Here is a 53,203-nt window from a genome sequence, read left to right as displayed (position 1 = left end):
TTGAACGGCGGGAAGGTGCCCTCGAGACCGACGCGCAGCGTGCCGCGCTGCTTGACCTGGTCGAGCAGGTCTTCCGCGTGCGCGGCGACCGCGGTCAACGACGCGCCGATCAGCGCGGTGGCGAGGAGTTTCTTCAGCAGGCCAAATTTCATCGTGTTCCTTTGTACGTCTGACGTTTTGACGGTCGGGAGCATAGCAAACGAGACTATCGCAATCTAAATACCGTTTGTTTATGTCTATATGCACCGGCGGTGCGGATGCTTAGCGCAGCGCCTGCGCGCATTCGGCGACGAGCGCCGGACCGCGGTAGATGAACCCAGTATAAAGCTGCACCAGTGACGCGCCGGCCGCGAGCTTCGCTCGTGCGTCTTCCCCCGAGAAGATCCCGCCGACGCCGATGATCGGTACCGCCTCGCCGACTTCGGCGCGCAGCTTGCGGATCACTTCGTTCGACGCGTCGAACACCGGCTTGCCCGACAGGCCGCCGGCTTCGTCCGCATGCGGCATGCCGGTGACGGCAGCGCGCGACAGCGTCGTGTTGGTCGCGATTACGCCTTCGAATTGGTGGCGCAGCAAGGTGTCGGCGATCGACTTGATCTGCTCGTCGTCGAGGTCCGGAGCGATCTTCAGGGCGAGCGGCACGAGCTTGCCGTGCATGTCGGCGAGCCGTTGCTGCTTGTCCTTCAGCGCGGCGAGCAGCGCGTCGAGTTCGTCGGCGCCTTGCAGCTGGCGCAGGTTCTTCGTATTCGGCGACGAGATGTTGACCGTCACGTAGCTCGCGAACGGGTACACGCGCTCGAGGCAGTACAGGTAGTCTTCAGCGGCGCGCTCGATCGGCGTGTCGGCGTTCTTGCCGATGTTCAGACCGAGGATGCCGCGATAGTGCGCGGCCTGGACGTTCTTCACGAACTGGTCGACGCCGGCATTGTTGAAGCCCATCCGGTTGATCACCGCGTTCGCTTGCGGCAGCCGGAACATGCGCGGGCGCGGATTGCCCGGCTGCGGGCGGGGCGTCACGGTGCCCACCTCGATGAAGCCGAAGCCGAGCGCCGCCAGACCGTCGATGCACGCGCCGTCCTTGTCGAGGCCGGCCGCGAGTCCGACCGGGTTGCGGAACGTGAGGCCCATCACGGTGCGCGGCGAATCCGGCACGCGCGCGGCGAGCGCGCCGGCGATGCCGGTGCGGCCGGCGGCGCCGAGCATGCGCAAAGTCAGATGGTGAGCGTCTTCCGCGTCCATGCGAAAGAGTTGGGCGCGAACGAGCGGATAAAGGGAACTGAACACGGGATGAAGCCGGACGGCCGGAAAATGGGAACCCGCTATTTTACCGGCTTTGGGCTTTGATGAGACTGGTAGGGCGTTGCTGGCGGCGAGCAGGCCCGGCGACGACTCGGCGGACGGCGCTTCGGCTACGGCCTGAGCGGCCCGCGTCGTCCATGCATCGGCAGATCGACCGGCGGAAAGTCGATGCTGGCGGGATCGAGCACGCGCCACTCGCCGTCGATCAAGCCTTCGAGCGGCCGGAAATTCGCCTTGTACGCCATTTTCGGGCTTTCGCGAATCCAGTAGCCGAGATACACGTAAGGCAGGTTCAGGCTGCGCGCCTGCTCGATCTGCCAGAAGATGTTGTACGTGCCGAAGCTCGCATGGGGCAGGCTCGGCTCGAAGAACGTGTAGACCGACGACAACCCGTCGCCAAGGATATCGATCATGCTGATCATGCGCAGCGCGCCCTGTGCATCGGGGCGCGGATCGGGCCGTCCATCGGGACGCAGCGGCGCCGGCTCGCGAAACTCGACGAGCCGCGAGTTGATCCGGCTTTGCAGCAGGAACTGCTCGTACTGGTCGCGGCTGTCGCGATCCATGCCGCCGCCTGCGTGGCGCGCCGACTGATAGCGCATATACAGCGCGTAATGCTCCTCATCGTAATGCAGCGGCGCGACGGTCGCGATCAGCTCGCCGTGCTTTCTCCACACACGCCGCTGAGTGCGGTTCGGCTGAAAATGCTCGACCGGCACGCGCACCGGCACGCATGCGCGGCAGCCGTCGCAATACGGACGGTAGGTGAACACGCCCGAACGCCGGAAGCCGGCCTTGACGAGATCCGTGTAGACGTCCGAATTGATCAGGTGACTGGGTGTGGCGACCTGCGAGCGCGCGATGCGGCCGTCCAGGTAACTGCAGGGATAGGGCGCCGTTGCATAAAATTGCAGCGCGGAAAGCGGCGAAAGAGGCAGCTCCTTGGGATGAGTCACGTTGGCAGCTCTCGAAGCGTCTCTGGTAATGCAAACCCGGCGCGCATGGCGGTTGATGCCGCGATTCGATGGGCGGCGGACCCGGATTCGGCCTGATTTTTCCTACGCCGCGCGCACGAGGATTTCGAGCAGGGCGGTCTTGTCGAAGCGCCAAGGAATGGCCGGTGCGCCGACAGACGCGCGAACATGCGCGACGAACGCCTTGCGCGCTATCTCGCGGCCGCCGAGCGACGCCAGATGCGACGTGTTCTGCTGGCAGTCTATCATTTCTATTTCGTGACGTCGCAAGTGGCCGACCAGCGCGGCCAGCGCCATTTTCGAGCCGTCGGTGACGTCGGTATACATCGATTCGCCGAAGAACATGCGGCCGAGCGACACGCCATACAAGCCCCCTACACGCTTGCCCTCGAACCAGGTTTCGATGCTGTGCGCGTCGCCGAGGCGATGCAGCGACGAATAGGCTTCGACGACGTCGGCGGTGATCCACGTGCCGCGCTGGCCGCGGCGCGGCGCCTGCGCGCAGGCGCGCATCACGGCGGCGAAATCCTGATCGACGCGGATTTCCCACGCGTCGTCGCGCAACATCCGCTTGAGCGTCTTGCGCAGCGACGGCGACAGCTTGAATTCGGCGGGGCGCAGGATCATGCGCGGATCGGGGCTCCACCACAACACCGGCTGGCCGTCCGAATACCACGGGAAAATGCCGCGCCGATACGCATCGATCAGGCGCGACGGCAGCAGATCGCCGCTTGCCGCGAGCAGACCGGGCGCGCCGCTCGCGGCGCCGAGCGCGCGCTCGACGGGCGGAAACGGATCGTCAGCTCCGAGCCAGGGAACCATGCGCGCCGCTCAACCTTCGCGCAGGGAGCGGAAGATGTCGCCGGTATGCAGGCCGAAACTGCCGGCCGCGCGGTCGGCGAAAAAAAAGCGCAGCGTCTGGCCGACGGTTGGAAACGCGATCTCGCCCCACGGAATCTCGTGCTCCTCGAACAGCTTCACTTCGAGGCTTTCTTCGCCGGCGGCAATGTCGAGATCGAGCAGCCGCGCCATGTAGAACAGATGCACCTGATGAACATGCGGCACGTTCAGCAGCGAAAACAGGTTCTGCACCTCGACGCGCGCGCCGGCTTCCTCGAGCGTTTCGCGCGAGGCCGCTTCGGCAGTCGTTTCTCCCATTTCCATGAAGCCGGCGGGCAGCGTCCAGTAACCGTAGCGCGGCTCGATCGCGCGGCGGCACAGCAGCACTTTGTCGTCCCACACGGGAACGGTGCCGACCACGTTACGCGGATTCTGATAATGCACGGTGCCGCAACTGCTGCATACGAAGCGCTCGCGATTGTCGCCCGGCGGAATGCTCAGACTGACGCCGTGGCCGCAGACAGAACAGAATTTCATTGGAAAGGGGACGAGAAAGGGTGATAGGAGTTTATCACCCGGGCGGGCGATTACTGAGGCGCCGGCGGGGACTGCGCGATGGGAGGTTCGATGCGGCGAGCGCCGCCGCGTCTGACACGCTTGACAGTCGATCTTCGGATGCGCTCGTCAGCTCGTGGCCACGAAAACAAAAAAGGGTTACACGCCAATGCGTTGTAACCCTTCAATGATTTCGTTGTGGTTGCGGGGGTAGGATTTGAACCTACGACCTTCGGGTTATGAGCCCGACGAGCTGCCAGACTGCTCCACCCCGCGTCCGTCGAAGAAAAGATTATAGACCAGCCAGACAGACAGCGCAATAGCCATGTAAGGATTGGCTTCATTGCGCTTTGCGCCGCGACCGCTACGTCACCTATTGGAAAGACTCCGGAAAGCCGCGCGCGGACGCTGCGCTAGAATTCAGATTCTCCACGCGGCTCGCCGGATCTTCACGACGGCGACCTCTTCGACTCTGATCCTCCGACCCTCCGACCCGTTCTAAACCCCATGGATATCGCTCACGACCTTCAGGTCATTGCTCTTCAGGAAAAGACCCTCGTGTTTCCCCGTTTCGATGCCGACCGCGCGTGGCAAGTCGGCGCGTATCTGCACGAGGTCGCGAAAGCGCGCGGCATTGCCGCCGCGATCGACGTGCGCACGTTCGGCCAGCCGCTGTTCTTCAGCCTGCTCGACGGTGCGACGCCCGACAACGTCGATTGGGTGCGCCGCAAGGGCAACACCGTCGCGCAATTTCGCCGTAGCTCGTACGCGATCGGTCTGAAAATGCAGCTCGCGGGTGCGACGCTCGCCGACAAGCACGGTCTGCCGGCCACCGAGTTCGCATCGCACGGCGGCGCGTTTCCGCTGACGGTGGAAGGCGCGGGCGTGATCGGTTCGATCACGGTGTCCGGTCTGCCGCAGCGCGCCGATCATGAGCTCGTGGTCGAAGCGCTGTGCGCGCATCTGGGTCACGATTACGGCAAGCTCGCGCTCGCGAAAAGCTGACGCGATGCGCGTACCCCCGTATGCGCTGCTCGCGATCGCGATCGTCGCCGAAGTCATTGCGACTTCCGCGATGCGGGCCTCGGACGGTTTCTCGCGGCTGCTGCCGTCGATGGTCGTCGTGCTCGGCTACGGCATCGCGTTCTATTGCCTGTCGCTGACGCTCAGGAGCATTCCGGTCGGCATCGTCTATGCGATCTGGTCCGGTGCCGGGATCGTGCTGATCACGCTTGTGGCGCTGGTGCTGTACCGGCAGGTACCCGACGTGCCGGCGATCATCGGGCTGGGATTGATCGTCGCTGGCGTCGCGGTGTTGAATCTCTTCTCGAAGATGCAGCCGCATTGAGCGCCCGCGTAAGCCGCCTCGGTTGCCGCACGGACCGTAAGTCGGCTTATTTGCAGCGCACGATCATCGAGCGGCCTTTCACATTCGCCGACGCCACGTTGGTGACGCTGCCGCCAGCGGTGCCACCCTCGTCGTTATCTTTCGACACGATGTCGTAGCCGGTCGCGCCGCAGGCCTTACCCGCTTGCACGTAGCACGAGGCCCAGCTCGAGCCGGCGTTGGCGCCGCTGCAGTTGACCGCGAAGCCGGTCTGGCCGTTCGGCAGATTGATCAGCGTGGTCGTGTTCGACGACGCGCAGCCGCCCAGCCCCGCGGCGAGCAGCAGCGCGGCGGGCCATGCGGCCGTCAGCGACGCGCGACGCACGAAGGCAAGCGCGGCGCTGGATCGGAGGCGGTGGAATCGGCCGGCGCGCCGCGGTTGCGTCGTGAAATGCATCGTGTTGTGTCCTTTCATTCAGATAGAGGTTGCTGCCGGGCCGGAGCCGGTCGGTGCGGAACGCGCGGGCGCGCGCCAAGGCTCAGGTGGCTTCGACGGTGATGCCCGCCGCGCTGACGAGCCGCCGGGCTTCCGCGCCTTCTTCAGTGGCCGCGTCTTCCCAGATGCTGATCGCTTTTGGGATGTCGATCCCATGACTTTCGGCGTACTCGAACCAGCGGTTCGCCGCATCCGGCTCGGGCAGTTCGTGATTCTGCAGAAAATATTTTCCCATATTGCGCTCGCTGGCCTCGAAATGGTGTCGTCATAGTACCTTTTCACAGCATGGAGTATGCCGATCTGGACCGTTCGACCAGCGCGCGTGGCTGACGTGCGGCGCGGCCGTGGGGTCGGGCGAAACTGCGGCTCGCGAGCGTGCAGAACTTATCGCGCTGTAACGCGCCTTATCGTAATGGGGCGGGGGCGCCCGCACACCTCCGGTGCAGCGGCGCGCCGCATGCTGAAGCATCAAGGCGGCGCCGTCGCGACTGGCGCCAGCTCCGCAACCGCAACAGGAGGACGAAGATGGCTGAACGGGTCAGTGGCCCTTATCGCGGCTATTACATCAGCGCCACCGCGCGCCTCGTGCCGGGGGGCAGCACGTCGGGCGCGTCGGGCGAAGCGCACGCCAAAGCGGATGGTACTTACGTCGGCTCGGTTAGCCTCGCCGAAGCCGGCCCGGACGATCCGCATCGGATGGAAACGTTGCTCGAACTCGGCGACCGGCAACGCTTCAGTAGCGAAGAAGAGGCGCTCGCGTTCGTCGAACGGGCGGCGCGCGAATATGTCGACCGATTGCTGGATGGGCAGTGAGCGTGTCGGCGATTCCCGCGCGATGCCCTGAGTCAGGCGCCCGCGCACGCTGGACCGTGATCCGGCGGCGCGGGTACCATAGCGGGACCCGCGCGGATCGGCGGCGCATAGCGGCTTTCCACGCGTGTTACGTTCCCGCCGCCACCTTTTGATGAGGCGACCATGGAAATCCGTTTTCCCGAAGACGCGCCTGCTTACCGTGACTCCAATCTGACCGTCGTGTTTTCAGCGCTGGTGGACGGTGAGCCGGTGCCGTGCGCGATCTCGGTAGAAGCGCTCGAGGATCATTTCGGCGCTTACAGCGAGGACCTCGACGGCTGGCTGCGTGCGTTCGATGCGGGCCGGCCGCGCATCGAGGCCGTTGCGCGCGAGCATTTGCAGATCAGCAACGGCACACCCGTGCTACTCAAGAGTGGTCACTTTCCGCCAGGGCAGATGGCAGACTGAGCGGAACTTTCCTTCCACCAACGCATCGCCAACGCGTTGCCGCTAATTCACGCCATGCGCCGGCACTGCCTCGCGCGCCGCTTCGAAGCACCGCCTGATCCCTTCCTGATACGAAGTCTTGCTGAACGGCCCGATCAACGTTGCCAGCGCGGAATCGTCGAGCACGACCGGCTCGGTCAACAGATAGTTCATCTCGACCAGTTCGCGCATCAGCGGATTGAACAGCCCGAGCACGCGCAGCATGCCCTTGCCGGCCACCATCAGCTTCGGCTCGCGGCCCGCGAGCGCGTAGGCCTCGTGCGCCACTTCACGCTGCGTGATCGTGCCGGCGCCGCCGAGATGCCACCAGCGGCCGTAAGCCTCGGGTGTGCGCGTGAGTCGTTCGACCACGGGGCCGACATCCGGCAGAAAGATGAATTCGTGCGGCACGTCGACGGGACCGAGCACCTGCGCGCGCTTACCGGTAGCGGCGCCAACGAAGACACCATGCAACAGGCTGCGCTCAACCCCCGGTCCGTAGAAATCGGGCAGCCGCAATACCAGCGTTTCGAGACCTTTCCGGCCATGCGCGGCCAGCACGAGCTTTTCCTGTTCGAGCCGCATGCGGCCCTTGAACGTGTGCGGCTCGCGCGGATGATCTTCGCGAATCGGATTGCCATGCGCGCGGCCATACGGATACACGGTGCCGATCAGAATGAAGCGCTCGACGCCGGCGGCCGTCACGCCAGCCAGCGTTTTCTCCATCAACGGCGGGTGCTGCGCGAACTGGTCGTAGGGCACGCCGACGAGATAGATCACGGTTTGCAGACCGGCGGCCGCGGCGCGAATCGTGGCGGGGTCGTCGGGGTTCCAGGTGACGATCTCAGCGTGCGGGTCGTCACCGAAGCTGCGTTGCAATGCCTCGCGCGAGCGGCCGACCACCCGATAATCGCGGCCCGCCGCACCGAGCGCCGCGGCAATGCTTTGACCCGCTGCGCCCGCAGCACCGAATAAACCGACCTTTCCCGTGGCTTGCATGACGACTCCTTCAGATTGCGGCGCGACCTCGTCGCGTATGCACGTGGCGACTCAGTTCGACCGATGAAAATGTACTGAACACTGTTCAGTAAACAGCGTTCAGTTTAATTTGACTTTTCAGTTTGTCAACCTGAAAATTGCGAGTCATGGGAATCGCTGAACGAAAACACCGCCAGAAACAGGCGCTGCGCGAACGCATCCTCGATGCCGCGCGGCGCATCGTCGTGCGCGAGGGCTTTGCCGCGCTATCGATGCGCAAGATCGCCGACGCGATCGAATATTCGCCCGCCACGTTGTATCTGCATTTCGCGAGTCGCGACGACATCGCGCGGGCCTTGTGCGAGGAGGGTTACGCGCAGTTGCTCGCGACCTTCGTGCCGCTCGTGCAGATCGCAGATCCCGCCGAACGGCTGAAGGCGCTCGGGCGCGCGTACGTCGCGTTTGGCGTCCAGCATCCGGAAACGTACCGGCTGATTTTCATGGAAGATCCGAGCTATACGGGAGCGGCGCTCGGTGGCGCGGCGGCGGGCGCAGGCAAAGACGGCGGCAACGGGGACGATGCAAGCGCGAACGCCGGGACCGGTGGTTCAACCGCGTCCCGAAGCAACGCCGACGACGACCCCGGCGACGCCGCGCTGCACATCATGATCGACGCGCTCGACGAGTTGCGAGCAGCGGGGCGTCTGTCGGCGTCGGTCGCATCGATGGAGTCGGCCGTGTGGGCCGAGGCGTTGTGGGCGAGTCTGCATGGCATCGTCGCGCTGAATCTCACGTGTCCGGTGTTTCCGAGTGCGCCGCTCGAGACGCTCGTCGGCGTAACGCTCGACGCTTGGCTCGGCGCGCCGCAGCCCGCGGCAGCGGGCGCATCGAAGAGCGCCGCGGTGCGCGGCAAGAAAACCGTCGCGCGGCGCCACTCCGAGCCTGCCGAATCCACGGACCCGGCTCCCGAGCCCGCCACCAAACGCAAAGCGGCAGGCCCGTGATAACGTTCAGTTCCACGTCAACCCGCGCCGCCGCGCCCAGCTTTCCATGCCCACGTCCGCCTCGCCCGCCACTAGCGACGAAATCGCGACCCACGTAACCAACCGCATCGGTTTCATCGAACTGGAGCGGCCGAAAGCGCTGAATGCGCTGTCGACGAGCATGATTCGCGCGATCCACACGGCGCTCGACCAGTGGCGCGACGACCCCGAGGTGCTGGCCGTCGTCGTGCGCAGCCGGCATGAGCGCGCGTTCTGCGCGGGCGGCGACATCCGCTTCATGTATGAGGCGGCGCAACGCGGCGACCAGCAGGCCCGCGATACATTCTTCAGCGAGGAATACCGGCTCAATCACGCGATCTTCGTGTATCCGAAACCGTATATCGCGTTGATGAACGGCATCGTGATGGGCGGCGGCATGGGCATTTCGCAGGGCGCGCATCGCACCGGCGGCCTGCGCGTCGTCACGCAATCGACGAAGATGGCGATGCCCGAAACGCGTATCGGCCTCTTTCCGGACGTCGGTGCGAGCTGGTTTCTCGCGCGCACGCCCGGCGCGCTCGGCCGCTATCTGGCGGTGACGGGCGAGACGATCGGCGCGGCCGACGCGTTGTACGCGGGCCTCGCCGATGTCTACATCGACGACGCGGCGTTGCCCGCGCTCGTCGCTACGTTGAGCCGCGAACCGTTCGAGCGCGGCGCGGATGTGGTTGCGTGCGTCGAGCGCGAAACGCTCGCCTATCAGGTCGCGCCGCGGCCCGAGGAGAGCGCGCTCGCGAAGGCGCGCACGTTGATCGACCGGCATTTCGCGCAGCCCGACGTCGCGCGGATACTCGCGTCGCTCGAACAGGAGCGCGAGCGCGGCGGCGACGCGGCGGAGTGGGCCGAGCGGACGATCGCGGTGCTGCGCGAGCGCTCGCCGCTGTCGATGGCGGTCTCGCTCGAAGTGGTCACGCGCGCGGAGGGGTCGATGGCCGACGTGCTGCGTGTCGATCTCGATCTGACACGTTCGAGCTTCCTGCTCGGAGACACGGTGGAAGGCATTCGCGCGCGCATCATTGACAAGGACAACGCGCCGCGCTGGCGTTTCGCGCGCATCGAGGACGTCAACCAGGCCGATGTGGAGAAGATGTTCGACAGTCCGTGGCCGGCGGACGAGCATCCGCTAGTCTCTCTGCGCGGGTGAACGTGCACTGAGCGTGCACTGAGCGCGCACTGAACGCGCCGCCTCGCGAACCCGCCCGCGAAAATCTACGCGTTGCGCGGATTCACGCGCGACGCGCTCATTCCTCGGCCTCGCTCGCCATGAACGCGCGCATGAACACGAGCGCGCCCCAGCCCCACATCGCATTCGCCGCGAAGCCCACTGCGAGCCGCGGCAGCATGTTGCCGCTCGGCCAGATGCCGCGCAGCGGATCGACGACGAACACGCTCGCCGCGGTCAGCACGATGCCGCCGAACACGAATGCCGGTACCCAAGGCGCGTGCCGATGCGGCGCGACGCGCAGCAGCCAAGCCATCAGCACGGCCCAGCACGCGCTCCAGATTGCGTTCGCGATGAATTCAGGCAGGCCGAGCGGCAAAAACGGCGCGGTCGAAAAACCGGTCGGGTCGATCATGCCGGCGGCGTGCATCAGCGCCAGCGTCGATTCGCGGAAGAACAAAGAAGCCAGAAAACCGGCGACGAACGGCAGAATTATTTTGTGCATGCATTGCACCGGCAACGTACTGGCGACGCGAATCGCAACGCCTGTACCGGGTGATTGGAAACGAGCGCCATTATATCGATCGGGGTGCGGGGGCCGCGGCCGCGTGTGTAAAGCGCAACAACCGTATGCCGTAGCGCCGGGCTAATCACGAAAGCGGAATTCCTAAGCTAAAAAAAATCGTTCAAAAGCCGCGGACCGCTCCATAGACTGTTTCCTGATGCAGACGGCGCGGGTGTCGCCGTCATCCGTTAAATCGAGCGCACCACGCGCACGTTGGTCGAGGAAAACCGTCGCAATGTCGAGCCTCATGCCGAATCTCCGTTGCCGCAGGGCCCGCGCGCGGTCGTGTTCGCGGTGTCGTCCGCCCGGCGCATAGGCTTTCAGCGCTTTTGCCGGTGGCCAGAGTCCACCGTCCGTTTCGCAATCCTTCAACACGTCGCAGCGCCTTGCCGGTTGCCGGCTCGATGCGCGCGGCCGGCGCTCGCGCCCACCGTTTTCTTTCAAGAGCAGGCAGGAGCAACAACATGAATGTGTTCTGGTTCATTCCGACTCACGGCGACAGCCGCTATCTCGGTACGTCCCAAGGCGCACGCGCAGCCGATTACGACTACTTCCGGCAGATCGCCGTCGCCGCCGATACGCTCGGCTACGAGGGCGTGCTGCTGCCGACCGGCCGCTCGTGCGAGGACGCCTGGGTCGTCGCGTCGAGCCTGATTCCCGCGACCCAGCGGCTCAAGTTCCTCGTCGCGATTCGCCCGGGACTGTCGTCGCCGGGGCTGGCCGCACGCATGGCGGCGACGTTCGACCGGCTGTCGAACGGGCGGCTGCTGATCAACGTGGTGACGGGCGGCGACGCGGCCGAACTGGCCGGCGACGGCGTATTCGTCGATCACGACACGCGCTACGAAATCACCGACGAATTCCTGCATATCTGGCGCAAGCTGCTTACGGCTTCGCATAGCAACGAAGCGATCGATTTCGACGGCGAGCATCTGCAATCGAAAGGCGGCAAGGCGCTGTATCCGCCGGTGCAGAACCCGCATCCGCCGCTGTGGTTCGGTGGCTCGTCGGCGGCCGCGCACGATATCGCGGCCGAGCACATCGACACCTATCTGACGTGGGGCGAGCCGCCCGAAGCGGTCGCAAAGAAGATCGCCGACATTCGCGCACGCGCCGCGGCACGCGGCCGGCAGATCCGCTTCGGCATCCGTCTGCACGTGATCGTGCGCGAGACCGAGGAAGAAGCGTGGGCCGCCGCTGACAAGCTGATCAGCAAGCTCGACGACGACACGGTCGCGCGTGCGCAGGCGTCGTTCGCGAAGATGGATTCGGAAGGCCAGCGCCGCATGGCCGCGCTGCACGGTGGCAAACGCGGCGGGCGTGAACAGCTCGAGGTCTATCCGAATCTGTGGGCGGGCGTCGGGCTCGTGCGCGGCGGCGCGGGCACTGCGCTGGTCGGTAGTCCGGAGCAGGTGGCCGCGCGTATGAAGGAGTATGCGGCACTCGGCATCGAGACGTTCATCCTGTCCGGCTATCCGCATCTCGAGGAATCCTACCGCTTCGCCGAACTCGTGTTTCCGCTGCTGCCGCAACGCTTCAGCAAGGTCGCCAACGGGCCGCTGTCGGGGCCGTTCGGCGAAATCGTCGGCACCAGCGATCTGCCGAAGGCGGCGAGCGCGAGCTGATCGACCGGCAAGGAGAAAAGCCAACATGAGTGACACTGCTTTTAGCGCGGCCACGGGGGCAACCCCGCAGCCCGCGTCCGCCACACGCGCTGACGCGTTGCGCCGTTTCGGCGCGCACCTGGTGCCGTGGCTCGCGCCCATCGCGATCCTGCTCGCGTGGGAAATCGCCGCGCGCAGCGGCGCGCTGTCGACACGCGTGCTGCCCGAGCCGCTCGCAGTCGTGAAGGCGGCCTGGTCGCTGATCCAGTCCGGCGAAATGTGGGCGGACGTGAAGGTCAGCACGTGGCGCGCGGTGTCGGGCTTCGCGATCGGCGGCGGCATCGGCCTCGTGCTCGGACTGGCGACGGGTTTGTTCAAGCCCGCGGAAATCGTGCTCGATTCGACGGTGCAGATGATCCGCAACATCCCCGCGCTCGCGATGATTCCGCTCGTGATCCTGTGGTTCGGCATCGAGGAACAAGCGAAGGTGTTCCTCGTGGCGCTCGGCGTGTTCTTTCCGGTCTATGTGAACACGTTCCACGGCATCCGTTCGGTCGATGCGAACCTGATCGAGATGGCGCGCAGTTATGGCGTCGAAGGTTTCGCGCTGTACCGCCACGTAATCCTGCCGGGCGCGCTGCCGTCGATTCTGGTCGGCGTGCGCTTCGCGCTCGGCCTGATGTGGGTCACGCTGATCGTCGCCGAGACGATTTCCGCGCAATCGGGCATCGGCTACATGACGATGAATGCGCGCGAATTCCTGCAAACCGATGTGGTGGTGGTCGGCATTCTGCTGTACGCGGCGCTCGGCAAGCTCGCGGACATGCTCGCGAAGAGCCTCGAGCGCGTGTCGCTGCGCTGGCATCCGGCCTATCAGCGAGGAGCAAAAGCATGAGCGCAACGACACTAGCGACGACCTTCGGCGGCATCGCGGGCAGCGACCTCGAGACCGAGCTCGCGCAGCCGCGGCTCGCGGATCACGACGCGAACGAGGCCGCGGACATCGAGCGGGACGGGGCGGCCGGCTTGCAACCCGCCATTGCACTGGCCCGTAGCGACGCGCGCCCCGCAAGCGACTACGCGGTGCAATTGCGCGGCGTCGGCAAACGCTATGGCGAGCGCGAGGTGCTGTCGGGCTTCGATCTGTCGATCGAGCGCGGCAGCTTCGTCGCGATCGTCGGCCGCAGCGGCTGCGGCAAGTCGACGTTGCTGCGACTCGTCGCCGGTCTCGAAGAAGCCAGCTCGGGCGTGCTCGAAAAACGCGCCGGCAATGGCGGTCCGCTCGACACCCGCATCATGTTTCAGGATGCGCGTCTTCTGCCGTGGAAAAGCGTGCTGCAGAACGTGATGCTCGGCCTCGGCCGCGGCGGGGGCGCGCGCGACGATGCGCGCGCGGTGCTCGCCGAAGTCGGCCTGCTCGAACGCGCGAACGACTGGCCCGCGCAACTCTCGGGCGGTCAGCGGCAGCGCGTCGCGCTAGCGCGCGCGCTCGTGCATCGTCCGCAATTGCTGCTGCTCGACGAGCCGCTCGGCGCGCTCGATGCGTTGACGCGCCTCGAAATGCACACGCTGATAGAACGGCTGTGGCGCGAGCATCGCTTCACCGCGCTGCTCGTCACGCACGACGTGCACGAAGCCGTCGCGCTCGGCGACCGGATTTTGCTGATCGAGGAGGGCCGCATCGCGCTCGATCAGCCGGTCGCGCTTGCGCGGCCGCGGGCGCGGGCGTCGGCGGGCTTCGCCGCGCTCGAAGATCACGTGTTGCAACGCGTACTCAAAAACGCGCCGAACGACGACACGCTCGCGCATCGCGCGTACGAGCCCTATGACCCGTACGGCTTGCCGGAACCGGGCCGTCTGACGCGGCCGACCGAGGTGCGCTGGGCCGTCTGAGCTTTCCAGCAAATCGATCCCATCTGATCCATTCCGTTATCAACCGCTTCTGTGGAGTTATCTGAAATGAGCATTTCCGCCATCAACGTGCGCAATCAATTCAAAGGCAAGGTCAAGGAAATCATTCGCGGCTCGGTGGTGTCCGAAGTCGACGTGGAGACGCCGTTCGGCATCGTCACGTCGGTGATCACGACGCGCTCCGTCGACGAACTCGAACTGAAAGTCGGCTCGGAGGTGGTCGCGCTCGTGAAGTCGACCGAGGTGTCGATTGCGCGGCTTTGACGACGTTGCGCTAGCGCGAGCGGCGTGCGCAGCGGCTACTTCGCGTTTGCGCCGCTTGCTGGCGGCTCGTGCGACATGTGGTCGTTGGTTGGCTTCGTCGGTCGTTTGATCGGCATGTTGTCCGGGTTGCTCGAACCTCCGGCGCCCGATGCCGCCTCGGGCGGTTTGGCCATCGGCGCATGGCTGTCCGGCGGTGCGCTGGACGCTGTCTGCGTGACGGCGTTCGCGCCGCTCGCGAGCAGCGCCGCCAGCGCTGCAGCAGTGGCCGTAAGGGTGGCCCAATTGCCTCGCTTCATGTCGTTCTCCTTCGATGTCGCGCGTCGTCTGTAGACACGCGGCTGTGTGCACGATTCACTAGTAGCAGACTGTGTTCCGGGGCCGCTGCGGGCGCGCACGCCTGCATCCGCCGATGAAACTTGCTACGATGAATTGACCATTCCGACGGAGACGGCCATGTCGAAGTCCTTGAGTCCCGAAGCGGTCGAAGCGTTGCGGCGTCTGAACGACGTGGGCGTCGGACAGACGGCGCCCGAAGTCGCGCAGTCCGTCGCGGCGGAGTTGCTGGCATGCGACCTCGTCGCCGAAGCGGGCAGCGGTGGGGTCGAAATCAACTGCAACGGCCGGCAGTATCTTTCCGGCGACTGCAATTGATCCGCTGATCGGCGGCCGGCCGCGCGGCCGGGGTGAAGAGCGAGGCGGCGCGTCGCGGGTGAGTCGCGCGCGTTCGTTTGCCCGCGATCAGCGAAACCACGGAGACGAACATGGAGCCGAAGGGCGTCGACATGGGCGACTATCAGGCGCGTTATGGCGACTATGACATCGAGGTGGCGGTCGAACAGGTGCTGACCGGCGTCAAGGCGCATTTCCGGGTGCTGCGCGACGATTCGACGGTGGTCGACTGGCAGCTCGTGCATATCGATAGCTTGTGGTCCACCGAGCATGCGGCCGCCCAGGCGGCTTTCAGTGCGGCGCGCGAGTTGATCGATGCGGGGCTGGCAAGCTAATGGCGGATAGTCGCGTCGCGACGGAATGGTGCCGGGCGCACTACAGCCGGCGTAAACGCAACTGGGCGCCGGCATCGATACTGCATGCGCGGCGCCCAGTTTGATCGCTGCCTGCAGAGGCAGCGGATCCGACGGTACTGCTACTGCTGGCGGCTTAGTGGCCGAAGTACACCGATTGCGGGCCCGACTTGGACTCGCTGCGCGAGCCCGATTGGGTCGACACGCTATTCACGCCACCGTACGCATTCGATTGCGCGTTGGCGCGTTCAGCAGCGACGGTCTCGGCGTTCTGGCCTTGTTGTGAAGCCGGCGCGCCAACCGACGGACGATAGTACGGCGCCGGACCATAGCCGCTTGCGAAAGCGGGAGCGGCGATCGAGGCGGAAGCGGCAACCAGCAGGGCGGCGATAAACTTGGTCTTCATGGGAGGACTCCGATAACGTTTCGACTGCATTTCAGGAAGATGTTGCAGGAGCCAGTGAACCAGGTGTCTGCAACGTCGATGGAAGGCAGTGTATACCCCTACTATCGATAATTTGTGCCGATAATCTGAAATTACTATTCCCGACGAAGAAACAATCGTTCAGACGTAAGCGCGGCAAGGCAGAGCGGTGATCCGGCCCTGCTGGCCAAGCGGTTTTTGAGAATAGGAAGGAGGCGGGAAGGGGTGATGCGGGCCGGAAGACCGCAGGTTCATCATGGAAAACGCAGAAGGCTGCCAGCAAAACGAAAACGGCGTTGTGATTGCTCACAACGCCGTTTGCTTGAAATCTTTGGGGTGGCTGATGGGACTCGAACCCACGACGACAGGAATCACAATCCTGGACTCTACCAACTGAGCTACAGCCACCACTAACATCCGCTTGACTTGCTTTAAAACCTGTCTCGCCGACGAAGAAACGAGATTATAGGGACTAGATTTGGCTTTGCCTAGTCCTTTATTCAAAAATTTCGAGGGGCTCGCGCAGATGCTGTCTCGCTTCGTCGAAGATGGTCAGATCGCGGGCCGCAAGCCGCTTGCTGTCGGACAGAACTCGACGCCAACCGCGCGCGCCAGCTTCGCCGCGATACAGCCCGAGCGCATGGCGTGTGATCGCGCCGAGATAGGTGCCGCGCGCCATTTCGGTCGCGCAATACTCGATCAGTTTCGCTTCGACCTGATCGCGCGTCAGCGGCGCCTGCGTCGCCCCATAGAAGCGCGCGTCGACATCGGCGAGCACGTACGGGTTGTGATACGCCTCGCGCCCGAGCATCACGCCGTCGACGTGCTGAAGATGCGTGTCGACTTCGTCGAGCGTCTTGATGCCGCCATTGATGATGATCTCCAACTGCGGAAAATCGCGCTTCAGCTGATACGCGTAGTCGTACTTGAGCGGCGGAATCTCGCGGTTTTCCTTCGGGCTCAAGCCCTTCAGGATCGCGTTGCGCGCATGAACGATGAACACGTCGCAGCCGGCTTGCGCGATCGTGCCGACGAAATCGCGGACGAAGCCGTATTCCTCGACCGTATCGACGCCGATGCGGTGCTTGACCGTGACCGGCACCGATACGACGTCGCGCATCGCCTTCACGCAATCGGCGACGAGTTGCGGCTCGTTCATCAGGCATGCGCCGAACGCGCCGCGTTGCACGCGCTCGGACGGGCAGCCGCAATTCAGGTTGATTTCGTCATAGCCCCATTGCTCGCCGAGCTTTGCCGAACGCGCGAGATCGTCGGGCTCGCTGCCGCCGAGTTGCAGCGCGACCGGCGCTTCGTCGGGCGTGAACGCGAGATGACGCGGCACGTCGCCGTGCAGCAGCGCACCGGTCGTCACCATTTCCGTGTAAAGCCACGTATGGCGCGAAATCATTCGATGCAGCGAGCGGCAATGACGATCCGTCCAGTCCATCATCGGGGCGACGGACACGCGGCGGGGGCTGGGAGTGCGGGGTAAAGACATGGAACGGCCGAGCGGGCTTGAATCAAAACGATAATTTTACCGCAAGGCCAGAAAGCGCCGGGCGCGCTGAGGCCGTGTCACTGTCGCGACGGAGGCGGGCACCGGTTCGTCGATGCATCAAGGCCTCAATGCCTGAATGCCTCAGTGTCCATGTCCCCCCATCCCGCCATCGCCGGTCCACGCGCTGCCGCCGCCGTGCATGCCGCCGAATCCGCCGCCGTGCCATCCGCCGGCCCCCCCATGCCATCCGCCGTGCCCGCCGTGCCAACCACCGCCATGCCATCCGCCGCGACCGTGCCAATAGCCATGGCCGTAATAGCAGCACGGGCCGCCAAAACCGCCGTAGAAACCAATCGAGCCGTACACCGGCCCGTAGTAAGGCGGTCCGTACGCGTACGGATAATAGGGTTGCGCATAGCCGTAGTCCGCTGGCGGCGCGACGGCGCATCCAGTGATGCTCGCTGCCACGGCCGCTAGCAGTGGCAGCGTCATCGATGCAATGAGCCTGGTCACGATTTTCTCCTTCACGTAAACCTCAGAAAAACCGCGTGCAACGGAGTTCGGCCGCGTTTGTGTCCGAGCGTTACCGGCGTCGGCGCGGCGCTGTGCGCTCGAGGCTTCGACTGTGCGAGCCGTTGCCGCGACGCTCGACCTTTCCGCCACTCTTCTCGCGTCTTACCGAGCGGCGCTGCGGTAACACTTCGTTAACCATTCGAAACGTTACTCACGGCCATCGCTGCAAATTTCCGTCGAACGATTCGTCTTTTGAGTCGCAAGCGATGCGACGCAGACGATCCGCTGCGGATCGACGTCGAGACGTTGAACAAAGCGGGCGCGGCGCAGTGGAGTGCTCTCGGCGCGGACTATCTGTCACCGCGCCTACGTTCTTCCCCGGGACGTGAGGCTCGAGATCGAATACGAGGAACTGGTCGACGATTTCGAACCGAACGTGCGTCGCATGCTCGCGCATCGCGGACTCGAGTGGGACGAACGTTGCCTCCTCCCATTTCACGAGACGACGCGGCCTGTGAGTGCCGCGAGTTCTGCGCAGGTGCGCCGGCCGTTGTATCGCACGTCGATGCGGCGTTGGCAGCCGCGACGCGAATGGCTCGAACCGCTATGGGAAGGCTTCGGTCCCGAGCTGGCGGCGGCCGACGCTCAATGCGCGATCACCGACACATGATGCAGCCACGGGTACACGCCGGCAATGAACGCCGCGTAGATCGCCGCCATCGTCACGCCGGCGGCCGTGCCCCACACGTCGCGCGAGGCCGCGCCCTGGCGGAAATGCACGGGTAGTCCGACCACGACGTAGCCGATCACGAAGAACAGGATGACCGCATGCACCGGCGACAGATCGTGACCGATGAAGTCGAGCAACGCGGACAGGTTGAATTGCGACATGGACATACAGGCAGTCACGAAGGCGGGGGGATCGCACGGCGCCGGAACACAAGGAAACAGTGGAGTGAACGATGACTGAACCACTTCACTATCGACGTTCCACAGCGCGACGACCTAAGCCGATTAAAGGCCATGCAATCGCGATCTGCAAGGAAAAAACCTGTATGAATTCGGACTGCCCGACATTGCTTGCAGCGTGCCTGCGCCGCGACTTTCGGCGGGTTTGGCAACGCTTTCACGGAGACGGTCTCAACGCTCGTCGGGCTTCGGTTTGCGCAAGGGATCGAGCAGCGGCTTCAAACCGTTGTGATCGATCTCGTGCATCAACGCGAGCAGCCGGCCGATCTCGCCGGGCGGAAAGCCCTGGCTCGCGAACCAGTTCAAATAGTGGCCGGGCAGGTCGGCGATCACGCGGCCTTTATATTTCCCGTAGGGCATCACGCGCGTGACCAGTAATTCGAGGTGTTCGTGATTCATGGCAACGAAGTCATGATGAAGCGCGCCTCATGAGCGCAAAGCGTGTACTACGCAAATCGCCAGGCGGCGCGCAGCAACGCATGGCCCCGCATTCTAGCCTTGCTGCAGGTAATGCGCCGGCGTGGTAACGTCTGCGCTTTCCGTTCATCTCTTCAACAGGACAAGTTAGATGGAATACCGCAGACTCGGCGACTCCGACGTGCAGGTCAGCCTGATTGGTCTCGGCACGATGACGTGGGGCGAGCAGAACACCGAGCAGGAAGCACACGCGCAGATCGACTACGCGCTCGATCACGGCGTGAACCTGATCGACACCGCCGAAATGTATCCGGTTCCGCCGCGCGCCGAAACGCAAGGTTCGACGGAGCGCTACATCGGCACGTGGCTCGCGCAGCACAAGAGCGCGCGCGAGAAGATCGTGCTCGCCACCAAGATCGCGGGTCCCGCGCGTCAGCCGCACAATCCGCGTCATATTCGCGGCGAAGGCAACCAGTTCGACCGCAAGAACCTGACCGAGGCGCTCAACGACAGCCTCAAACGTCTGCAAACGGACTACGTCGATCTGTATCAGCTGCATTGGCCCGATCGCAGCACGATGACCTTCGGCCGTCCGTCATATCCGTGGGTCGACGACGCGTACACGGTGCCGATCGAGGAAACGCTGACGGTGCTCGCCGAATTCGTGAAGGCTGGCAAGGTGCGCCATGTCGGCGTGTCGAACGAAACGCCGTGGGGTGTCGCGCAGTTTCTGCGCGCGGCCGAAAAGCTCGGCTTGCCACGCATCGTCAGCATCCAGAATCCGTACAGCCTGTTGAACCGCACGTACGAAGCGGGTCTGTCCGAGTACGCGCATCGCGACAACATCGGTCTGCTCGCGTACTCGCCGCTCGCGTTCGGCTGGCTGTCGGGCAAGTACGAAGGTGGCGCGCGTCCGGCCGGCGCACGCATCACGCTGTTCGAGCGCTTCGCGCGCTACAGCAAGCCGCAAGCCGTGCAGGCGACTACCCGTTATGTCGAGCTCGCGAAGCGCCACGGCATGTCGCCCGCGCAATTCGCGCTCGCGTTCGTCAATAGCCGGCCGTTCGTGACCAGCAATCTGATCGGCGCGACGTCGCTCGAGCAGTTGAAGGAAAACATCGCGAGCGCGGACGTCAAGCTGTCGCCGGAAGTGCTTGCGGAAATCGACAAGCTGCACGAGCTGCAGCCGAATCCGGCGCCTTGATGTCGGTGCCGAGGTAAGCGCGACGCGCTTGCCGCGGTCGCCCCGGTGGAATGCCGGGGCGGCCGCGGCAGGCACCGCGAATCAATCGGCGCGAGCCGAACTCAAGTCGCGGCCTTTGCCGCATCCACTTCCTCGCGCTTCGCCGCAAGCGGCGAATTCTCGCCGAGATCCCAGAACAGTCCCGCCATCATCTGCAGGCCCTCACGCACCACCGGGCCTAGAAGGTGCTCGTTCGGCGCATGCTGCGAGCAGGCCGGATAAGAATGCGGCACCCAGATCGTCGGCAGACCGAGCGTGTCGGCGAATACCTCGTTCGGCAGCGTGCCGCCGAGATTCGGCAGCAGCGCGGTCTTCTTGCCGGTGGTCGCTTCGAGCGACGCTAGCGCCCATGTGACCCACGGATCGTCGGGATCGAGCCGTGTGGCCGGTGCGCCCCGTTCGACGTCGATTTCGACCAGCTGAAAGCCGTGCCCATCGAGATGCGCGCGCAGGTGCTTGCCGAGATTTTCCCAATCCGTGCCGACCACGAAACGCAACTGGCAGACCGCGAACGCAGACGGCGGAATCGCGTTGACGGGGTTCTCCGGATTGCCCGCCTTGAAGGCCAGCACTTCGAAGCTGTTCCAGCCGAACACGCGCTCGGGCGCGGAAAGACCCGGCTCGCCCCAGTTGTCATCGACGGTGGGGTCGCCGGGACCGTCGCCCACCGTGATGTCGGCCAGCGCGCGGCGCACGGCCTCGGGGATCGGCGGCGGACGCAGGCCGTCGACTGCGATCACGCCGCGCGCATCGACGAGACTCGCGAGCGCATTGGCGAGCACCGTCGCCGGATTGCGCAACAGGCCGCCCCAGTTGCCCGAGTGATGCGCGCCGTCGCGCAGGTTCAGCGACAGCTTGAAATTGACCGCGCCGCGCGAGCCGAGAAACACGGTCGGACGACGCGCGGCGAGACGCGGGCCGTCGGAGGCGATCAGCACGTCGGCGGCGAGTTCGTCGCGGTGCGCGCGGCAGATCGCATCGAGCCCCGGCGAGCCGGTTTCTTCGCCCATTTCGATCAGCAGCTTCGTGTTGAAGCCGAGTTTGCCGTCGCGCGCGGCGAGCGTGCACGCGAGCGCGGCGAGGTTGATCGAGTGCTGGCCTTTGTTGTCGGCGGTGCCGCGACCGAACCAGCGCTCGCCAACGACCGTCACCGCCCACGGCGTCAGCGGCGCGCGCCACTGGCTGTCGTAGCCGCGCACGACGTCGCCGTGGCCGTAGATCAGCACGGTCGGCAGATGATCGCCTTCGTGACGGTTCGCGATCAGGAACGGACCGAAGCCGTCGACCGGGTTATCGACGATGCGCGTGCTGAAGCCGAGGCGCTCCGCTTGCGGCTGGATTTCGTTGGTCAGATAAGACCGCAGCAGCGCGCCGCGATCGCTTTCCTGGCTTTCGGTGCGAATACCGACGCGGCGGTTCAGGTCGGCGAGAAAAGCGCCGGATTCGAAGTGCCGGGTGGCAAGCTCGATGGCCTGGTGGCGGCTCATGTCGGTGTCTCCAATGCGGGGGATGGGCGAGGCGGGCAGAGGGCCGCGGACCGATGGCAGGGTCTTCGGGCGATTTGTCCGCGATCTCATTGCGATCGATTCTAGAAGCGCGTCATTTTTGTCACAATGATCATGTTTCGAAGCTTGCATTGCCGGAAAAGCAAAGCGTCATCGCACCGTTGCAACTGATTCGATCGAGGCGTCCCGAATGGCACGTTCACTGCATGGCATCGCGTTGCGTTATTTCGTCGAAGTCGCGCGCAGCGGCTCGCTGAGCGACGCGTCCGAACGGCTGCATGTCGCGGTATCGGCGCTCAGCCGGCAGATCGCGCGGCTCGAGAGCGAACTCGGCGTCACGCTATTCGAGCGGCGTCCGCGCGGCATGGCGCTGTCCGAGGCGGGCGAGCGGCTGCTCGCGTACGCACAACGCAGCCTGCTGGAAGCCGAGCACGTGATGAAGGAACTCAGCGGTCTCGCTAGCCTGCACGGCAGCCGGATCAAGATCGCGACCGCCGAGGGCTTCGCGGTCGACTTCCTGCCCGCCGCGATCGCGGAGTTCCGCGCCGAGCATCCCGGCATCGATTTCACGTTGACTGTGATGTCGCCGGCCGACGCGACCCGGCATGTGCGCGACGGTGACGTCGACATCGCGTTGTCGTTCAGCCTCGCGCCGGAGAAGGGCGTCAAGGTCGAGCACACCGAGCGCGCGCCGGTGTTCGTGCTGGTGCGTGTCGATCATCCGCTCGCGGCGCGCGCGAAGCTGTCGCTCGCCGAGGTGAGCCGTTATCCGCTGGTGTTGTCGGAGACCGGCACCACGCTTCGCCAGTTGATCGACATCACCTGCGCGCTCGAAGGCATCCTGCTCGAGCCGGACCTGATCTGCAACAACAGCGGCGCGAGTTATCGCTATGCGCAGAAGTCCGGCGCGATCATGTTCACGGGGCTGCTGTCGGTGCGCGACCGCTATGCGGCCGACGGCTTCGTCGTGATTCCGCTGACCGACCCGCAGATGCGCCAGCGCAGTATCCAGGTGCAGACGATGGCGGGGCGCGAGTTGCCGCCGTCGGTGCGGGCGTTTCGCGACCATCTGATCGCACGGATCGCGGATCCGAAGCCAGCCGGGGCTCAGGCCTCGAAGGCGGACCGAGGGCGCGGCAAGCGCACGCCGCGTCGCCCGCGAGCCGATGCATGAAATGCGACACATGCCACGCACTAAGCGGCAATTGTTCTCCCGAGATCCGAATCACGACCTAAACTGTGGTGGACGGCAAGGACGGCCCTGAGAAAACGACCCTGATTGTGCGCGCCACGATCAGGGGAAACGGCAGAACTATGGCAGTCGAAGCGCGGACCGGCCGCGCCACCCGCGATGCTGCGATGCACACAAGCGGCAATAGATGCACCCAAAAAGAAACGCGGCGCGTCGTCCCGATGGCGCGTTGCCCACAACAGAGCGATAGGACCAACACATCCATGGCGCAACAGAAAACCAATCCGAAACTCGAGCAGGCGCTCACGCGCGGTGATCTCGCGATCCGCCAGGCAAACTCGGCGAGAGCGACCGCGCTGTTGCGTGCGCTCGCCAAGATGATCGTCGATGCGTCGGCGACCATCGGTGTGGAAGCCTTCACATTGATTCACGACGGCGACAAGATTTACGATCCCGCCGATGGTCTGTGGCCGCAGGCGCTGCTGATCTCGCTCGACGGTCCGGTCGAGGATGCCGATCCCGACGAATTGCGCACGGTGCGGCTGATCGCGGACGATCCGGCCACCGTGTTCCGGGTCGAATGGCAGCGCGCCGATGGCAAGATCGGGCGTCACGAGGGCGGCCCGTTCGCGACGGTCGCGTTCATCTCCGACGTCGACATTCCGTGGACCGATGACGAGGACTGAGCGCGCGACGATAGCAAACGCGCATAGCGACGACCGGCGCGTTCGGCTTACTTCATCATGCGGCGCCGAAACAGGATCGCCGACACGATAAAGCCGCCGACTGCATAAGCGGCCAGTACGCTCACATGCAGCGCCGCGTGCTCCATCGGCCGGCCGAGCATCGCCGGGCGCATCAGATCGACCGCCTTGGCGAGCGGCAGCGCGGCGGTCACCGCTTGAGCGGGGCCGGGCAGTTGCGAGATCGGAAAGAACACGCCGGAGAGCAGCAGCATCGGCGTGAGCACGAGCGTCTGATAGAACATGAAAAAGTCGTACGACGGCGCGAGCGCCGTCACGATCATCGCGAGGCTCGCGAACGCGAGACCGGCCAGCACGATGACCGGCAGCGCGAGCAGCATCGACGGAAAACTCGCATAGCCGAGCGCGCCCGCCACCAGCATGATCGCCACACCCGACAACACCGATTTGCTGGCGGCCCACACTACCTCGCCGAGCACGATATCGCCGAGCGTGAGCGGCGTATGCATGATCGCCTCCCACGTTCGCTGCACGTGCATGCGCGAAAAGCCCGAATACATCGACTCGAAGCTCGCCGACATCATCACGCTCGACGCCACCGTGCCCGCCGCGAGGAAGGAGATATACGACACGCCGTCGACGTGCCCGACCATCAGCCCGAGCCCCAAGCCGAGACCGAACAGATAGATCATCGGATCGGCGAGGTTGCCGAACATCGACGCAATCGCGAGCTTCTTCCACACCAGATAGTTGCGGCGCCACACCGCGATCCAGTTCGTGCCATTGGCTGGGAAGGCGCCGAACGGCTCTTGTGCCGATGGCGTGCCGTCGTGGGTTTCGTAGGTGCGTGCGTCCATCAAGTGTCTCGCTGCGGGTTCAGTCCTGCATTTCGCGGCCGGTGAGCCGCAGAAACACATCTTCGAGATTCGCCGGCCGATGCAGATAGCGCAAATCCGCGCGCTGCTTCAGGCGCATATGCACGGGCTGCGCGTCGTTCACGTAACAGAACAGGGTCTCGCCGCTGATCTCGGTGCGCTCGGCGAGCGGTGCGAGTTCGTCTCGCAATGCAAACGGATCGGGACCATAGATCTCGATCACGTCGCAGCCGATCTCGGACTCGATTAGCTCGCGCGGCGCGCCTTCTGCGATCTTGCGTCCTTCCTCGATCACGCACAGTCGATGACAGAGCCGTTCGGCTTCTTCCATGAAGTGTGTGGTCAGCAGGATGGTCTTGCCGCGCGCGAGCAGCGATCTCAGTCGCTCCCAGATCAGATGGCGCGCTTGCGGGTCGAGACCGGTGGTCGGTTCGTCCATGATCAGCACGTCGGGATCGTTGATCAGCGCGCGCGCCAGCGTGAGGCGCCGCTTCATGCCGCCCGACAGTTCGCTCACGCGTGCGTCCGCCTTGTTCTCGAGGCGGGCGAATTCGAGCAGACCCGGCACCGCCGCGCGACACTGCGCGGCGCTCAGGCCGAAGTAGCGGCCGAACACGAGCAGATTTTCACGCACGGTGAAATCGGGATCGAGGTTGTCGAACTGCGGCACCACGCCCACGCGCGAGCGCGCGAGGCGCGCGCGGCCAGGGATCGGTTCGCCGCACAGGCGAATCGCGCCGGCGTCGGGCGCCGCGATGCCGAGCAGCATGCGCAGCGTCGTGGTCTTGCCGGCGCCGTTGGGGCCAAGCAGCCCGAAGCATTCGCCGGTGTTCACATGAAACGACAATCCGTCGACGACCGTTTTTTCGCCATAGTTTTTCCTGACCTGATGGAATTCGATGGGGGCTGCGGGCATGACTCGAGCGAGGCTCCAGAAGAAGACATAACGTACGCGCAAGACACACAACATACCTGCGACGCACGCATTGCGCACAGGCCGCTTATTCTAGGGTATCGGCCACTGACGCGAGAGGGTGTCCGGGAACGCGTAATGCATGTGATGCGATGCGTTCGCATAGGAAGTTTTGCGGTGCCGCAAACGTGTGCGAACACTGCTCCAGGTGGCCCAACGCTTGTGCAGACGGCTTGAGCACGCACCGACTATGCACTTAGCGTTTTCCATCCCTTGCAAGCCGAATTGCGGCGCACCATGATTGATTCAGACCGCGCTTTCCGCGCGAATGGGAGAAGACAGATGGCGAGCTACCAGAAAATCCTGTTGTGCTACGACGGCTCGCGCGAAGGCCGCAAAGCCCTGCGTTGCGGCGCCGATCTGGCGTTGGACCTGAAGGCGGAAACGCATCTGCTGTCGGTAGTAGACATGCGTTCCAGCATCGCGCAAAGCGCGGGCTTATTGACCGATGTGGCCTGCGGAAGCTTCGAAAAAACGGCCCGCGAGATTCTGCAGGAGGGCGTGAACTGGCTGACCGAGCGAGGCGTGAACGCGCAGGGGCATTTCGCATTCGGTCATCCGATCGACGAGATCGCCAATCTTGCCAACGAGTTGCACGTCGACCTCGTGGTGGTGGGACATCGCTGCCGGACCGGTTTGTCGAGGTGGTGGATGGGGGCGGGCAACACGCCGCTGCTCGACCGCGTGTCGTGCAGCATTCTGGTGGCGTGCTCGTCCGCGCAGGAGCAGCAGCAGGCGGCCGCGGCGTAATACGAACAAACCTGACACGCGGCTGGCTCCAATGGCCAGCCCGCGCATCTCCGCAGTTCACGGCTTGAACCTCACTCGTTCAGATTGATCGCCGCGAGCTTCCACGTGACCAGACCTTCGCGACGGAAGATAGCCGAATAGTTCGCGTTGCCTTCGCCGCGGCGGTACGTGACCACAAACTCGTTGAGACTCCGATAGCCGGCCGTGCTTTGACGCCCGGGCGGTGGCGCGCTTGCGTGCGTGGTGGTGTCGCCCGCGGCCGATGCGGCCGGCGCTTCTCCGCCCGCGGCTGGCGGTGCTGACGGTTGCTCTCCCGGTGTGCCGTGCGGCGGCATGCCGTTCAGTAGTGCCGCGACGCCGTCGGGTGTCGCATAGGCATCGACGAGCGGGCCGATCAGTGTCACGCCGATCACCGCGCCGATCGTGGCCATCTTGTTGCCGGCATCCGCTTCGAGCCGGCGCGTCAGCATGGCGCCCACCTGCTGCTTCAGGCTATCGCGCAGCGCAGGGAAGTCGACGTACTGATTGACGGTTTGCACGTCACGCGCGTCTGCCGCGCGTTTGAGATTGTTCACCGCGAGATATGGTGACGCGTAAATAAACCCCAGCGCGGCAATTACGATCACCACGATCAGCGTGATCAGCAGCGGCCGGGTGGCGCTGCCCTGTGTGCGTTTCGGAATGGTCATCGAATGGGACTCCACGTCAGTGATGATCTAACGTCGACCACGGCCAGGTCGAAACGATCCCATCCCACGCGTATCTCTGAACATCCGAAGTGCTTATTGCATGCGTGCTCAGAATTCGCTCAGGCTTCGAACACCGCGCCGTGCACGTTGGCTTCGTCGGCTATGCAACGATCGATCATACGGCATACGGCGTCGACCGTGCCGACCATGATCAGTCGCGACGGTCCATGATAGACCCGCACCGGAGCGCGGCGCGCGGGCTCCGCGATATTCAGCGCCGAATTCAGCGATACGCGCGCAAACGCCGGCAACGACGACGGCAGACCGCAAGCTTCGGCAGGCACGTCGAACAGCGACGGCGTGCGCGCCGCGGGCGCCTCGATCGGTGCGCAAGGCGTGAGCTTGCGCAGATGGCGCAGACGGCCGAACTGGCGAAAAGGCAGCAGGCGGGCAAGGCGTTCCATGAGTCTCTCCAGACGATGCGGCTTGAATGCGCGGCGTAATGCGGGCGTTAATGCGGGCGTTAATGCGGCTTGGTTCGGACAAACCGGCGCGAGCGTTCCGGCCACAAAGATCAGAACTCGCTGGGGCGAATCAGCCCGACCGCGATCCCTTCGAGCGCGAAATCCGCGCTGCCGGTTTCCACGAAGATGTTGTCGTAGTCGGGGTTTTCGGCGATCAGTTCGATGCCGTTCGGCCGGCGCTTCAGACGCTTGACCGTCACGTCGTCGCCAAGCCGCGCAATGATGATCTGGCCGTCTTTCGCTTCGCTGCGCTTTTGCACCGCGAGCAGGTCGCCGTCGAGAATGCCCGCGTCGCGCATCGACAGGCCGCGCACCTTCAGCAGGTAGTCGGGCTTGCTCGAGAACAGCGCCGGGTCGCACGCGTAGTGCTGCGAGATATGTTCCTGCGCGAGGATCGGGCTACCCGCCGCGACCCGGCCGATCAGCGGCAATGACAACTGCATCAGGCCCGCATGCGGCAGCGTGAACTGGTGCGGCGCATCCTCCTGCCCGGACAGCAGGCGGATGCCGCGCGACGCGCCTGCCGCGAGTTCGATCACGCCCTTGCGCGCCAGCGCGCGCAGATGCTCTTCCGCGGAATTGGCCGAGCTGAAACCGAGTTCGGCGGCAATTTCCGCGCGAGTGGGCGGAAAACCGGTGCGTTCGATCGCGCGGCGGATCAGATCGAAAACCTGCTGCTGTCGTGCGGTGAGTTTGGTCATGGCCACTGTATGTATGAACAGGTGACTGTATTTTTATACAGTATTCGGCGCATTTCAAGCTTTACTTTAAGTTCGACGCAAGGGCGCGCTGGGGCGTCGTTTATCGGCGACATGGCGACGATTTCGACGTCTGAACAGCCGGCGCGTCTGCCGTTACCACTTTTGAGCATTAAAAAATGAAGAAACATTATTTTTAATGATGAAAGCCCTTCGATAGACTGGCTTCCGGTTAGCGCTCATGTGCACGTGACCGCGACGCAAAACAACACCAGACGCTCAACAGCGGACATCACGCGGAGAAAGATTGAGATGAACCATCGGCATACGGGGCTTGCGGCTCGAACCAGAAAACTGATCACGGCGCTTGCCGTCGGCGCGGCGGGTACGCTCGGCATGTTGGGCGCAAGCGGCGTCGCGCACGCCGACACCACGCTGCTGAACGTGTCCTACGATCCGACGCGCGAGCTGTATCAGGACATCAATCAGGCATTCGGCAAAGAATGGAAGGCCAAGACCGGCGAAGCCGTCACCTTCAAGCAGTCGCACGGCGGCTCGGGCGCGCAGGCTCGCTCGGTGCTCGACGGTCTGCAGGCCGACGTCGTGACGCTCGCGCTCGCTTACGACATCGACGCCATCGCGAACAAGGGGCTCGTGGACAAGAACTGGCAGAAGCGTCTGCCGGACAACGCATCGCCGTACACGTCGACGATCGTGTTTCTGGTGCGCAAGGGCAACCCGAAGCACATCAAGGATTGGGACGATCTGGTGAAGCCGGGCGTGTCGATCGTGACGCCGAATCCGAAGACCTCGGGCGGCGCGCGCTGGAACTACCTGGCCGCGTGGGCGTACGCCGAGCATCAGCCGGGCGGCAACGACCAGAAGGCCAAGGAGTTCGTCGGCAAGCTGTACAAGAACGCCGGCGTGCTCGATTCGGGCGCGCGCGGCGCGACCACCAGCTTCGTGCAGCGCGGTATCGGCGATGTGCTGATCGCGTGGGAAAACGAGGCGTTCCTGTCGGTGAAGGAGTTCGGTCCGGACAAGTTCGAGATCGTGGTGCCGACGGTGAGCATCCTGGCCGAGCCGCCGGTCGCGGTGGTCGACAAGGTCGTCGACAAACACGGCACGCGCAAGCTAGCCGACGCGTATCTGAACTTTCTGTATAGCGAGGAAGGGCAGGAGATCGCCGCGCGCAATTTCTATCGTCCGCGTTCGAACAAGGTGCCGGCCGATCTGACCGCGAAGTTTCCGAAGCTGAAGCTGTACACGATCGACGATTCGTTCGGCGGCTGGACCAACGCGCAGAAGACCCATTTCGCGGACGGCGGCGTATTCGATTCGATTTATCAGCCGCAGTAACAACCATCGCCTGAAGCACGGGCACAGGCAACAAGGGCGCGCCCAATGGGCGCGCTTTCGGCTAACCGGGACCCGGTGGCCAGCAGGGCGGTAGTACCGCAACACCGCAACACCGCAACACGAACAACCGCGCGAGCATCAACCATGAACGAGTATCCAGCATGACCACGTTGACCTTCCGCAAGCCGAGCGCATTGCCCGGCTTTGGCCTGACACTCGGCATCACGGTGGCTTATTTGAGCCTCGTGGTGCTGATTCCATTGGCGGCGACCTTTCTGAAAACCGCGACGCTCGACTGGGACCAGTTCGTGCGCGCGGTGGCGTCGCCGCGCGTGCTCGCGTCGTATCGGCTGACGTTCTTCTCGGCGCTCGGCGGCGCGCTGATCAACGCGGTGTTCGGCTTTCTCGTCGCGTGGGTGCTGGTGCGCTACACGTTTCCGTTCAAGCGCATCGTCGATGCGGTCGTCGATCTGCCGTTCGCGCTGCCCACCTCGGTCGCGGGCATTTCGCTCGCGGCCGTGTATGCGGGAAACGGCTGGATCGGCCAGTTCCTCGCGCCGCTCGGCGTCAAGATCGCGTTCACGCCGGTCGGTGTGCTGGTCGCGCTGACGTTCATCGGCCTGCCGTTCGTCGTGCGCACGGTGCAGCCGGTGCTCGAGGAGTTCGAGCGCGAGCAGGAAGAGGCGGCCGCGTGCCTCGGCGCGTCGCGCTGGCTCACGTTTCGCCGCGTCGTGCTGCCGGCCGTGTTCCCGGCGCTCTTGACCGGCTTCGCGCTCGCCTTCGCGCGCGCGCTCGGCGAATACGGCTCGGTGATCTTCATCGCCGGCAATGTGCCGATGAAGTCGGAGATCACGTCGCTGCTGATCATCACGAAGCTCGAGCAATACGACTATGCGGGCGCGACGGCGCTTGCGGTCGTGATGCTGGTCGTGTCGTTCCTGATGCTGCTGCTGATCAATACGCTGCAGTGGTGGCTGCAGCGGCGCACGAGCCGCGGCAATGCGGGGCCGGCGCCAGTGGCCACGAGCGTCGCGGCAATCGGTGGAGGTGTGCAATGAGCCGTCTTCCGACCAACCCGGCGAGCGGTGCGCGTCGCCCCGATCCGGTCAGCGAACCGCCCGTCGTGCGCTGGCTGCTGATCGGCGTCGCGCTGCTGTTTCTCGCGCTGTTTCTGGTCGTGCCGCTCGCCGCGGTGTTCTACCAGGCGCTGAACAAGGGGCTGCGTTTTTACTTCGAAGCGCTCGCCGATCCAGATGCGCTGTCGGCGATCAAGCTCACGTTGCTCACCGCGTCGATCGCTGTGCCGCTGAACCTCGTGTTCGGCCTCGCGGCGTCGTGGTGTATCGCGAAGTTCGACTTCCGCGGCAAGGCACTGCTGACCACGCTGATCGATCTGCCGTTTTCGGTGTCGCCGGTGATCTCCGGTCTGATCTACGTGCTGATGTTCGGCGCGCAGGGCTGGTTCGGCCCGTGGCTCGAAGATCACAACGTGCAGATCATCTTCGCGGTGCCGGGCATCGTGCTCGCGACGATCTTCGTCACGTTCCCGTTCGTCGCGCGCGAACTGATTCCGCTGATGCAGGCGCAGGGCAACGACGAGGAAGAAGCCGCGCACGTGCTCGGCGCATCGGGCTGGCAGACGTTCCGTCGTGTGACGCTGCCGAACGTCAAGTGGGGCCTGCTGTACGGCGTGATTCTGTGCAATGCGCGCGCGATGGGCGAGTTCGGTGCGGTGTCGGTGGTGTCCGGCCATATTCGCGGGCAGACCGACACGATGCCGCTGCACGTCGAAATCCTCTACAACGAGTACAACTTCTCGGCCGCGTTCGCCGTGGCCTCGCTGCTCGCGCTGCTGGCACTGGTCACGTTGGGGCTCAAGCTGCTGGCCGAGCGTCATATGTCGGCGGAACTGTCGGCGGCGCGTGAGGTGCCCGCGCATGCGGGACCGGCGCCGGCCGGTGCGTCACAGGCCAATAGCGCGCAGTCCGCTTCTCGTTCGTTTTTCGTCAACGCCACGCCTGCGTCGCAGCGACATCCGCTCAAGCAAGGAGAGCTGTAAATGGGTATCACCGTTCGTAACCTGCAAAAGCGCTTCGGCGATTTCGTCGCGCTCGACAACGTGTCGCTCGACTTTCCGCCGGGCGAACTCGTCGCGCTGCTCGGGCCGTCGGGTTGCGGCAAGACGACCCTGCTGCGCGTGATCGCCGGCCTCGAATACGCGGACGGCGGCCAGGTCGAGCTGCAAGGTCAGGACGTCGCGGCGGTCGGCGCGCGCGAGCGCGAGGTGGGCTTCGTGTTCCAGCATTACGCGCTGTTCCGTCATATGACGGTGTTCGAGAACGTCGCGTTCGGCCTGCGTGTGAAGCCGCGCAAGGAACGTCCGTCGGAGAAGGTGATTCGCGAGAAGGTGCATGAACTGCTGAAGCTCGTGCAACTCGATTGGCTCGCGCAACGCTATCCGTCGGAGCTGTCCGGTGGTCAGCGGCAACGCATCGCGCTTGCGCGCGCGTTGGCCGTCGAGCCGAAGGTGCTGCTGCTCGACGAGCCGTTCGGCGCGCTCGACGCGAAGGTGCGCAAGGAACTGCGCAGCTGGCTGCGTCGCCTGCACGACGATCTGCATATCTCGACGATCTTCGTCACGCACGATCAGGAAGAGGCGCTCGAAGTGGCCGATCGCATCGTCGTGCTCAATCGCGGCCATGTCGAGCAGGTGGGCAGCCCGCAGGACGTGTATGACCATCCGCAGACGCCGTTCGTCTACGAGTTTCTCGGCGCGGCGAACCGTCTGCACGGCAACGTCGATGGGCAAGGCTTCGTCGTCGATGGCGCCGCGCTGCCGGTCGCGATCACGGCGGGTTTCAGCGGTCCGGCGTTCGCCTATGTGCGGCCGCATGACCTGCAACTGTATCCGCAGGCGGCCGGGCATCGCGACGGCATCGTCGTCGACGTGCGGCGCGTGGTGACGCTCGGCGGCTCGGTGCGCGTCGAGCTCGCCGGTCGCGCGGGCAATCTGCTCGAAGCCGAACTCGATCGCGAAACGTGGCGTGATCTGCAACTCGCGGTCGGCGACGGCGTGACCGCGGTGCCGCGCGCGCTGCGGGTGTTTCCGGCGCAGTGAGATGGCAGCGCCGCCGTGCGGCGCTCGAAGCAGGAGAGAAACGTATCGGCCGTACCGAGTGGTTCCATTTGGCATTTGGCGGCTCTAATAACTCAACTCTGGCAGAACCGGAGACATATCGATGAATTTCCAGCAATTGCGCTTCGTGCGCGAGGCCGTGCGGCAGAACATGAATCTGACCGAAGTGGCGAACGTGCTGTACACGTCGCAGTCGGGCGTGTCCAAGCAGATCAAGGATCTCGAGGACGAACTCGGCGTCGACATTTTCATTCGCCGCGGCAAGCGGCTGACGGGCCTCACCGAACCGGGCAAGGCCGTGCATCAGCTGATCGAACGGATGCTGCTCGATGCGGAGAATCTGCGCCGCGTCGCGCGTCAGTACGCGGATCAGGACAGCGGCCACCTCGTCGTCGCGACCACCCACACGCAGGCCCGCTACGCGCTGCCGAAGGTGGTTCGACAGTTCACGTCGGTGTTCCCGAAAGTGCATCTGGCGCTGCGTCAGGGCAGCCCGCAGCAGATCGCGCAGATGATCATCAACGGCGAGGCCGATATCGGCATCTCGACCGAGGCGCTCGACCGCTTTCCCGACATCGTTACGTTCCCGTGCTATTCGTGGCATCACGTGGTGGTGGTGCCGAAGGATCATCCGCTGGTCGGCCGTGAAAACCTGACGCTCGACGAGATCGCCGAATTCCCGATCGTCACGTACGACCAGGACTTCACGGGCCGCTCGCATATCGACCAGGCATTCGCGAAAGCAGGCGCATTGCCCGACGTCGTGCTGACCGCGATCGACGCCGACGTGATCAAGACCTACGTCGAGCTCGGCATGGGCATCGGCGTGGTCGCGGCGATGGCCTACGACCCGAAGCGCGACACCGAACTCGTCGCGCTCGATACGCAGCATCTGTTCGAGGCGAGCACGACGCGCGTCGGCTTGCGCAAGGGCGCGTTCCTGCGTGCGTACGCGTATCGGCTGATTGAGATGTTCGCACCGCAGCTGAGCGAGACCGATATCGCGGCGCAGTTGCGCGAGGCCGCTTAAGCCTCGCGCTTTCACGCATGGCGGCGCGCGGCGCATCGCTTACAATCGCCGCCATGAATACCTCGACTTCCTCTCTCCCGACTCCTCCCAGCACGCCGGGCGCCACTTCCTCGTTGCCATGCATCGCCGTGCTCGCGACCGGCGGCACGATCGCCGGCGCGGCAGCGGACGCCGCCAACACGTCCGGCTATCAGGCGGGCGTCGTCGGCGTCGATCAATTGCTCGCGGCGGTGCCGGCGCTGTCGACGGTTGCGCGGATCGCGCCGGAGCAGATCGCCAGCGTCGATAGCAAGGACATGGCGCTGCCGCTGTGGACCACGCTAGCGCAACGTATCAACACGCTACTCGCGAGCGACGACGTCGACGGTGTGGTCGTCACGCACGGCACCGACACGCTCGAAGAAACCGCCTACCTGCTGCATCTGACCGTCAAGTCGGACAAGCCAGTCGTGCTGACTGCGGCGATGCGGCCGGCGTCGGCGCTATCGGCCGATGGTCCGTTGAATCTGCTGAACGCGGTGACGGTCGCGGCGCATGCGGCTTCGCGCGGGCAGGGCGTGCTGGTCGCGTTCAACAACCGCATTCATAGCGCGCGCGACGTCGTGAAGACGAGCACCTATGCGGTCGACGCGTTCCAGTCGCCGGAAATCGGTGCGCTCGGTTGGGTGCAGGATGGCCGCGTCGAGTTTCAGCGCGGCGTGGTGCGCGCGCATACGCTTGCGAGCGAGTTCGCGATCGATACGGCGTGGCCGCACGTGGAGATCGTCGTGAGCTATGCGGGTGTATCGCGCACTGCCGTCGATGCGCTCGTCGCCGCGGGCGTGCGCGGCATCGTCGTCGCGGGCACGGGCAATGGCTCGTTCCATCAGGCGTTGCAGCAGGCGCTCGCCGAGGCGGTGTCGCGCGGTATCGCGGTGGTGCGCTCGTCGCGTGTCGGCTCGGGGCATGTGATGCGCAACGGCGCCGCCGCCGACGACGCGCTCGGCTTCGTCAGCGCGGGTACGCTGAATCCGTACAAGGCGCGCGTGCTGTTGATGCTGGCGCTGGCAGCGGGCCATACGGCGCCGGCTGCGTTGCAGAAGGTGTTCGATACATACTGATTGACGAATCCGACAGCCGGACACCCGACGACGACGTCTGACCGACCAAGGCTTCCTCGGCGTCGCCGGGTGCCGCTGCGGACCCCACTTGCCGCTCTCAGCCCAGAGCGGCGCGATTTGCCCGTTCCACCGCGCCAGCAGCCGAAGCCGCCGGGCGACGAACGGGCGCCCCACCTGTGCTCATCATTACCGCGCGGATGCCGAAGCGGCCATCAGCGCAATCGACGACGAGCTCAATCACACGGGAACCACGAAGGGAGACCTCAGGCCGCCTTCGCCTCCTTGCTATCCGGCGTTTGCGCAACCTCGTGATTCGCCATGATCTCGAGCGCGCGCACCATCGCCGAGTGATCCCATGCCTTGCCGCCGTTTGCCGCGCACACGCTGAACAACTGCTGCGCGCTCGCGGTATGCGGCAGCGCGATGCCAAGCTTGCGCGCGCCATCGAGCGCGAGATTCAGGTCCTTCTGATGCAGCTCGATCCGAAAGCCCGGATTGAAGGTGCGCTTCGTCATGCGCTCGCCATGCACTTCGAGAATCCGCGATGACGCGAAACCGCCCATCAACGCGCGGCGCACGCGCTCCGGATCGGCGCCCGAGCGCGACGCGAACAGCAGCGCTTCCGCGACCGCTTCGATGTTCAGCGCGACGATGATCTGGTTCGCGACCTTGCAGGTCTGACCCGCGCCGTTCTCGCCGATCAGCGAGATGTTCCTGCCCATCAGCTCGAACAGCGGCTTGGCCAAAGCGAAGGCCTTCTCGGGACCGCCGACCATGATCGTCAGCGACGCGTCGCGTGCGCCGATTTCGCCACCGGACACCGGCGCATCGAGATAGTCGACGCCGCGCGCGTTGATCTTCTTCGCGAACGCCTGGGTGTCGAGCGGCGAGATCGAGCTCATGTCGATCACGAGCTTGCCTTTGCTGAGGCCGGCGGCAACGCCGTCGTCGGCGAACAGCACGTTGGCGACGTCAGGCGTGTCCGGCACCATGATGATGACGATGTCGGCGGCCTGCGCGACCGCGGTCGAACTGGCGACCACGCTCGCGCTCTTCGCGATGTCGTCCGGCACTGGATACGCGCCGTTCACGAACAGCGCGTGACCGCCCTTGATGAGGTTGCGCGCCATGTGCGCGCCCATGATGCCGAGCCCGATGAAGCCGATCTTTGCCATGTGTGAATCTCCAGGGTTATAGGGGGCGTGCGTTGAGCCTGACGCGTCTCAAGCCGCCGCATGTGCCGCGCCGCGTGCCTGACCAGCGACGCTTTGCACCCAGCCGAGGCCGGCCTCGGTCGTCGTGCGCGGCTTGTATTCGCAACCGACGTAGCCGTCGTAGCCAAGCGAGTCGAGCAGCGCGAACAGATACGGATAGTTGATCTCTCCGGTGCCCGGTTCATGCCGTCCGGGGTTGTCCGCAAGCTGGATATGCGCGATCTGCGCGAGGTTCTTTTCGATCGTCGCCGCGAGTTCGCCTTCCATCCGTTGCATGTGATAGATGTCGTATTGCAGGAACAGATTGTCCGAGCCGACTTCGCGAATCACGTCGAGTCCATCGCGCGAGCGGTTCAGCGCGAAGCCCGGAATGTCGTACGAGTTGCACGGCTCGACGAGCAGCCGGATACCGGCCTTCTTCAACTCGCGCGCGGCAAAGCGCAGGTTCTCGACGATCGTCGCGCGGGCGGTGTCGGCGGAGACGTTCGCGCCCGGAATACCGACGAGGCAATTCAGTTGCGGCACCTTCAACGCGCTTGCGTATTCGATCGCGCGGCCGACGCCTTCCTGGAACTCGGCGACCCGGTCGGGCAGACACGCGATGCCGCGTTCGCCGGCTTCCCAGTTGCCCGCCGGCAGGTTGTGCAGCACCAGCTTCAGGCGGTTCTGCTGCAGACGTTCGCTCAACTCGGCGATCGAATACGGATACGGAAACAGGAATTCGACCGCGTGAAAGCCGGCATTGGCTGCTGCCGCGAAACGGTCGAGGAACGGCACTTCGTTGAACAGCATCGTCAGGTTCGCTGCGAATTTCGGCATGGTGCTTTTGTCTCTCAGGTCGGTCAGGGAATGGCGCTGGGCGTGATGAGGCGAGGGCGCGGAGCAAGAGCCCGGCCCTCGCGCATCGTGCGCGCTGAATGCTGCGGGTACTTCGAACGCGCGACGCTCAGTCGAGCAGGCTGATCGCGGTCGGCGCGTCCTCGCGCTTTTCAGCGAGTTCCTCGAACTCGTTGATCGCGTCGATCTCGGTGCCCATCGAGATGTTGGTCACGCGTTCGAGAATCACTTCGACGATCACCGGCACGTTGAACTCGGCGAGCATCGACTGCGCTTTTTGCAGCGCCGGCTTCAGCTCTTCCGGCTTGAACACGCGAATCGCCTTGCAGCCGAGACCTTCGGCGACCGCGACGTGATCGACGCCATAGCCGTTGGTCTCCGGCGAGTTGATGTTTTCGAAGCCGAGTTGCACGCAGTAGTCCATTTCGAACGCACGCTGTGCCTGGCGGATCAGCCCGAGATACGAGTTGTTCACGACGACGTGCACGTACGGCAGCTTGAATTGCGCGCCCGCCGCGAGCTCTTCGATCATGAACTGGAAGTCGTAGTCGCCGGACAGCGCGACGATCGGCCGTTGCGGATCGGCCGCGCGCACGCCGAGCGCCGCCGGAATCGTCCAGCCGAGCGGGCCGGCCTGGCCGCAGTTGATCCAGTTGCGTGCCTTGTACACGTGCAGGAATTGCGCGGCGGCAATCTGCGACAAGCCGATCGTGCTCACGTAGCAGGTGTCGCGGCCGAACACCTGATTCATCTCTTCATAGACGCGCTGCGGCTTCATCGGCACGTTGTCGAAGTGCGTCTTGCGCAGCATCGTGCGCTTGCGTTGCTGGCAATCGGCAACCCACGCGCCGCGATCCTTGAGCTTGCCCGCGGCCTTCCATTCGCCGGCGACTTCGACGAACAGTTCGAGCGCGGCCTTCGCGTCCGACACGATGCCGAGATCCGGGCCGAACACGCGGCCGATCTGCGTCGGTTCGATATCGACGTGCACGAACTTGCGGCCCTTCGTATACACATCGACGCTGCCGGTGTGACGATTGGCCCAGCGGTTGCCGATGCCGAGCACGAAGTCGGATGCGAGCATCGTCGCGTTGCCATAGCGATGCGAGGTCTGCAGACCGACCATGCCGGCCATCAGCGGATGGTCGTCGGGAATCGCGCCCCACGACATCAGCGTCGGGATCACCGGCACGCCGACCGTTTCGGCGAACTTCACGAGCAGGTCTTCGGCCACCGCGTTCAACACGCCGCCGCCCGATACGATCAACGGCTTGTCGGCATCGTTGAGCAGCGTCAGCGCCGCTTCGATCTGCTTGCGAGTCGCCTTCGGCTTGTAGACGGGCAGCGGTTCGTACGTGTCGATATCGAATTCGATTTCGGCGAGCTGCACGTCGATCGGCAGATCGACCAGCACAGGACCCGGACGGCCCGAGCGCATCAGATGGAACGCCTGCTGGAACACGCGCGGCACCAGCGCGGGCTCGCGCACGGTCACGGCCCACTTGGTAACGGGCTTCGCAATCGCTTCGATATCGACGGCCTGGAAGTCTTCCTTGTACAGACGTGCGCGCGGCGCCTGGCCTGTGATAGCCAGAATAGGGATCGAGTCGGCCTGGGCGGAGTACAAACCGGTGATCATGTCGGTGCCCGCGGGGCCCGACGTGCCGATGCACACGCCGATGTTGCCCGGGTGGGCACGCGTATAGCCCTCGGCCATGTGCGACGCGCCCTCGACGTGACGCGCGAGCACGTGGCTGATGCCGCCGGCTTTGCGCATCGCCGAGTAGAACGGGTTGATCGCGGCGCCCGGCACGCCGAACGCGGTATCGATGCCTTCTTTTTCGAGCACCAGAACGGCGGCGTCGACGGCTCTCATCTTGGCCATGGATGTCTCCTCAATGTCGGTAATTACGTCGGTTGAGGGACACTGTAGGCCTGCGCCAAAGGTTTGATAAGATCAGTCCGGGTCGCTTATTCCGAAACAAAAAGTATGGAATGGCGTGACGCCCGGCGCACGGCCGGCATCAGCCCGGCAAGAGACAGGTGGGAGACGAGCATGGACCGCTTCAAACAGATCGAAACCTTCGTGCGGGTCGCCGATGCGGGCAGTCTCGCGGCGGCGGCGCTGGAGGAGGGCGTGTCGCCGGTGATTCTCGGGCGGCGCATCGACGCGCTGGAGAAGCGCCTCGGCGTGAAGCTGATGTATCGCACGACGCGGCGGCTGGTGGTCAGCGAGGACGGCGCGGCGTTTCTCGAACGCTGCCGCGGGCTCCTCAGCGAGTGGGATCAGGCGGAAAACGAACTGAGCGCGGGGCGCCGCGCGGTGAATGGCCATCTGATCGTGTCGGCGCCTGCCGCGTTCGGCCGCAAGCATGTCGCGCCGCTCGCGCCCGCATTTTTGCGCGACAAGCCCGGGTTGCAGATGTCGTTCAATCTGACCGACCGGGTCGTCGATCTGGTGCGCGAGGGCTACGACCTGTCGATTCGCATCGGCGGCACGGTCGATCCGAACTTCGTCGCGGTGAAGCTCGCGTCGAACCGGCGCGTGGTGTGCGGTACGCCCGGGTATTTCCGTCGTCACGGCAAGCCGAAGACGCTCGAGGATCTGCCGGCCCACAACTGCCTCGCGTTCAATCTGCAAGGCGGCCAGAACCGCGGCTGGTATTTTCGCCGCAACGGCAAGCTCGCGACGGTGCGGGTGGGGGGCTCTCTCGACTGCAACGATGGCGAACTGCTGCATCGCTGGGTTTCGGAAGGGCTCGGACTCGGCTGGCGCTCGACATGGGAAATCCAGCAGCAGCTCGCGCGCGGCGAGCTCGAAACCGTGCTCGACGAGTATGCGCTGCCCGATTACGACATCCTCGCGGTCTATCCGCAGCAGCGCTACGTGCCGGCGCGGGTGCGCTATTTCATCGACTATCTGAAAGCCGTGTACGCAAGCGACGACTACTGGAACCGGCCGTCGTACTAGCGGGCGTGTTAGTTGGCGAGAGGCCCGCGGGCGAGCCCGAACTTTTGGCGATTGCTGGCGGAAGTCGGGAATAAACTGGGTCTATGGCCAGTTCTGCTGTGAAAGACACGTCAGCACACCACGCGGGGCGCTCGACAGCAGCGACCCGCACGACGCAGCCGCCATGCCCTTGGAGGGGCCCACGTGGTCCAGACCGATTCAGACGCCGCCCGCGCGCGGGGCGAGCCTAGTGCCCGCCCCGCCGCCGATGCCGATTCCGATGCCGCGAAAAGCCGCCGCTTCCAGCAGCTCGCGTTGCCGCATCTGGACGCCGCGTACAACCTCGCGCGCTGGCTGTGCGGCAATCCGAACGATGCCGAGGACGTCGTGCAGGAAGCGTTCATGCGCGCGTTCCGCTTCTTCGATACGTTTCGCGGCGACTCTGCACGGCCGTGGCTGCTCGCGATCGTGCGCCGGACCTGGTACACGGAATGGCGGCGGCGAGCGCCGTCGCACGACATGCTCGAATTCGACGAAACGATGGACGACGCGACCCTCGACGGCTGGAGCGCAGGCGGTGACGATCCGCAGACACTGCTGATCCGCGACGAGGATGTGCGACTGGTGCACGATGCGCTGGCGCGTTTGCCGGTCGAGTATCGCGAGGTGCTGATCTTGCGTGAGCTCGAAGAGATGGGATATCGGGAGATCGCGGTGGTGGCCGATGTGCCGATCGGTACGGTGATGTCGCGGCTCGCGCGTGGGCGGCGCAAGCTGGCGGAGGTGTTGATGGCGCAGCAGCGAGGCGGCGGGGAGCCGGTTGGCAAGGGGCGTAAAGGCGGGCAGGGTGGCCCCCAGGAGGCGCCGTCGGAGCGGGATGCGCAGTCCGGGCGACTCGCGAGGTCGGCGGCCACCGCGCCCCCTGCACCCTGCGCCCAGCCGGCAAAAAGTTCCGGCGACGGTCGCCCAGCATCGTCGGCGGGCATGCCCGCCACCGCAACAGTGACACAGCTCCGGGCGTTTGCCGACGGCCGGCCCCTCAACATTCCCGGCGCTGCCGCCGACCCCGCTCAGGAGACGCCGGATGGACTGTAACGAAGCACGGCCGCTCCTCGATGCGAATGCCGATCACGAATTGCCGGCGCCCGATGCGCGCCGGGTCCAGCAGCATATCGAGAACTGCGACGATTGCCGGCGCGCGAGCGACAACGTGCGCGCGCTGAGCGGCGCGCTGCGCGCGGCGCCGTATCATCGGGCGCCGCAGTCGTTGCGGGCGCGGATCGTGGCGGGCTTGCCCGGCGTCGTCGATGAAGCGGCCGCGGTGTCGGCCGCGACGGCGGCTCCCGACGATCTACCGAAGAAGTCCGCCGCCGGGATGACGCAGCCTGTGATGCAGCAACCTCGGCGTCAGCGTCGCGGGGCGTGGTGGCCCGCGTGGCTCGACGGATGGCTCGGGGGCTTCGGCGGCCCGCTCGGCGCGGGCGGTGCAAACCGCGCGGCCGCGCACGGCGGTCTTGCGGCACTGGTGATCGCGTTGTGCGCGGCCGCCGCGGTCCTGACACTGACGCTGCATCGTCCGGCCGAATCCTCGCCGTTCACCGACGAACTCGTCGAAAGCCATGTCCGCGCGCAGGTCTCCGGCCGCGACATCGACGTGATTTCGACGGACCGTCACACCGTGAAGCCGTGGTTCAACGGCCGGCTCGACTATTCGCCGCCGGTCGAGGACCTCGCGGCGGCCGGCTTCGCGCTTCAGGGCGGCCGGCTCGACTACCTCGCGCATCAGCGGGTCGCGGTGCTCGTGTACCGCTACGGCAAGCACGTGATCGACGTGTACGTGTTTCCGCAGTCCACGGCGGAGGGCGCAGCGCCGGCGGCGCTCGGTCACGACGGCTATTCGATCGCGCACTGGGACGCGGCGGGCATGACCTGGTGGGCGATCACGGACGCCGCGCCCGATGCGCTCACGGGCTTCCAAGCGGCGCTCAGAGCGCGTTTGCAGAGCGGCAGTCAACGCACGGAAGCGGGTTGAGGGGCTGCCGCGGCCCGATTTTCCCGGTTCTATAACCCTAAGCTCTTGAAAACACATCCGATTCCACGGCCGAATCAGCGGAATGCCTTGCAACCCGTCCCCAATCGGGTTACACTTTTGGGCTTCTCACTTGCCGCACCGGTTCCGACGCCCGGGCGGCTTCTATCCAAAAGTCAGCACAAGGAGTGTGTAATGCGTCATTACGAAATCGTCTTTATCGTGCATCCCGATCAAAGCGAGCAAGTGCCCGCCATGATCGAGCGTTACAAGAGCACGATCACGTCGCACGGTGGTCAGATCCACCGCGTCGAAGACTGGGGCCGTCGCCAACTGGCCTACATGATCGAGAAACTCGCGAAGGCTCACTACGTCTGCATGAACATCGAATGCGACCAGACCACGCTCGACGAACTGGAACACGCGTTCAAGTTCAACGACGCCGTTCTGCGTCACCTGATCGTCAAGATGAAGAAGGCCGAAACCGGCCCGTCGCCGATGATGAAGGAAGTGCAGCGCGAAGAAGCCAAGAAGTCGGCAGCCGCTCAGCCGACCGAAGCGCAGGCTTAAGACACACTATTTAAGCTACCAGACACGCAGCGTCGCTCCGCTCACGTACACGAAGGCATCTCAAGTACATGAACCGGCTGCAACTCACGGCGAGCGTCGTCGAACGCGAAGCGGTGCGGTACACGCCCGCCGGCGTTCCGATTGCAAGCTGCACGTTGCACCACCGCACGGAAGTCGTCGAGGCGGGCATTGCCCGTCAGGTCGAACTGACCATGCAGGCGGTCGCCGCGGGCGAAGCGAGCGGCAAGCTCGAAAACTGTCAGATGGGCGTCGAAACGCTCTTCACAGGTTTTCTGGCTAAAAAGCACCGAAACGCGCGAACTCTGGTATTTCACATCACAGCATTGCAGGACATTGGAAAGGACTAATCATGCCCCGCCCGACTGGTAAGAAATTCGATAAGCGTCGTCAGCAACAGAACCCGCTCTTCAAGCGCAAGAAGTTCTGCCGTTTCACGGCCGCTGGCGTCGAGTACATCGACTACAAAGACATCGAAACGCTGAAGGACTTCATCGGCGAGAACGGCAAGATCACGCCGGCACGTCTCACGGGTACCAAGGCGCACTATCAACGCCAGCTGGACACGGCTATCAAGCGCGCGCGTTTCCTCGCGCTGATGCCGTACACCGACCAGCACAAGGCTTAACCCGACGACGCGATAAGGAGCATCCGAATGCAAATCATTCTTCTGGAAAAAGTCGTCAATCTGGGTAACCTGGGCGACATCGTGAAGGTCAAGGACGGTTACGCACGTAACTTCCTGATCCCGAACAAGCAAGCTCGCCGTGCAACGAAAGAAGCCCTGGCTGAATTCGAAGTGCGCCGCGCAGAACTCGAAAAGGTCGCCGCTGAAAGGCTGGCAGCCGCTCAGGCTCAAGGCGAAAAGCTGGCAGGCCAGACGGTTCAGATCAATCAGAAGGCTGGCGTCGACGGCCGTCTGTTCGGTTCGGTGACGAATGCCGACATCGCTGAAGCACTGGGCAAGCAAGGCTTCGCGGTGGAAAAGGCGCAAGTGCGTCTGCCGGAAGGCCCGCTGAAGATGGTTGGCGAGCACCCGGTTCAAGTTTCGCTGCACACCGACGTTCTCGTCGATGTGACGGTGGCGGTGATCGGCGAGCACGTCTAAGTCGACCGCTGAGCATTGCGCAGGATCAGCCAGCACTTCGCTGGTGAAGGGCAGGGGCCGGGTAACCGGCCCCTGCTTTTTTTGTGCCCGACTATCCGTCGAGTATCCCCGAGTTGGCGTTTTTTCCGCTCGCAGCCGTCGTCGGATTGCCCGATAATTCCTCCCCATGAACGCACCGTCGAAAGATCCCCAACTCGAGTCGCTGAAAGTCCCCCCGCATTCGATCGAAGCCGAGCAATCGGTGCTGGGCGGCCTGCTGCTCGACAACGCGGCATGGGACCGCATTGCCGACTTCCTCGCGCAGAGCGACTTCTACCGTTACGACCACCGCATCATCTTCGAGCACATCGGCAAGCTGATCGCGGCCACGCGTCCGGCCGACGTGGTCACCGTCTACGAAGCGCTCGGCACTTCGGGCAAGGCGGAAGAGGTCGGCGGCCTCGCTTACCTGAACGCGCTAGCGCAGAACACGCCGAGCGCGGCCAATATCCGCCGCTACGCGGAAATCGTGCGCGACCGCGCGGTGCTGCGCCGGCTTGTGTCGGTCGCCGATGAAATCTCCGCCGACGCGTTCAACCCTCAAGGCAAGGAAGTCCGGCAATTGCTGGACGAAGCGGAATCGAAGGTGTTTTCGATTGCCGAAGACGGCGCGCGCGGCACCCAGGGCTTTCTCGAGATCGGGCCGCTGCTGACCCAGGTGGTCGAACGGATCGATACGCTCTATCACACCGCCAATCCGAGCGACGTGACCGGCACGCCAACCGGCTTCGTCGATCTGGACCGCATGACCTCGGGCATGCACGGCGGCGAGTTGATCATCGTCGCGGGCCGTCCGTCGATGGGTAAGACGGCGTTTTCGATGAACATCGGCGAGTACGTCGCGGTCGAGTACGGACTGCCCGTCGCGGTGTTCTCGATGGAAATGCCGGGCACGCAGCTCACGATGCGTATGCTCGGCTCGGTCGGCCGGCTCGATCAGCATCGCATGCGTACCGGGCGTCTGACCGACGAGGATTGGCCGAAGCTCACGCACGCGGTGCAGAAAATGAGCGAGGCGCAAATCTTCATCGACGAAACCGGCGGTCTGAACCCGATGGAACTGCGCTCGCGCGCGCGCCGGCTGTCGCGCCAGTGCGGCAAGCTCGGGCTGATCATCATCGACTATCTGCAGCTGATGAGCGGCTCGTCGGCGGGCGAAAACCGCGCGACCGAAATCTCGGAAATCTCGCGTTCGCTGAAGGGCCTCGCGAAAGAGCTCGACGTGCCGGTGATCGCATTGTCGCAGCTGAATCGCGGCCTCGAGCAGCGGCCGAACAAGCGGCCGATCATGTCGGACCTGCGCGAATCGGGCGCTATCGAACAGGACGCCGACGTGATCCTGTTCATCTACCGCGACGAAGTGTACAACCCGGACAGCCCCGACAAGGGCACCGCCGAGATCATCATCGGCAAGCAGCGGAATGGTCCGATCGGCCCGGTTCGCCTCACGTTCCATGGCCAATACACGAAATTCGACAATTTTGCGGGTGCGCAGAACTTCTACGGCGGCGAGTGACGCGCCGCGCCGGGGGCTGTTGTAACGGCGCTGTAGCGAGTGCGGCAATGATGGCGGAACGGTACAATATGGCGGTTTTATGTCAGCCATTACGTGACCCATTTCCAGGATCCCAATGTTCGGTCGATTCATGCCCACCGAGGGCAAGTTCTTTGAAATCTTCAATTCGCACGCAACGTGCATCATCTCGGCAAGCCGCGAACTCGAGCTCCTGATCGACAATCTGCAGGACGCCGAAATCCACAAGCAAAACGTGCAAAAGGCCGAGAAAGCGGCCGACAAGCTCACGCACGAAGCCATCGACCTGCTGCACAAGACTTTCATCACGCCGCTCGACCGTGACGAGATCCACAAGCTGATCACGACGATGGACGACATCCTCGACCTGATGGAGGACGTCGCCACCGCGATCTCGCTGTACGACGTGCAGGCGGTCACGTCGGAGGCGAGCCAGCTCGCGCATATCTGCACGGCGACCTGCGAGCGCGTGCAATTCGCGGTCAGCCTGCTGTCGGACATGAAGCAGGCGCGCCAGATCCTGAAGGCCTGCGAGGAAATCGACCGGCTCGAATCGGAAGCCGACCGCGTGCTGCGCGCGGCGATGTCGAAGCTGTTCCGCGAGGAAGACGACGTCAAGGTCCTGATCAAGCTGAAGGCGATCTACGAACTGCTGGAAACGATCACGGACAAGTGTGAGGATGTGGCAAACATCATCGAAGGCATCGTGCTGGAAAACGCATAATGCAATCGATACAACTCGCTATCTGGGTCGTAACCGGCCTGGTTGCCATTGCGCTGGTGTTCGACTTCATGAACGGCTTTCACGACGCGGCGAATTCGATCGCCACGGTCGTATCGACCGGCGTGCTGAAGCCGCAGCAGGCGGTGGCGTTCGCGGCGGCGTTCAACGTCATCGCGTATTTCGTGTTTCACCTGAAGGTGGCCGCAACCGTCGGCAAGGGCACGATCGATCCGGACATCGTCGATCACTACGTGATCTTCGGCGCGCTGGCCGGCGCGATTGCGTGGAACGTGATCACCTGGGTCTACGGCATTCCGTCCAGTTCGTCGCACGCGCTGATCGGCGGGCTCGTGGGCGCGGCGCTCGCCAAGTCGGGCTGGGGAGCGCTGAACTGGGACGGTCTGATGAAGACCGTCGCGTTCATCTTCGTTTCGCCGCTGCTGGGCTTCGTGCTCGGCTCGTTCTTCATGCTGCTGGTGTCGTGGCTGTACTTCCGCACACCGCCGAGCAAGGTCGACCGGCGCTTCCGCCGTCTACAACTGCTTTCCGCTGGCCTGTACAGCCTTGGTCACGGTGGCAACGACGCGCAGAAGACCATCGGCATCATCTGGATGCTGCTGATCGCAACCGGCTTTGCGTCGATGAAGGCGAATGCGCCGCCGCTGTGGGTGATTGGCGGCTGCTATCTGTCAATGGGTCTCGGCACGCTGTTCGGCGGCTGGCGGATCGTGCGCACGATGGGGCAGAAAATCACGAAGCTGAAGCCGGTCGGCGGCTTCTGTGCGGAGGCGGGCGGAGCGCTCACGCTGTTCACCGCGTCGGCGCTCGGTATCCCCGTCTCCACCACGCATACCATCACCGGCGCGATCGTCGGGGTCGGCGCGACACAGAAGTTGAGCGCGGTGCGCTGGGGCGTCGCCGGTAACATCGTGTGGGCGTGGATTCTGACCATCCCGGCGTCCGCGCTGCTGTCCGGCGGAGCATGGTGGCTGGGTCACCACTTCCTGTAATCACCGTGCGATGCAGGCCTGCGCTGCTCGATTTGGCTGAGTCTGGCTAAACAGCACTCGCGGGCTTCGGCTTGATGCCGCCCGTTGCATCGCATCGGTTTCCCTACGCAGTTCGATTGAAAGCGCGCTTGCGTCGTCCTGAGGACCGGCGCGTCGCTCGATCCGTTCAGATCAGCGGTGCGTTTGCGCCGTCCATCGGGATGATCGCGCCCGTCACATAGCTTGCACGGCGGCTCGCGAGGAACAGCGCCACGTCGGCAATTTCCTCAGGCTTTGCGTAGCGGCCGAGCGGCATCCGGGCCTGGCCGCGCGCGAGCGCCTCCTCGTTGCCGATGCCTTGCTGCGCCGCCTCCAGCTGGACCGCTTCCTCGACCCGCTCGGTCAGCGTCGCACCCGGATTGATCGCGTTGATGCGGATGCCATAGCGCGCGTAGTAGTGCGCGAGGCCGACGGTTGCGAGCATCAGCGCCGCGTTGGCCGCGCCGCCCGCGATATGGATGTCGCTCGCGACCTTGCCGCCCATGCCGATGATATTGACGATCGTGCCCGGCTCGACGCCGCCGTTGGCCTTCGCGCGCTGGGCCATACGGCGCAGCACTTCCTGCTGCGGATAGATATACGGGAAATACTTCGCCTCCATCGTCGCGCGAAATGCGTCGGCATCGAGCGTCTCAGGGTCGTACCGGCGCGCGGCGCCGGCGCTATTGATCAGCACGTCGATCGGTCCTACCGCGGTGCTGACTTCCTCGACGATATCGGCGGCACTATGCGGTTCGTGCAGGTCGGCACGCGTGCGATGCACGTGGAATCCTTCCTGTTTCAGCTGTTCGTAGGCGCGCGCGAGGTTGGCGGGGTCGCGCGACACGATCGCGACCTTCGCGCCTTCCTGCGCGAAGGCCCGCGCGCAGGCGAAACCGATGCCTTTGCTGCCGCCGGTAATGAGCACCACCTTATTTTTGAGTCCGAGTTCCATGGTCGTTACCCGCCGTCGAAAGAATATCGATGACGATAGCAGATCACGGCCTCAGAAGTTGCCGTTCGCGAAACGGGCGATCGGGTCGTCGCTGCTTTGCGTGGGTGCGGGCGCGCCGTGGGAAGCAGTCGACGCGCGCATCAGCTGCACGGCGCCAGCGCCGTCGGTCTGCTGTGCCTGACGGGCCTGGCGTTCCGCGATGGAAGCGGGCGGCGGTGGTTCGAATGCATCGGCGGCGGCATCGATCGCGTCGGTTTTGGTTGGCGGGAGGACGCGGGCAGTCGTGGCGGTCTGCGTCGGTTGAGCGGGTGAAGGAGCGCCGCTTTCGTACATGCGTGTCTGAGCCGCCGGGACCAACGGCGGTGCCACGGCGCCCGCCGAGCGCGCCTGCAGTTGCGCGTCGCTGAGGCCCGACGGCGGCGGCTCGAATTGATCGCTTTGCGCGACGGGCGTGCCGCCACCTGCACCGGTCGCGGGGATCGCGCCGGTAGAGGTCGATGCTGGCCGAACCGCCGCCGTCGCCGCGGCGCCCGCGGCAGCGCGCTCCGTTTGCGGCGCCGCCGCCTGATAGCTCGGCGTATCGAATGGCGCGGGCGTCGCCGCCGGTCCCGCCATCCGGCGGATGCCGTCGAAACGCTTCGCCCAGTAGGGATTGGTCAGATAGTCGAGCCGCACCGTGCCGCCGGTCGATGGTGCGTTGACGAAGCGCAGTTTGCCTACGTAGATGCCGACGTGCGAATGCGCACGCCCCGTCGTATTGAAAAAGATCAGATCGCCGGGTGCGATTTCGTCCGGCTCGACGGATTCGCCGCGCCCGCTCATCTCGGCAGTCGTGCGCGGCAGGTTCACCGACGCCGCGCGCAGCACCACGTAGCGCACGAGCCCGCTGCAGTCGAAGCCGCTGTCGGGCGTGTTGCCGCCCCAGCGGTAGGGCACGCCGACGAGGCTCATCGCCTGAATCGAGATTTCCTCGCGGCCGATGCTGTGATCGACGAAATGGGGGAAGCCGGGCGGCGGCGCCTGATAGGCGCCGTTCGCGACGACGGTGCCGCCAGACCCGCGCGAGCTCTTCTGCGGCGCGCCGGCGCAGGCGGCGAGCAGCAGGACGGGCAGCAGCGATAGGGCGAGTCGGCGCATGAAGACGGCACGGGCGGTAAGCGCCCATTTACTCACTGAAGATGTCGGGATGGTAGCCGCCCAACAAGGCTGCCGCAAGAATTGTTGATAAATTACTTGAAGTTTGTGCGCTAAGTGTTGCCTGCGGAGAACGTCGGCGCAATAAAAAAGCCGCGCCCGGAACGAACCGGACGCGGCTTGCGATGAAAAGCCGGAAGGGGACCTCCGAACGCCTAGAGAATCTCCGACGCGTAGTCAGCGAGGCGCGAGCGCTCGCCGCGCGCGAGCGTCACGTGTCCGCTGTGCGCCCAGCCCTTGAAGCGGTCGACCACATAGGTCAGGCCCGAACTGCCCTCGGTCAGGTAAGGCGTGTCGATCTGCGCGATGTTGCCGAGGCAGATGATCTTCGTGCCCGGACCCGCGCGCGTGACGAGCGTCTTCATCTGTTTGGGCGTCAGGTTCTGCGCCTCGTCGATGATCAGATACTTGTCGACGAACGTCCGGCCGCGCATGAAGTTCATGCTCTTGATCTTCAGGCGCGAACGGATCAGCTCCTGGGTCGCGGCGCGGCCCCATTCGCCGGCGGCGTCGTCGGTTTTCTGCAGCACTTCGAGGTTGTCGTCGAACGCGCCCATCCACGGCTGCATCTTTTCCTCTTCAGTGCCCGGCAGGAAGCCGATGTCTTCACCGACCGGCACCGTCGCGCGCGTCACGATGATCTCGTTGTAGCGCTTGTCGTCGAGCACCTGCGCGAGGCCCGCCGCGAGCGCGACCAGCGTCTTGCCGGTGCCGGCCTGGCCGAGCAGCGTGACGAAGTCGATTTCCGGATTCATCAGCAGGTTCAGCGCGAAGTTCTGCTCGCGATTGCGCGCCGTGATGCCCCACACGTTGTTCTTGTGGTGGCCATAGTCACGCAGCGTTTGCAGCAGCGCGGTCTTGCCGTTCAGCTCGCGCACCAGCGCATGAAACGCGGGCTCGCCGTTCTGCGGCTCCAGATAAACGAACTCGTTGACCAGCATCGAAGCGCACAGCGGACCTGTCACACGGTAGTACGTGGTGCCGGTTTTGGTGTCCTGCCAGCTTTCCATGCCCTTCGCGTGCCGGGTCCAGAAGTCTTGCGGCAGTGCGCGGATGCCCGTGTACAGCAGGTCGCTGTCCTCGAGCACCTGGTCGTTGAAGTAATCTTCGGCGGGCAGGCCGAGCGCATGCGCCTTGATGCGCATGTTGATGTCTTTCGACACCAGCACGACCTGGCGATCCGCGCGATCGCGCTGCAGCGCGCGCACGACGCCGAGGATCTGGTTGTCGGCCTTGCCTTCGGGCAGCCCTTCGACGGGCTCGATCGCGGTCAGCCGGGTCTGGAAGAACAGGCGTCCGGATGCCTCGCGGCTGCCCAGCCGCGCGAGCGAAATGCCGCCGGTGATGTCGCCCGCGTTCGCGACGAGCGCGTCGAGCGTGCGGCTCACCTGACGCGCGTTGCGCGCGACTTCCGACATCCCCTTCTTGTGGTTGTCGAGCTCTTCCAACGTCATCATCGGCAGATAGACGTCGTGCTCCTCGAAACGGAACAGGCAGCTCGGATCGTGCATTAGCACGTTGGTGTCGAGCACGAAAAGCTTTTGCACCTCGACTGGCGCGGCGCTGGTGCCGCGTTTCTTGCGGGTGGCGGCCGGGGTCGCCGCGGCGGGTGCGGCGGCTGTTTCGGCCGTCGGGTGCTTCGCGCGTGCGACGACCGGCTGCGCTGCGGCCTCGTCGTCCCCGAGCTGCGAGCGCCCGGATGGAACCGGCTGCAACAGGGCGGCGGTCTGTTTGGTCTTGCGGCCACGCGCCGGCGCGGGTTGCGCGGCGGGCGGCGATTCGACGGCGGGCACGGGCCACAACGTGGTGGCGGCGTTGGCGGCGTGCGCCATCGGGGTGGCAACATTGGCGCGGCCGTAATCGGCCGACTCTGCGGATTCCCCTTCACGCGCCTGTTTTTTCGCAGTGGAGTGCGCGGGCGTGACGGCTTTGGCCTTGTATTCGTCAGGCGACAAAAGATTGCCGAGCTTGCTGGGGGGAGTAGGCAAAGGCATGGTTTCCCTCGAAATGATCGGGTCGCATATCGTGCGCCGCCCGTCGCATTCTGACGATGCCTTCATGGGGCACCCAGTCTGCGCGAGGAGGCGCGCATTCGGTCTAGAGATGCCGGTTCGCCTGGTCTTCGATAGGCTCCTTGACGGAAGCGCGCGAACCAGTGAACGAGCGGTCGCGCGCAATTAAAAAAGCCGCCGCCCCGGCATTCGGGGCTAGCGGCTCGACGATGATGCTCGCATTGCGCCTCATGCTCGGAACGGCACCGGTGGACCCGGTCAAGCGGCCGTCAGAGCTGGCGCAGCGGAGAAAAATATGGGGAGGACAGGCACTCATTGCGGCCCAATATAACGCGCATCAAAGCGCTTGTACAGCCTCCAGAATTTCGTCGACGTGGCCCGGCACCTTGACGCCGCGCCACTCCTGGCGCAGCACGCCAGCGGCGTCGATGAGGAACGTGGAGCGCTCGATTCCCCGCACCTCTTTGCCATACATTTTCTTCATTTTGATGACGGCAAAGAGGGTGCACAGCGTTTCTTCCGGATCTGAAATCAGCGGGAAGGGTAGTTCGAGCTTGGCCTTGAAGTTGTCATGCGAACGCAAGCTGTCGCGCGACACGCCGATCACTTCCGCGCCGGCCTTCTTGAACTTCGGATACAGATCGCGGAACTGCAGACCTTCGGTCGTGCAGCCCGGCGTGTTGTCCTTCGGATAGAAATACAGCACCACCTTCTTGCCCCGCAGCTTTGACAGCGTGATTTCGCCGCCCGTCGCGGCGGCGGTGAAGTCGGGGATGGGTTGGTCGACTGCGATGGACACGAGGTTCTCCGGTGGTTGGGGCCGGCGTCGCTAGGTGCCGCGGCGTCGGCCGGCCTGTCGTCGAGGTTGTTGTTGTTCGGGGATTCGGTCGGCGTGCGGCCTTGCCGTTGCCTTGCGGCGGCCGATTGGACGGCCACGCGGCGAACGGGCAGGCATCAAGCGGCGTGCTTACCGACGACGACTTTCGCACCGCGCCGCGGCCCTTCAGGGCTGGACGATCAGTTCGCCGGAGCGCCCCGGAATCTCACCCCACGTAACAGGGTACGATGGCAGCGTGTCGCGGTCTAGCGTGGCGTAGTAATCGCCCATCGTGGCGAACGTGTGGCCCTGCGCGCGCCAGCCTTCGAGCAACTGTTCGAATACCGGCGCGAGCTTCTGTCCTTCGAGTTCCGCGTGCAGCGTGAACACCTGGTCGTGCGGATTTTTTTCGGTTTGTTTCAGCATCCACGCGGCGACGTTGTGCGTGTCGACACCATCGACACCCAGCACTTCGTCGAGCGTCGGCAGCGTGGTCGGCATCTGCACGTGCTTGAGCGTCTTGCCGTCGACCACCGGCAGATACGGCGAATGGCCGCGACCATCAGACGCGTAGTGCATGCCCCACGCGTCGATCTGCTCGAACGCGTGGCCGTTCATCTGCCAGCCCGCCGCGCCGTGCGTGACGGGCGGCGTGCCGAATACCTCGATGAAGCGCGCGTGGCTCTGCTGCATTTGCGCGACGGTCCACGCGCGATCTTTGGCGCGCACGTTGTCCTGCCAGTACACGTGGTCCCAGGTATGGATGCCGCACTCGAAGCCGGCTTCGTGGATCGCGCGCATCTCGGCCGCGGCCTTCGCGCCGATGTCCGGACCGGGCAGCAGCACGCCGTACATCAGCTGTTTGACGCCGTAATGCTCGACCACCGACGTGCGCGACACCTTCTTCAGAAAACCCGGCCGCAGCACGCGGCGCATCGCCCAACCGGTGTGGTCGGGCCCGAGGCTGAACAGGAAGGTGGCGCGCGCCTTGAAACGGTCGAAGATGCGCGCGAGATTCGGCACGCCTTCGCGGGTGCCGCGCAGCGTGTCGACGTCGATCTTCAGGACGATGCGAGCCAAGGATGCGCCCTTATTGCTGTTCGACGAGTGCGCGGGCGTCCGCGACGTGGCCGCGATACGCTTCGAAAATCTTGCGCAGCGCTTCGTCGAAAGTCGACGTGGGTGCCCAGCCGAGTTCCTGCTTCGTGTTGTCGATCTTCGGCACGCGGTTCTGCACGTCCTGATAGCCGTTGCCGT

65 protein-coding genes and 2 tRNA genes (2 of these 67 running past the window's edge) are annotated in these 53,203 nt (G+C 64.5%); 34 read left to right on the top strand and 33 right to left on the bottom strand.

The annotated features are described in order from the left end of the window. From AB3X96_RS06565 to AB3X96_RS06540, 6 genes are all read right to left on the bottom strand, one after another. Positions 1-152, bottom strand: the start of a protein-coding gene (locus AB3X96_RS06565) for a cystine ABC transporter substrate-binding protein (RefSeq protein ID WP_368589042.1). 643 nt of this gene lie to the left of the window's left edge; only the first 152 of its 795 coding nucleotides appear in the window; it begins with the start codon at positions 150-152; its stop codon lies beyond the left edge, outside the window. A gap of 109 nt (positions 153-261) precedes the next feature. Beyond that, on the bottom strand, positions 262-1,284 hold the full coding sequence (locus AB3X96_RS06560) for a quinone-dependent dihydroorotate dehydrogenase (protein ID WP_368589041.1): 1,023 nt from the start codon (positions 1,282-1,284) through the stop codon (positions 262-264). Positions 1,285-1,409: 125 nt separating this feature from the next. Then, positions 1,410-2,255, bottom strand: a complete 846-nt coding sequence (locus AB3X96_RS06555) for an arginyltransferase (protein ID WP_368589040.1) — start codon at positions 2,253-2,255, stop codon at positions 1,410-1,412. 102 nt (positions 2,256-2,357) lie between these two features. Continuing rightward, complete coding sequence (gene aat, locus AB3X96_RS06550) at positions 2,358-3,095, bottom strand: leucyl/phenylalanyl-tRNA--protein transferase (protein WP_368589039.1); 738 nt, start codon at positions 3,093-3,095, stop codon at positions 2,358-2,360. Between the two features lie 9 nt (positions 3,096-3,104). Next, entirely contained in the window at positions 3,105-3,650 is a 546-nt protein-coding gene (locus AB3X96_RS06545) for an NUDIX hydrolase (RefSeq protein WP_176377918.1), read from the bottom strand. Between the two features lie 217 nt (positions 3,651-3,867). Next, positions 3,868-3,944: transfer RNA gene (locus AB3X96_RS06540), tRNA-Met, on the bottom strand. A gap of 231 nt (positions 3,945-4,175) precedes the next feature. Between AB3X96_RS06540 and AB3X96_RS06535 the strand changes: the two genes are divergently transcribed. Both AB3X96_RS06535 and AB3X96_RS06530 read left to right on the top strand, forming a co-directional pair. Further along, positions 4,176-4,673 (top strand): heme-degrading domain-containing protein, encoded by a 498-nt coding sequence (locus AB3X96_RS06535; protein WP_368589038.1) that lies wholly within the window; start codon positions 4,176-4,178, stop codon positions 4,671-4,673. Between the two features lie 4 nt (positions 4,674-4,677). Beyond that, positions 4,678-5,016, top strand: coding sequence for a multidrug efflux SMR transporter (locus tag AB3X96_RS06530; RefSeq protein ID WP_368589037.1), 339 nt, complete (start codon positions 4,678-4,680; stop codon positions 5,014-5,016). A 46-nt stretch (positions 5,017-5,062) separates the two neighbouring features. On the opposite strand, the gene AB3X96_RS06525 is transcribed toward AB3X96_RS06530, so the two are convergent. Both AB3X96_RS06525 and AB3X96_RS06520 read right to left on the bottom strand, forming a co-directional pair. After that, positions 5,063-5,452 (bottom strand): hypothetical protein, encoded by a 390-nt coding sequence (locus AB3X96_RS06525; protein ID WP_368589036.1) that lies wholly within the window; start codon positions 5,450-5,452, stop codon positions 5,063-5,065. Positions 5,453-5,534: 82 nt separating this feature from the next. Further along, positions 5,535-5,726: a hypothetical protein gene (locus tag AB3X96_RS06520; protein ID WP_176108719.1), complete on the bottom strand. Its 192-nt coding sequence runs from the start codon at positions 5,724-5,726 to the stop codon at positions 5,535-5,537. A gap of 290 nt (positions 5,727-6,016) precedes the next feature. On the opposite strand from AB3X96_RS06520, the gene AB3X96_RS06515 reads away from it, so the two are divergent. Continuing rightward, entirely contained in the window at positions 6,017-6,304 is a 288-nt protein-coding gene (locus tag AB3X96_RS06515) for a hypothetical protein (protein WP_176367862.1), read from the top strand. Positions 6,305-6,466: 162 nt separating this feature from the next. Continuing rightward, positions 6,467-6,751: a DUF1488 domain-containing protein gene (locus tag AB3X96_RS06510; RefSeq protein ID WP_368589035.1), complete on the top strand. Its 285-nt coding sequence runs from the start codon at positions 6,467-6,469 to the stop codon at positions 6,749-6,751. A gap of 42 nt (positions 6,752-6,793) precedes the next feature. Here the strand turns inward: AB3X96_RS06510 and AB3X96_RS06505 are convergent, their stop codons facing one another. Next, the gene (locus AB3X96_RS06505; RefSeq protein WP_368589034.1) at positions 6,794-7,768 is read right to left on the bottom strand and encodes an NAD-dependent epimerase/dehydratase family protein; all 975 of its coding nucleotides are present in this window, start codon (positions 7,766-7,768) and stop codon (positions 6,794-6,796) included. A 146-nt stretch (positions 7,769-7,914) separates the two neighbouring features. Here AB3X96_RS06505 and AB3X96_RS06500 point away from each other — a divergent pair, with 146 nt between their 5' ends. Beyond that, complete coding sequence (locus AB3X96_RS06500) at positions 7,915-8,751, top strand: TetR/AcrR family transcriptional regulator (RefSeq protein ID WP_368589033.1); 837 nt, start codon at positions 7,915-7,917, stop codon at positions 8,749-8,751. A gap of 46 nt (positions 8,752-8,797) precedes the next feature. After that, on the top strand, positions 8,798-9,934 hold the full coding sequence (locus AB3X96_RS06495; protein ID WP_368589032.1) for an enoyl-CoA hydratase/isomerase family protein: 1,137 nt from the start codon (positions 8,798-8,800) through the stop codon (positions 9,932-9,934). Positions 9,935-10,031: 97 nt separating this feature from the next. Here AB3X96_RS06495 and AB3X96_RS06490 read toward each other — a convergent pair whose 3' ends face one another. Next, on the bottom strand, positions 10,032-10,457 hold the full coding sequence (locus AB3X96_RS06490; protein ID WP_176108714.1) for a hypothetical protein: 426 nt from the start codon (positions 10,455-10,457) through the stop codon (positions 10,032-10,034). Between the two features lie 162 nt (positions 10,458-10,619). After that, positions 10,620-10,892 (bottom strand): hypothetical protein, encoded by a 273-nt coding sequence (locus tag AB3X96_RS06485; RefSeq protein ID WP_368589031.1) that lies wholly within the window; start codon positions 10,890-10,892, stop codon positions 10,620-10,622. An 89-nt stretch (positions 10,893-10,981) separates the two neighbouring features. Here AB3X96_RS06485 and ssuD point away from each other — a divergent pair, with 89 nt between their 5' ends. The 4 genes from ssuD (at position 10,982) to AB3X96_RS06465 (ending at position 14,296) form a co-directional block, all read left to right on the top strand. Further along, a complete protein-coding gene (ssuD, locus tag AB3X96_RS06480) occupies positions 10,982-12,142 on the top strand; it encodes an FMNH2-dependent alkanesulfonate monooxygenase (RefSeq protein ID WP_368589030.1) in 1,161 nt (386 codons plus the stop codon). A 25-nt stretch (positions 12,143-12,167) separates the two neighbouring features. Then, positions 12,168-13,016: an aliphatic sulfonate ABC transporter permease SsuC gene (gene ssuC / locus AB3X96_RS06475; protein WP_368589029.1), complete on the top strand. Its 849-nt coding sequence runs from the start codon at positions 12,168-12,170 to the stop codon at positions 13,014-13,016. Further along, a complete protein-coding gene (locus AB3X96_RS06470; protein WP_368589028.1) occupies positions 13,013-14,014 on the top strand; it encodes an ATP-binding cassette domain-containing protein in 1,002 nt (333 codons plus the stop codon). The genes ssuC and AB3X96_RS06470 overlap by 4 nt, the downstream gene beginning before the upstream one ends. Positions 14,015-14,080: 66 nt before the next feature. After that, positions 14,081-14,296, top strand: coding sequence for a molybdopterin-binding protein (locus tag AB3X96_RS06465; RefSeq protein WP_008922916.1), 216 nt, complete (start codon positions 14,081-14,083; stop codon positions 14,294-14,296). Between the two features lie 35 nt (positions 14,297-14,331). Here AB3X96_RS06465 and AB3X96_RS06460 read toward each other — a convergent pair whose 3' ends face one another. Continuing rightward, a complete protein-coding gene (locus AB3X96_RS06460) occupies positions 14,332-14,592 on the bottom strand; it encodes a hypothetical protein (protein WP_368589027.1) in 261 nt (86 codons plus the stop codon). 157 nt (positions 14,593-14,749) lie between these two features. Here AB3X96_RS06460 and AB3X96_RS06455 point away from each other — a divergent pair, with 157 nt between their 5' ends. Then, positions 14,750-14,947 (top strand): hypothetical protein, encoded by a 198-nt coding sequence (locus tag AB3X96_RS06455; protein ID WP_013089281.1) that lies wholly within the window; start codon positions 14,750-14,752, stop codon positions 14,945-14,947. Positions 14,948-15,057: 110 nt separating this feature from the next. Next, positions 15,058-15,300, top strand: a complete 243-nt coding sequence (locus AB3X96_RS06450) for a DUF6566 family protein (RefSeq protein ID WP_368589026.1) — start codon at positions 15,058-15,060, stop codon at positions 15,298-15,300. Between the two features lie 154 nt (positions 15,301-15,454). Here AB3X96_RS06450 and AB3X96_RS06445 read toward each other — a convergent pair whose 3' ends face one another. The 4 genes from AB3X96_RS06445 to AB3X96_RS06430 form a co-directional block, all read right to left on the bottom strand. After that, entirely contained in the window at positions 15,455-15,724 is a 270-nt protein-coding gene (locus AB3X96_RS06445; protein ID WP_176108707.1) for a hypothetical protein, read from the bottom strand. A gap of 350 nt (positions 15,725-16,074) precedes the next feature. Continuing rightward, positions 16,075-16,150, bottom strand: a tRNA-His gene (locus AB3X96_RS06440). Positions 16,151-16,238: 88 nt separating this feature from the next. Then, on the bottom strand, positions 16,239-17,240 hold the full coding sequence (dusA, locus tag AB3X96_RS06435; RefSeq protein WP_368589025.1) for a tRNA dihydrouridine(20/20a) synthase DusA: 1,002 nt from the start codon (positions 17,238-17,240) through the stop codon (positions 16,239-16,241). 141 nt (positions 17,241-17,381) lie between these two features. Continuing rightward, positions 17,382-17,753 (bottom strand): hypothetical protein, encoded by a 372-nt coding sequence (locus AB3X96_RS06430; protein ID WP_368589024.1) that lies wholly within the window; start codon positions 17,751-17,753, stop codon positions 17,382-17,384. Positions 17,754-18,138: 385 nt separating this feature from the next. Between AB3X96_RS06430 and AB3X96_RS06425 the strand changes: the two genes are divergently transcribed. Further along, positions 18,139-18,423 (top strand): hypothetical protein, encoded by a 285-nt coding sequence (locus AB3X96_RS06425; RefSeq protein ID WP_368589023.1) that lies wholly within the window; start codon positions 18,139-18,141, stop codon positions 18,421-18,423. Here the strand turns inward: AB3X96_RS06425 and AB3X96_RS06420 are convergent. Next, positions 18,399-18,644: a hypothetical protein gene (locus tag AB3X96_RS06420; protein ID WP_176110588.1), complete on the bottom strand. Its 246-nt coding sequence runs from the start codon at positions 18,642-18,644 to the stop codon at positions 18,399-18,401. The genes AB3X96_RS06425 and AB3X96_RS06420 overlap by 25 nt on opposite strands. A gap of 249 nt (positions 18,645-18,893) precedes the next feature. Beyond that, on the bottom strand, positions 18,894-19,121 hold the full coding sequence (locus tag AB3X96_RS06415) for a DUF3820 family protein (protein WP_368589022.1): 228 nt from the start codon (positions 19,119-19,121) through the stop codon (positions 18,894-18,896). Between the two features lie 169 nt (positions 19,122-19,290). Here AB3X96_RS06415 and AB3X96_RS06410 point away from each other — a divergent pair, with 169 nt between their 5' ends. Beyond that, a complete protein-coding gene (locus AB3X96_RS06410; RefSeq protein ID WP_368589021.1) occupies positions 19,291-20,343 on the top strand; it encodes an NADP(H)-dependent aldo-keto reductase in 1,053 nt (350 codons plus the stop codon). Positions 20,344-20,444: 101 nt separating this feature from the next. Here AB3X96_RS06410 and AB3X96_RS06405 read toward each other — a convergent pair whose 3' ends face one another. Then, entirely contained in the window at positions 20,445-21,869 is a 1,425-nt protein-coding gene (locus AB3X96_RS06405; RefSeq protein WP_368589020.1) for a M20 family metallopeptidase, read from the bottom strand. A gap of 208 nt (positions 21,870-22,077) precedes the next feature. On the opposite strand from AB3X96_RS06405, the gene AB3X96_RS06400 reads away from it, so the two are divergent. Beyond that, entirely contained in the window at positions 22,078-23,061 is a 984-nt protein-coding gene (locus AB3X96_RS06400) for a LysR family transcriptional regulator (RefSeq protein WP_368589019.1), read from the top strand. A 281-nt stretch (positions 23,062-23,342) separates the two neighbouring features. Next, positions 23,343-23,765, top strand: a complete 423-nt coding sequence (locus AB3X96_RS06395) for a hypothetical protein (RefSeq protein ID WP_013089291.1) — start codon at positions 23,343-23,345, stop codon at positions 23,763-23,765. Positions 23,766-23,812: 47 nt separating this feature from the next. On the opposite strand, the gene AB3X96_RS06390 is transcribed toward AB3X96_RS06395, so the two are convergent. Both AB3X96_RS06390 and nodI read right to left on the bottom strand, forming a co-directional pair. After that, positions 23,813-24,640 (bottom strand): ABC transporter permease, encoded by an 828-nt coding sequence (locus AB3X96_RS06390; RefSeq protein ID WP_368589018.1) that lies wholly within the window; start codon positions 24,638-24,640, stop codon positions 23,813-23,815. A 19-nt stretch (positions 24,641-24,659) separates the two neighbouring features. Then, positions 24,660-25,574, bottom strand: a complete 915-nt coding sequence (gene nodI, locus AB3X96_RS06385) for a nodulation factor ABC transporter ATP-binding protein NodI (protein ID WP_176108698.1) — start codon at positions 25,572-25,574, stop codon at positions 24,660-24,662. Positions 25,575-25,913: 339 nt separating this feature from the next. Between nodI and AB3X96_RS06380 the strand changes: the two genes are divergently transcribed. Then, positions 25,914-26,381, top strand: coding sequence for a universal stress protein (locus tag AB3X96_RS06380; RefSeq protein WP_013089294.1), 468 nt, complete (start codon positions 25,914-25,916; stop codon positions 26,379-26,381). 71 nt (positions 26,382-26,452) lie between these two features. Here AB3X96_RS06380 and AB3X96_RS06375 read toward each other — a convergent pair whose 3' ends face one another. The 3 genes from AB3X96_RS06375 to lexA form a co-directional block, all read right to left on the bottom strand. Then, on the bottom strand, positions 26,453-27,070 hold the full coding sequence (locus AB3X96_RS06375) for a DUF2939 domain-containing protein (protein WP_368589017.1): 618 nt from the start codon (positions 27,068-27,070) through the stop codon (positions 26,453-26,455). A gap of 119 nt (positions 27,071-27,189) precedes the next feature. Continuing rightward, complete coding sequence (locus AB3X96_RS06370) at positions 27,190-27,534, bottom strand: hypothetical protein (protein ID WP_176367783.1); 345 nt, start codon at positions 27,532-27,534, stop codon at positions 27,190-27,192. A 110-nt stretch (positions 27,535-27,644) separates the two neighbouring features. Beyond that, positions 27,645-28,295 carry a transcriptional repressor LexA gene (lexA, locus tag AB3X96_RS06365; protein ID WP_008922406.1) on the bottom strand — a complete coding sequence of 217 codons (651 nt, stop codon included), beginning with the start codon at positions 28,293-28,295 and terminating at the stop codon, positions 27,645-27,647. A gap of 9 nt (positions 28,296-28,304) precedes the next feature. Between lexA and AB3X96_RS06360 the strand changes: the two genes are divergently transcribed. From AB3X96_RS06360 to AB3X96_RS06330, 7 genes are all read left to right on the top strand, one after another. After that, on the top strand, positions 28,305-28,475 hold the full coding sequence (locus AB3X96_RS06360) for a hypothetical protein (RefSeq protein ID WP_368589016.1): 171 nt from the start codon (positions 28,305-28,307) through the stop codon (positions 28,473-28,475). Between the two features lie 129 nt (positions 28,476-28,604). Next, positions 28,605-29,651: a sulfate ABC transporter substrate-binding protein gene (locus AB3X96_RS06355; protein ID WP_368589015.1), complete on the top strand. Its 1,047-nt coding sequence runs from the start codon at positions 28,605-28,607 to the stop codon at positions 29,649-29,651. Positions 29,652-29,812: 161 nt separating this feature from the next. Continuing rightward, entirely contained in the window at positions 29,813-30,709 is an 897-nt protein-coding gene (cysT, locus tag AB3X96_RS06350) for a sulfate ABC transporter permease subunit CysT (RefSeq protein WP_368589014.1), read from the top strand. Then, on the top strand, positions 30,706-31,710 hold the full coding sequence (gene cysW / locus AB3X96_RS06345; RefSeq protein WP_368589013.1) for a sulfate ABC transporter permease subunit CysW: 1,005 nt from the start codon (positions 30,706-30,708) through the stop codon (positions 31,708-31,710). Before cysT ends, cysW begins: the two co-directional genes overlap by 4 nt. Then, a complete protein-coding gene (locus AB3X96_RS06340) occupies positions 31,711-32,769 on the top strand; it encodes a sulfate/molybdate ABC transporter ATP-binding protein (RefSeq protein ID WP_176119923.1) in 1,059 nt (352 codons plus the stop codon). It begins immediately after the preceding gene. Positions 32,770-32,890: 121 nt separating this feature from the next. Further along, positions 32,891-33,817: a CysB family HTH-type transcriptional regulator gene (locus tag AB3X96_RS06335; protein WP_013089301.1), complete on the top strand. Its 927-nt coding sequence runs from the start codon at positions 32,891-32,893 to the stop codon at positions 33,815-33,817. A gap of 53 nt (positions 33,818-33,870) precedes the next feature. After that, positions 33,871-34,917 (top strand): asparaginase, encoded by a 1,047-nt coding sequence (locus AB3X96_RS06330; protein ID WP_368589012.1) that lies wholly within the window; start codon positions 33,871-33,873, stop codon positions 34,915-34,917. A gap of 263 nt (positions 34,918-35,180) precedes the next feature. On the opposite strand, the gene AB3X96_RS06325 is transcribed toward AB3X96_RS06330, so the two are convergent. The 3 genes from AB3X96_RS06325 to gcl form a co-directional block, all read right to left on the bottom strand. Further along, a complete protein-coding gene (locus AB3X96_RS06325) occupies positions 35,181-36,092 on the bottom strand; it encodes a 2-hydroxy-3-oxopropionate reductase (RefSeq protein ID WP_368589011.1) in 912 nt (303 codons plus the stop codon). Between the two features lie 48 nt (positions 36,093-36,140). Next, positions 36,141-36,950, bottom strand: coding sequence for a hydroxypyruvate isomerase (gene hyi, locus AB3X96_RS06320; protein ID WP_176377891.1), 810 nt, complete (start codon positions 36,948-36,950; stop codon positions 36,141-36,143). A 127-nt stretch (positions 36,951-37,077) separates the two neighbouring features. Then, positions 37,078-38,853, bottom strand: coding sequence for a glyoxylate carboligase (gene gcl, locus AB3X96_RS06315; RefSeq protein WP_368589010.1), 1,776 nt, complete (start codon positions 38,851-38,853; stop codon positions 37,078-37,080). Between the two features lie 171 nt (positions 38,854-39,024). Between gcl and AB3X96_RS06310 the strand changes: the two genes are divergently transcribed. The 10 genes from AB3X96_RS06310 to AB3X96_RS06265 all read left to right on the top strand — a co-directional run bounded on the left by AB3X96_RS06310 (position 39,025) and on the right by AB3X96_RS06265 (position 46,950). Continuing rightward, a complete protein-coding gene (locus AB3X96_RS06310) occupies positions 39,025-39,939 on the top strand; it encodes a LysR substrate-binding domain-containing protein (RefSeq protein ID WP_368589009.1) in 915 nt (304 codons plus the stop codon). A gap of 183 nt (positions 39,940-40,122) precedes the next feature. Next, positions 40,123-41,013, top strand: coding sequence for an RNA polymerase sigma factor (locus AB3X96_RS06305; RefSeq protein ID WP_368589008.1), 891 nt, complete (start codon positions 40,123-40,125; stop codon positions 41,011-41,013). Continuing rightward, positions 41,003-41,950: an anti-sigma factor gene (locus tag AB3X96_RS06300; RefSeq protein WP_368589007.1), complete on the top strand. Its 948-nt coding sequence runs from the start codon at positions 41,003-41,005 to the stop codon at positions 41,948-41,950. The genes AB3X96_RS06305 and AB3X96_RS06300 overlap by 11 nt, the downstream gene beginning before the upstream one ends. Before the next feature lie 192 nt (positions 41,951-42,142). After that, positions 42,143-42,517, top strand: a complete 375-nt coding sequence (gene rpsF, locus AB3X96_RS06295) for a 30S ribosomal protein S6 (protein WP_013089311.1) — start codon at positions 42,143-42,145, stop codon at positions 42,515-42,517. A gap of 68 nt (positions 42,518-42,585) precedes the next feature. Further along, positions 42,586-42,885 (top strand): primosomal replication protein N, encoded by a 300-nt coding sequence (gene priB / locus AB3X96_RS06290; protein ID WP_176108684.1) that lies wholly within the window; start codon positions 42,586-42,588, stop codon positions 42,883-42,885. Positions 42,886-42,887: 2 nt separating this feature from the next. Further along, positions 42,888-43,163, top strand: coding sequence for a 30S ribosomal protein S18 (gene rpsR / locus AB3X96_RS06285; RefSeq protein ID WP_008922421.1), 276 nt, complete (start codon positions 42,888-42,890; stop codon positions 43,161-43,163). A gap of 27 nt (positions 43,164-43,190) precedes the next feature. Further along, the gene (gene rplI / locus AB3X96_RS06280) at positions 43,191-43,643 is read left to right on the top strand and encodes a 50S ribosomal protein L9 (RefSeq protein WP_368589006.1); all 453 of its coding nucleotides are present in this window, start codon (positions 43,191-43,193) and stop codon (positions 43,641-43,643) included. Positions 43,644-43,809: 166 nt separating this feature from the next. Further along, a complete protein-coding gene (locus AB3X96_RS06275) occupies positions 43,810-45,198 on the top strand; it encodes a replicative DNA helicase (protein ID WP_176108683.1) in 1,389 nt (462 codons plus the stop codon). A gap of 115 nt (positions 45,199-45,313) precedes the next feature. Continuing rightward, positions 45,314-45,940 (top strand): DUF47 domain-containing protein, encoded by a 627-nt coding sequence (locus AB3X96_RS06270; protein ID WP_013089315.1) that lies wholly within the window; start codon positions 45,314-45,316, stop codon positions 45,938-45,940. After that, positions 45,940-46,950 carry an inorganic phosphate transporter gene (locus AB3X96_RS06265; protein WP_176377886.1) on the top strand — a complete coding sequence of 337 codons (1,011 nt, stop codon included), beginning with the start codon at positions 45,940-45,942 and terminating at the stop codon, positions 46,948-46,950. The genes AB3X96_RS06270 and AB3X96_RS06265 overlap by 1 nt, the downstream gene beginning before the upstream one ends. Before the next feature lie 166 nt (positions 46,951-47,116). On the opposite strand, the gene AB3X96_RS06260 is transcribed toward AB3X96_RS06265, so the two are convergent. The 6 genes from AB3X96_RS06260 to AB3X96_RS06235 all read right to left on the bottom strand — a co-directional run. Beyond that, positions 47,117-47,923 carry an SDR family NAD(P)-dependent oxidoreductase gene (locus AB3X96_RS06260; RefSeq protein WP_368589005.1) on the bottom strand — a complete coding sequence of 269 codons (807 nt, stop codon included), beginning with the start codon at positions 47,921-47,923 and terminating at the stop codon, positions 47,117-47,119. A 51-nt stretch (positions 47,924-47,974) separates the two neighbouring features. After that, on the bottom strand, positions 47,975-49,060 hold the full coding sequence (locus tag AB3X96_RS06255; protein ID WP_368589004.1) for an NlpC/P60 family protein: 1,086 nt from the start codon (positions 49,058-49,060) through the stop codon (positions 47,975-47,977). 212 nt (positions 49,061-49,272) lie between these two features. Further along, complete coding sequence (locus tag AB3X96_RS06250; protein WP_368589003.1) at positions 49,273-51,111, bottom strand: PhoH family protein; 1,839 nt, start codon at positions 51,109-51,111, stop codon at positions 49,273-49,275. A 355-nt stretch (positions 51,112-51,466) separates the two neighbouring features. After that, on the bottom strand, positions 51,467-51,928 hold the full coding sequence (locus AB3X96_RS06245; protein WP_368589002.1) for a peroxiredoxin: 462 nt from the start codon (positions 51,926-51,928) through the stop codon (positions 51,467-51,469). A gap of 204 nt (positions 51,929-52,132) precedes the next feature. Continuing rightward, a complete protein-coding gene (locus tag AB3X96_RS06240) occupies positions 52,133-53,026 on the bottom strand; it encodes a polysaccharide deacetylase family protein (RefSeq protein WP_013089321.1) in 894 nt (297 codons plus the stop codon). Positions 53,027-53,036: 10 nt separating this feature from the next. After that, positions 53,037-53,203, bottom strand: partial view of a bifunctional UDP-4-keto-pentose/UDP-xylose synthase gene (locus AB3X96_RS06235; protein WP_176108676.1) — the 3' end only. The gene runs 880 nt beyond the window's last position; 167 of the gene's 1,047 nt are visible here — the last part of the coding sequence; its start codon lies beyond the right edge, outside the window; its stop codon occupies positions 53,037-53,039.

Source organism: Paraburkholderia sp. BR13439, assembly GCF_040948805.1.
GTDB classification, from domain to species: domain Bacteria; phylum Pseudomonadota; class Gammaproteobacteria; order Burkholderiales; family Burkholderiaceae; genus Paraburkholderia; species Paraburkholderia youngii.
Note: the sequence above shows the minus strand (reverse complement) of the source record. Positions and strands in the feature narration are given on the sequence as shown.

Excerpts from the sequence above, each read along its gene's own strand:
- aat (WP_368589039.1), bottom strand. The coding sequence starts at position 3,095 with ATGGTTCCCTGGCTCGGAGCTGACGATCCGTTTCCGCCCGTCGAGCGC.
- AB3X96_RS06545 (WP_176377918.1), bottom strand. The coding sequence starts at position 3,650 with ATGAAATTCTGTTCTGTCTGCGGCCACGGCGTCAGTCTGAGCATTCCG.
- AB3X96_RS06535 (WP_368589038.1), top strand. The coding sequence starts at position 4,176 with ATGGATATCGCTCACGACCTTCAGGTCATTGCTCTTCAGGAAAAGACC.
- AB3X96_RS06530 (WP_368589037.1), top strand. The coding sequence starts at position 4,678 with ATGCGCGTACCCCCGTATGCGCTGCTCGCGATCGCGATCGTCGCCGAA.
- AB3X96_RS06525 (WP_368589036.1), bottom strand. The coding sequence starts at position 5,452 with ATGCATTTCACGACGCAACCGCGGCGCGCCGGCCGATTCCACCGCCTC.
- AB3X96_RS06520 (WP_176108719.1), bottom strand. The coding sequence starts at position 5,726 with ATGGGAAAATATTTTCTGCAGAATCACGAACTGCCCGAGCCGGATGCG.
- AB3X96_RS06515 (WP_176367862.1), top strand. The coding sequence starts at position 6,017 with ATGGCTGAACGGGTCAGTGGCCCTTATCGCGGCTATTACATCAGCGCC.
- AB3X96_RS06510 (WP_368589035.1), top strand. The coding sequence starts at position 6,467 with ATGGAAATCCGTTTTCCCGAAGACGCGCCTGCTTACCGTGACTCCAAT.
- AB3X96_RS06505 (WP_368589034.1), bottom strand. The coding sequence starts at position 7,768 with ATGCAAGCCACGGGAAAGGTCGGTTTATTCGGTGCTGCGGGCGCAGCG.
- AB3X96_RS06500 (WP_368589033.1), top strand. The coding sequence starts at position 7,915 with ATGGGAATCGCTGAACGAAAACACCGCCAGAAACAGGCGCTGCGCGAA.
- AB3X96_RS06495 (WP_368589032.1), top strand. The coding sequence starts at position 8,798 with ATGCCCACGTCCGCCTCGCCCGCCACTAGCGACGAAATCGCGACCCAC.
- AB3X96_RS06490 (WP_176108714.1), bottom strand. The coding sequence starts at position 10,457 with ATGCACAAAATAATTCTGCCGTTCGTCGCCGGTTTTCTGGCTTCTTTG.
- ssuD (WP_368589030.1), top strand. The coding sequence starts at position 10,982 with ATGAATGTGTTCTGGTTCATTCCGACTCACGGCGACAGCCGCTATCTC.
- ssuC (WP_368589029.1), top strand. The coding sequence starts at position 12,168 with ATGAGTGACACTGCTTTTAGCGCGGCCACGGGGGCAACCCCGCAGCCC.
- AB3X96_RS06470 (WP_368589028.1), top strand. The coding sequence starts at position 13,013 with ATGAGCGCAACGACACTAGCGACGACCTTCGGCGGCATCGCGGGCAGC.
- AB3X96_RS06465 (WP_008922916.1), top strand. The coding sequence starts at position 14,081 with ATGAGCATTTCCGCCATCAACGTGCGCAATCAATTCAAAGGCAAGGTC.
- AB3X96_RS06460 (WP_368589027.1), bottom strand. The coding sequence starts at position 14,592 with ATGAAGCGAGGCAATTGGGCCACCCTTACGGCCACTGCTGCAGCGCTG.
- AB3X96_RS06455 (WP_013089281.1), top strand. The coding sequence starts at position 14,750 with ATGTCGAAGTCCTTGAGTCCCGAAGCGGTCGAAGCGTTGCGGCGTCTG.
- AB3X96_RS06450 (WP_368589026.1), top strand. The coding sequence starts at position 15,058 with ATGGAGCCGAAGGGCGTCGACATGGGCGACTATCAGGCGCGTTATGGC.
- AB3X96_RS06445 (WP_176108707.1), bottom strand. The coding sequence starts at position 15,724 with ATGAAGACCAAGTTTATCGCCGCCCTGCTGGTTGCCGCTTCCGCCTCG.
- dusA (WP_368589025.1), bottom strand. The coding sequence starts at position 17,240 with ATGTCTTTACCCCGCACTCCCAGCCCCCGCCGCGTGTCCGTCGCCCCG.
- AB3X96_RS06420 (WP_176110588.1), bottom strand. The coding sequence starts at position 18,644 with ATGTCGCAATTCAACCTGTCCGCGTTGCTCGACTTCATCGGTCACGAT.
- AB3X96_RS06415 (WP_368589022.1), bottom strand. The coding sequence starts at position 19,121 with ATGAATCACGAACACCTCGAATTACTGGTCACGCGCGTGATGCCCTAC.
- AB3X96_RS06410 (WP_368589021.1), top strand. The coding sequence starts at position 19,291 with ATGGAATACCGCAGACTCGGCGACTCCGACGTGCAGGTCAGCCTGATT.
- AB3X96_RS06405 (WP_368589020.1), bottom strand. The coding sequence starts at position 21,869 with ATGAGCCGCCACCAGGCCATCGAGCTTGCCACCCGGCACTTCGAATCC.
- AB3X96_RS06400 (WP_368589019.1), top strand. The coding sequence starts at position 22,078 with ATGGCACGTTCACTGCATGGCATCGCGTTGCGTTATTTCGTCGAAGTC.
- AB3X96_RS06395 (WP_013089291.1), top strand. The coding sequence starts at position 23,343 with ATGGCGCAACAGAAAACCAATCCGAAACTCGAGCAGGCGCTCACGCGC.
- AB3X96_RS06390 (WP_368589018.1), bottom strand. The coding sequence starts at position 24,640 with ATGGACGCACGCACCTACGAAACCCACGACGGCACGCCATCGGCACAA.
- nodI (WP_176108698.1), bottom strand. The coding sequence starts at position 25,574 with ATGCCCGCAGCCCCCATCGAATTCCATCAGGTCAGGAAAAACTATGGC.
- AB3X96_RS06380 (WP_013089294.1), top strand. The coding sequence starts at position 25,914 with ATGGCGAGCTACCAGAAAATCCTGTTGTGCTACGACGGCTCGCGCGAA.
- AB3X96_RS06375 (WP_368589017.1), bottom strand. The coding sequence starts at position 27,070 with ATGACCATTCCGAAACGCACACAGGGCAGCGCCACCCGGCCGCTGCTG.
- AB3X96_RS06370 (WP_176367783.1), bottom strand. The coding sequence starts at position 27,534 with ATGGAACGCCTTGCCCGCCTGCTGCCTTTTCGCCAGTTCGGCCGTCTG.
- lexA (WP_008922406.1), bottom strand. The coding sequence starts at position 28,295 with ATGACCAAACTCACCGCACGACAGCAGCAGGTTTTCGATCTGATCCGC.
- AB3X96_RS06360 (WP_368589016.1), top strand. The coding sequence starts at position 28,305 with ATGTATGAACAGGTGACTGTATTTTTATACAGTATTCGGCGCATTTCA.
- AB3X96_RS06355 (WP_368589015.1), top strand. The coding sequence starts at position 28,605 with ATGAACCATCGGCATACGGGGCTTGCGGCTCGAACCAGAAAACTGATC.
- cysT (WP_368589014.1), top strand. The coding sequence starts at position 29,813 with ATGACCACGTTGACCTTCCGCAAGCCGAGCGCATTGCCCGGCTTTGGC.
- cysW (WP_368589013.1), top strand. The coding sequence starts at position 30,706 with ATGAGCCGTCTTCCGACCAACCCGGCGAGCGGTGCGCGTCGCCCCGAT.
- AB3X96_RS06340 (WP_176119923.1), top strand. The coding sequence starts at position 31,711 with ATGGGTATCACCGTTCGTAACCTGCAAAAGCGCTTCGGCGATTTCGTC.
- AB3X96_RS06335 (WP_013089301.1), top strand. The coding sequence starts at position 32,891 with ATGAATTTCCAGCAATTGCGCTTCGTGCGCGAGGCCGTGCGGCAGAAC.
- AB3X96_RS06330 (WP_368589012.1), top strand. The coding sequence starts at position 33,871 with ATGAATACCTCGACTTCCTCTCTCCCGACTCCTCCCAGCACGCCGGGC.
- AB3X96_RS06325 (WP_368589011.1), bottom strand. The coding sequence starts at position 36,092 with ATGGCAAAGATCGGCTTCATCGGGCTCGGCATCATGGGCGCGCACATG.
- hyi (WP_176377891.1), bottom strand. The coding sequence starts at position 36,950 with ATGCCGAAATTCGCAGCGAACCTGACGATGCTGTTCAACGAAGTGCCG.
- gcl (WP_368589010.1), bottom strand. The coding sequence starts at position 38,853 with ATGGCCAAGATGAGAGCCGTCGACGCCGCCGTTCTGGTGCTCGAAAAA.
- AB3X96_RS06310 (WP_368589009.1), top strand. The coding sequence starts at position 39,025 with ATGGACCGCTTCAAACAGATCGAAACCTTCGTGCGGGTCGCCGATGCG.
- AB3X96_RS06300 (WP_368589007.1), top strand. The coding sequence starts at position 41,003 with ATGGACTGTAACGAAGCACGGCCGCTCCTCGATGCGAATGCCGATCAC.
- rpsF (WP_013089311.1), top strand. The coding sequence starts at position 42,143 with ATGCGTCATTACGAAATCGTCTTTATCGTGCATCCCGATCAAAGCGAG.
- priB (WP_176108684.1), top strand. The coding sequence starts at position 42,586 with ATGAACCGGCTGCAACTCACGGCGAGCGTCGTCGAACGCGAAGCGGTG.
- rpsR (WP_008922421.1), top strand. The coding sequence starts at position 42,888 with ATGCCCCGCCCGACTGGTAAGAAATTCGATAAGCGTCGTCAGCAACAG.
- rplI (WP_368589006.1), top strand. The coding sequence starts at position 43,191 with ATGCAAATCATTCTTCTGGAAAAAGTCGTCAATCTGGGTAACCTGGGC.
- AB3X96_RS06275 (WP_176108683.1), top strand. The coding sequence starts at position 43,810 with ATGAACGCACCGTCGAAAGATCCCCAACTCGAGTCGCTGAAAGTCCCC.
- AB3X96_RS06270 (WP_013089315.1), top strand. The coding sequence starts at position 45,314 with ATGTTCGGTCGATTCATGCCCACCGAGGGCAAGTTCTTTGAAATCTTC.
- AB3X96_RS06265 (WP_176377886.1), top strand. The coding sequence starts at position 45,940 with ATGCAATCGATACAACTCGCTATCTGGGTCGTAACCGGCCTGGTTGCC.
- AB3X96_RS06260 (WP_368589005.1), bottom strand. The coding sequence starts at position 47,923 with ATGGAACTCGGACTCAAAAATAAGGTGGTGCTCATTACCGGCGGCAGC.
- AB3X96_RS06255 (WP_368589004.1), bottom strand. The coding sequence starts at position 49,060 with ATGCGCCGACTCGCCCTATCGCTGCTGCCCGTCCTGCTGCTCGCCGCC.
- AB3X96_RS06250 (WP_368589003.1), bottom strand. The coding sequence starts at position 51,111 with ATGCCTTTGCCTACTCCCCCCAGCAAGCTCGGCAATCTTTTGTCGCCT.